This window comes from Thalassovita mangrovi (assembly GCF_009857745.1).
GTDB classification, from domain to species: Bacteria; Pseudomonadota; Alphaproteobacteria; order Rhodobacterales; family Rhodobacteraceae; genus Thalassobius; species Thalassobius mangrovi.
In genome coordinates this window covers 166,464-224,134 of the sequence record NZ_WWEN01000005.1, presented here as the reverse complement: position 1 = coordinate 224,134, position 57,671 = coordinate 166,464, and the positions used below count along the sequence as shown (strand labels likewise).

General features: G+C 63.8%; 48 protein-coding genes (2 of these 48 cut by a window edge). 12 read left to right on the top strand and 36 right to left on the bottom strand.

Features of this window, described 5'->3' with window-relative positions; genetic code table 11:
* The 6 genes from GR167_RS13300 to GR167_RS13275 all read right to left on the bottom strand — a co-directional run.
* Positions 1 to 3,647: the 5' portion of a calcium-binding protein gene (locus GR167_RS13300; RefSeq protein WP_160974156.1), read on the bottom strand. The gene continues 988 nt to the left of window position 1, outside the view; 3,647 of the gene's 4,635 nt are visible here — the first part of the coding sequence; it begins with the start codon at positions 3,645 to 3,647; its stop codon lies off the left edge, out of view.
* Between the two features lie 440 nt (positions 3,648 to 4,087).
* A complete protein-coding gene (locus GR167_RS13295) occupies positions 4,088 to 5,098 on the bottom strand; it encodes an endonuclease/exonuclease/phosphatase family protein (RefSeq protein WP_160974154.1) in 1,011 nt (336 codons plus the stop codon).
* The gene (locus GR167_RS13290; RefSeq protein ID WP_160974152.1) at positions 5,095 to 6,135 is read right to left on the bottom strand and encodes an ABC transporter ATP-binding protein; all 1,041 of its coding nucleotides are present in this window, start codon (positions 6,133 to 6,135) and stop codon (positions 5,095 to 5,097) included. The genes GR167_RS13295 and GR167_RS13290 overlap by 4 nt, the downstream gene beginning before the upstream one ends.
* 11 nt (positions 6,136 to 6,146) lie before the next feature.
* Complete coding sequence (gene ugpE, locus GR167_RS13285) at positions 6,147 to 7,055, bottom strand: sn-glycerol-3-phosphate ABC transporter permease UgpE (RefSeq protein ID WP_160974150.1); 909 nt, start codon at positions 7,053 to 7,055, stop codon at positions 6,147 to 6,149.
* Positions 7,056 to 7,063: 8 nt separating this feature from the next.
* The gene (locus GR167_RS13280; protein WP_160974148.1) at positions 7,064 to 7,945 is read right to left on the bottom strand and encodes an ABC transporter permease subunit; all 882 of its coding nucleotides are present in this window, start codon (positions 7,943 to 7,945) and stop codon (positions 7,064 to 7,066) included.
* Positions 7,946 to 8,020: 75 nt separating this feature from the next.
* Positions 8,021 to 9,322, bottom strand: coding sequence for an extracellular solute-binding protein (locus tag GR167_RS13275; protein ID WP_160974146.1), 1,302 nt, complete (start codon positions 9,320 to 9,322; stop codon positions 8,021 to 8,023).
* Positions 9,323 to 9,579: 257 nt separating this feature from the next.
* Between GR167_RS13275 and GR167_RS13270 the strand changes: the two genes are divergently transcribed.
* Complete coding sequence (locus tag GR167_RS13270) at positions 9,580 to 10,575, top strand: LacI family DNA-binding transcriptional regulator (RefSeq protein WP_160974144.1); 996 nt, start codon at positions 9,580 to 9,582, stop codon at positions 10,573 to 10,575.
* Positions 10,576 to 10,607: 32 nt separating this feature from the next.
* On the opposite strand, the gene purU is transcribed toward GR167_RS13270, so the two are convergent.
* From purU to GR167_RS13245, 5 genes are all read right to left on the bottom strand, one after another.
* The gene (purU, locus tag GR167_RS13265; protein ID WP_160974142.1) at positions 10,608 to 11,492 is read right to left on the bottom strand and encodes a formyltetrahydrofolate deformylase; all 885 of its coding nucleotides are present in this window, start codon (positions 11,490 to 11,492) and stop codon (positions 10,608 to 10,610) included.
* 94 nt (positions 11,493 to 11,586) lie between these two features.
* A complete protein-coding gene (locus tag GR167_RS13260; RefSeq protein WP_160974140.1) occupies positions 11,587 to 12,150 on the bottom strand; it encodes a sarcosine oxidase subunit gamma in 564 nt (187 codons plus the stop codon).
* Positions 12,143 to 15,088 (bottom strand): sarcosine oxidase subunit alpha family protein, encoded by a 2,946-nt coding sequence (locus GR167_RS13255; protein ID WP_160974138.1) that lies wholly within the window; start codon positions 15,086 to 15,088, stop codon positions 12,143 to 12,145. Before GR167_RS13255 ends, GR167_RS13260 begins: the two co-directional genes overlap by 8 nt.
* Positions 15,085 to 15,363 carry a sarcosine oxidase subunit delta gene (locus GR167_RS13250; RefSeq protein ID WP_160974136.1) on the bottom strand — a complete coding sequence of 93 codons (279 nt, stop codon included), beginning with the start codon at positions 15,361 to 15,363 and terminating at the stop codon, positions 15,085 to 15,087. Before GR167_RS13250 ends, GR167_RS13255 begins: the two co-directional genes overlap by 4 nt.
* A gap of 12 nt (positions 15,364 to 15,375) precedes the next feature.
* Positions 15,376 to 16,626 (bottom strand): sarcosine oxidase subunit beta family protein, encoded by a 1,251-nt coding sequence (locus GR167_RS13245; protein WP_160974303.1) that lies wholly within the window; start codon positions 16,624 to 16,626, stop codon positions 15,376 to 15,378.
* A 93-nt stretch (positions 16,627 to 16,719) separates the two neighbouring features.
* Here GR167_RS13245 and GR167_RS13240 point away from each other — a divergent pair, with 93 nt between their 5' ends.
* On the top strand, positions 16,720 to 17,667 hold the full coding sequence (locus tag GR167_RS13240; protein ID WP_235915955.1) for a GlxA family transcriptional regulator: 948 nt from the start codon (positions 16,720 to 16,722) through the stop codon (positions 17,665 to 17,667).
* Here GR167_RS13240 and GR167_RS13235 read toward each other — a convergent pair.
* The 3 genes from GR167_RS13235 to GR167_RS13225 all read right to left on the bottom strand — a co-directional run bounded on the left by GR167_RS13235 (position 17,664) and on the right by GR167_RS13225 (position 21,106).
* Complete coding sequence (locus GR167_RS13235; protein WP_160974134.1) at positions 17,664 to 18,626, bottom strand: GlxA family transcriptional regulator; 963 nt, start codon at positions 18,624 to 18,626, stop codon at positions 17,664 to 17,666. The genes GR167_RS13240 and GR167_RS13235 overlap by 4 nt on opposite strands.
* A 140-nt stretch (positions 18,627 to 18,766) precedes the next feature.
* The gene (locus GR167_RS13230; RefSeq protein ID WP_160974133.1) at positions 18,767 to 19,855 is read right to left on the bottom strand and encodes a flavin reductase family protein; all 1,089 of its coding nucleotides are present in this window, start codon (positions 19,853 to 19,855) and stop codon (positions 18,767 to 18,769) included.
* 3 nt (positions 19,856 to 19,858) lie between these two features.
* On the bottom strand, positions 19,859 to 21,106 hold the full coding sequence (locus tag GR167_RS13225) for an aromatic ring-hydroxylating oxygenase subunit alpha (protein WP_160974132.1): 1,248 nt from the start codon (positions 21,104 to 21,106) through the stop codon (positions 19,859 to 19,861).
* Positions 21,107 to 21,429: 323 nt separating this feature from the next.
* On the opposite strand from GR167_RS13225, the gene GR167_RS13220 reads away from it, so the two are divergent.
* The gene (locus tag GR167_RS13220; RefSeq protein ID WP_160974131.1) at positions 21,430 to 22,776 is read left to right on the top strand and encodes an NAD(P)/FAD-dependent oxidoreductase; all 1,347 of its coding nucleotides are present in this window, start codon (positions 21,430 to 21,432) and stop codon (positions 22,774 to 22,776) included.
* Positions 22,777 to 22,864: 88 nt separating this feature from the next.
* On the opposite strand, the gene GR167_RS13215 is transcribed toward GR167_RS13220, so the two are convergent.
* The 7 genes from GR167_RS13215 to GR167_RS13185 form a co-directional block, all read right to left on the bottom strand.
* Positions 22,865 to 23,713: a nitrilase-related carbon-nitrogen hydrolase gene (locus GR167_RS13215; protein ID WP_160974130.1), complete on the bottom strand. Its 849-nt coding sequence runs from the start codon at positions 23,711 to 23,713 to the stop codon at positions 22,865 to 22,867.
* A 97-nt stretch (positions 23,714 to 23,810) separates the two neighbouring features.
* Positions 23,811 to 24,698, bottom strand: a complete 888-nt coding sequence (locus tag GR167_RS13210; protein ID WP_160974129.1) for a glycine betaine ABC transporter substrate-binding protein — start codon at positions 24,696 to 24,698, stop codon at positions 23,811 to 23,813.
* 29 nt (positions 24,699 to 24,727) lie between these two features.
* Positions 24,728 to 25,477, bottom strand: coding sequence for an ABC transporter permease (locus tag GR167_RS13205; protein ID WP_235915954.1), 750 nt, complete (start codon positions 25,475 to 25,477; stop codon positions 24,728 to 24,730).
* A complete protein-coding gene (locus GR167_RS13200) occupies positions 25,474 to 26,622 on the bottom strand; it encodes an ABC transporter ATP-binding protein (RefSeq protein WP_160974128.1) in 1,149 nt (382 codons plus the stop codon). Before GR167_RS13200 ends, GR167_RS13205 begins: the two co-directional genes overlap by 4 nt.
* A gap of 18 nt (positions 26,623 to 26,640) precedes the next feature.
* Positions 26,641 to 27,300, bottom strand: a complete 660-nt coding sequence (locus GR167_RS13195) for an ABC transporter permease (RefSeq protein ID WP_160974127.1) — start codon at positions 27,298 to 27,300, stop codon at positions 26,641 to 26,643.
* A gap of 352 nt (positions 27,301 to 27,652) precedes the next feature.
* Positions 27,653 to 28,750, bottom strand: coding sequence for a DegT/DnrJ/EryC1/StrS family aminotransferase (locus GR167_RS13190; protein WP_160974126.1), 1,098 nt, complete (start codon positions 28,748 to 28,750; stop codon positions 27,653 to 27,655).
* Positions 28,751 to 28,753: 3 nt separating this feature from the next.
* Positions 28,754 to 30,388, bottom strand: a complete 1,635-nt coding sequence (locus tag GR167_RS13185) for a B12-binding domain-containing radical SAM protein (RefSeq protein ID WP_370741312.1) — start codon at positions 30,386 to 30,388, stop codon at positions 28,754 to 28,756.
* 91 nt (positions 30,389 to 30,479) lie between these two features.
* Here GR167_RS13185 and GR167_RS13180 point away from each other — a divergent pair, with 91 nt between their 5' ends.
* From GR167_RS13180 to ppsA, 6 genes are all read left to right on the top strand, one after another.
* Positions 30,480 to 31,130, top strand: a complete 651-nt coding sequence (locus GR167_RS13180; RefSeq protein WP_212769955.1) for a class I SAM-dependent DNA methyltransferase — start codon at positions 30,480 to 30,482, stop codon at positions 31,128 to 31,130.
* 10 nt (positions 31,131 to 31,140) lie between these two features.
* The gene (locus GR167_RS13175) at positions 31,141 to 31,809 is read left to right on the top strand and encodes an acetyltransferase (RefSeq protein ID WP_160974124.1); all 669 of its coding nucleotides are present in this window, start codon (positions 31,141 to 31,143) and stop codon (positions 31,807 to 31,809) included.
* Positions 31,806 to 32,735 (top strand): hypothetical protein, encoded by a 930-nt coding sequence (locus GR167_RS13170; RefSeq protein ID WP_160974122.1) that lies wholly within the window; start codon positions 31,806 to 31,808, stop codon positions 32,733 to 32,735. Before GR167_RS13175 ends, GR167_RS13170 begins: the two co-directional genes overlap by 4 nt.
* Complete coding sequence (locus GR167_RS13165) at positions 32,719 to 33,666, top strand: GT-B fold glycosyltransferase domain-containing protein (RefSeq protein ID WP_160974120.1); 948 nt, start codon at positions 32,719 to 32,721, stop codon at positions 33,664 to 33,666. The genes GR167_RS13170 and GR167_RS13165 overlap by 17 nt, the downstream gene beginning before the upstream one ends.
* The gene (locus GR167_RS13160; RefSeq protein WP_160974119.1) at positions 33,663 to 34,331 is read left to right on the top strand and encodes a WbqC family protein; all 669 of its coding nucleotides are present in this window, start codon (positions 33,663 to 33,665) and stop codon (positions 34,329 to 34,331) included. The genes GR167_RS13165 and GR167_RS13160 overlap by 4 nt, the downstream gene beginning before the upstream one ends.
* A gap of 171 nt (positions 34,332 to 34,502) precedes the next feature.
* Positions 34,503 to 36,887 (top strand): phosphoenolpyruvate synthase, encoded by a 2,385-nt coding sequence (gene ppsA / locus GR167_RS13155; protein WP_160974117.1) that lies wholly within the window; start codon positions 34,503 to 34,505, stop codon positions 36,885 to 36,887.
* A gap of 41 nt (positions 36,888 to 36,928) precedes the next feature.
* Here ppsA and GR167_RS13150 read toward each other — a convergent pair whose 3' ends face one another.
* The 6 genes from GR167_RS13150 to GR167_RS13125 form a co-directional block, all read right to left on the bottom strand.
* Positions 36,929 to 37,702 carry an ABC transporter ATP-binding protein gene (locus GR167_RS13150; protein ID WP_160974115.1) on the bottom strand — a complete coding sequence of 258 codons (774 nt, stop codon included), beginning with the start codon at positions 37,700 to 37,702 and terminating at the stop codon, positions 36,929 to 36,931.
* Positions 37,699 to 38,556 carry an ABC transporter ATP-binding protein gene (locus tag GR167_RS13145; protein WP_160974113.1) on the bottom strand — a complete coding sequence of 286 codons (858 nt, stop codon included), beginning with the start codon at positions 38,554 to 38,556 and terminating at the stop codon, positions 37,699 to 37,701. The genes GR167_RS13150 and GR167_RS13145 overlap by 4 nt, the downstream gene beginning before the upstream one ends.
* Positions 38,553 to 39,467, bottom strand: coding sequence for a nickel transporter permease (gene nikC, locus GR167_RS13140; RefSeq protein ID WP_160974111.1), 915 nt, complete (start codon positions 39,465 to 39,467; stop codon positions 38,553 to 38,555). The genes GR167_RS13145 and nikC overlap by 4 nt, the downstream gene beginning before the upstream one ends.
* Entirely contained in the window at positions 39,464 to 40,447 is a 984-nt protein-coding gene (locus GR167_RS13135; RefSeq protein ID WP_212769954.1) for an ABC transporter permease, read from the bottom strand. Before GR167_RS13135 ends, nikC begins: the two co-directional genes overlap by 4 nt.
* Positions 40,448 to 40,522: 75 nt before the next feature.
* Positions 40,523 to 42,118, bottom strand: coding sequence for an ABC transporter substrate-binding protein (locus tag GR167_RS13130; RefSeq protein WP_160974108.1), 1,596 nt, complete (start codon positions 42,116 to 42,118; stop codon positions 40,523 to 40,525).
* Between the two features lie 43 nt (positions 42,119 to 42,161).
* Positions 42,162 to 43,220, bottom strand: a complete 1,059-nt coding sequence (locus tag GR167_RS13125) for a dipeptidase (RefSeq protein WP_160974107.1) — start codon at positions 43,218 to 43,220, stop codon at positions 42,162 to 42,164.
* A 127-nt stretch (positions 43,221 to 43,347) separates the two neighbouring features.
* Between GR167_RS13125 and GR167_RS13120 the strand changes: the two genes are divergently transcribed.
* Positions 43,348 to 44,256: a LysR family transcriptional regulator gene (locus GR167_RS13120; protein WP_160974105.1), complete on the top strand. Its 909-nt coding sequence runs from the start codon at positions 43,348 to 43,350 to the stop codon at positions 44,254 to 44,256.
* Between the two features lie 76 nt (positions 44,257 to 44,332).
* The gene (gene ybaK, locus GR167_RS13115; protein ID WP_160974103.1) at positions 44,333 to 44,806 is read left to right on the top strand and encodes a Cys-tRNA(Pro) deacylase; all 474 of its coding nucleotides are present in this window, start codon (positions 44,333 to 44,335) and stop codon (positions 44,804 to 44,806) included.
* 55 nt (positions 44,807 to 44,861) lie between these two features.
* Here ybaK and GR167_RS13110 read toward each other — a convergent pair whose 3' ends face one another.
* The 9 genes from GR167_RS13110 to GR167_RS13070 form a co-directional block, all read right to left on the bottom strand.
* Entirely contained in the window at positions 44,862 to 45,065 is a 204-nt protein-coding gene (locus tag GR167_RS13110; protein WP_160974102.1) for a formate dehydrogenase subunit delta, read from the bottom strand.
* Entirely contained in the window at positions 45,055 to 45,876 is an 822-nt protein-coding gene (gene fdhD, locus GR167_RS13105) for a formate dehydrogenase accessory sulfurtransferase FdhD (RefSeq protein ID WP_160974100.1), read from the bottom strand. The genes GR167_RS13110 and fdhD overlap by 11 nt, the downstream gene beginning before the upstream one ends.
* Positions 45,877 to 45,881: 5 nt before the next feature.
* On the bottom strand, positions 45,882 to 48,779 hold the full coding sequence (gene fdhF, locus GR167_RS13100) for a formate dehydrogenase subunit alpha (protein WP_160974098.1): 2,898 nt from the start codon (positions 48,777 to 48,779) through the stop codon (positions 45,882 to 45,884).
* On the bottom strand, positions 48,776 to 50,296 hold the full coding sequence (locus GR167_RS13095; protein WP_160974096.1) for a formate dehydrogenase beta subunit: 1,521 nt from the start codon (positions 50,294 to 50,296) through the stop codon (positions 48,776 to 48,778). Before GR167_RS13095 ends, fdhF begins: the two co-directional genes overlap by 4 nt.
* A complete protein-coding gene (locus GR167_RS13090; protein ID WP_160974094.1) occupies positions 50,293 to 50,769 on the bottom strand; it encodes a formate dehydrogenase subunit gamma in 477 nt (158 codons plus the stop codon). Before GR167_RS13090 ends, GR167_RS13095 begins: the two co-directional genes overlap by 4 nt.
* A gap of 87 nt (positions 50,770 to 50,856) precedes the next feature.
* Positions 50,857 to 51,756, bottom strand: coding sequence for a LysR family transcriptional regulator (locus tag GR167_RS13085; protein ID WP_160974092.1), 900 nt, complete (start codon positions 51,754 to 51,756; stop codon positions 50,857 to 50,859).
* Positions 51,757 to 51,896: 140 nt separating this feature from the next.
* Positions 51,897 to 53,621 carry an OFA family MFS transporter gene (locus GR167_RS13080; protein ID WP_160974090.1) on the bottom strand — a complete coding sequence of 575 codons (1,725 nt, stop codon included), beginning with the start codon at positions 53,619 to 53,621 and terminating at the stop codon, positions 51,897 to 51,899.
* 254 nt (positions 53,622 to 53,875) lie between these two features.
* On the bottom strand, positions 53,876 to 55,780 hold the full coding sequence (locus GR167_RS13075) for a sensor histidine kinase (protein ID WP_160974298.1): 1,905 nt from the start codon (positions 55,778 to 55,780) through the stop codon (positions 53,876 to 53,878).
* Positions 55,781 to 55,849: 69 nt separating this feature from the next.
* Positions 55,850 to 57,217 carry a sigma-54-dependent transcriptional regulator gene (locus tag GR167_RS13070; protein WP_370741311.1) on the bottom strand — a complete coding sequence of 456 codons (1,368 nt, stop codon included), beginning with the start codon at positions 57,215 to 57,217 and terminating at the stop codon, positions 55,850 to 55,852.
* Positions 57,218 to 57,389: 172 nt separating this feature from the next.
* On the opposite strand from GR167_RS13070, the gene GR167_RS13065 reads away from it, so the two are divergent.
* Positions 57,390 to 57,671, top strand: partial view of a winged helix-turn-helix domain-containing protein gene (locus GR167_RS13065; RefSeq protein WP_160974086.1) — the 5' portion only. 90 nt of this gene lie beyond the right edge of the window; 282 of the gene's 372 nt are visible here — the first part of the coding sequence; the start codon lies at positions 57,390 to 57,392; its stop codon lies off the right edge, out of view.

Here is a 57,671-nt window from a genome sequence, read left to right as displayed (position 1 = left end):
GTTTCATCGGTGGCGTCGGTAATGGCGACACCGTCGCGCAGCCACTGGTAGCTGTATTCACCCAATCCGTCCGCATCCGCCAGGGTGGAGGTATCCGCGCTGAGCGTCTCGCCGACTTCCGCGAAGGTGACGGCGGTAGGGGTGTCGTCCGAGGTCTCGCCCAATTCGAAAATCCGGGCGTAGATGCCATTCGAATCTTCAATTGAGTCACTTGTGTCCCCGCCTAGCTGGCGGGAATGCCAAGCCACTACGAACTGTCCATCGTTGAGTTGCGCGACAGAGGGGAACTCTAGAAACTCTCCGCCGTTGGAGTTCATTTCTACTAGAAACACATCTCCCCGCGCTGTCCCGTCAGCGTTATAGCTCTGCCCTTTGATGATGTAGTTTTCGCTCCAGGTCACCATAAACCCACCGTCAGGCAAGTCCGTCACCGAAGGGTTGGAGCGCATTGCCCCCACACCTGCATTCACTTCGAATTCTGTGCCGCGTGCCGTCCCGTCGGCGGCGTATGCTTGCGCAAAGATATGACTGCCGCCGAACGTAGCTTGGGAACTCCAGGTAGCAACAAAGCCACCGTCGGACAGTCCTGTGATGGAAGGGGTTTGTTGGGCGCCTGCTGCACGGGTGCCGACTTGGAATTCATTCCCTAGTTGCACTCCCTCGGCACTATAGACCTGCGCGTGGATGGTGCCGTTTGCCATATTGCCCGTGTCGATTTCTTGCCATGCCACCACGACGCTGCCATCGGAGAGCGCTGTGACCGATGGCGATGATGCCCGAATGGAAGAGCCGAAGCCGAAGGAGCCGGCAGCAACCTGGAATTCTTCCCCCTGCGCTGTGCCATCGGCGTTATAAGATCGAGCGAAGATGTCAACACCCGTTGAGAAGGTCACCACGAATCCGCCATCGGGCAGGCCCGTTACAGAGGTCTCCGCCGCTAAGGTCGATGACGCCTGGAACTCGCCGCCACGCGGTGTGCCGTCCGCATTGTAGGTTTGACCAAAAACACCATACGGATGAGTGGATGCAATTTGAGGTCGCGCGACCCAGGTTACCACGAAGCCACCATCGGTCAGGTCCGTGACCGAAGGACTTATTTGACCGGATGTGTTGGTATTGACTTGGAATTCGTCGCCCTGGAGCGTCCCGTTGGCATGATAGAGCTGCCCACGGATGACACTACTCGTATGGTCATCCTGCCATGTCACGACGAAACCACCGCTGGACAGCCCGGTAACGGATGCAAAGAATTGTGATCCTTCCGTGGTGGTGTTGACCAGGAACTCGCTGGTGATGCCGCCGATCGTGACTTCACCGGTGGGCAGGTTGTTTGGCCCGGCAACCGTATCGGTTGCGGCGCTGGTCACGCTTTCTTGGGTGTCTTGCCCGTCGGTGTAGGATGCCCGCACCGAGATTTCCGCACCCACGTCATCGGCGGTCAGGGTATAGGTTCCACCGGTGGCGCCGGTGATGGCCGTGCCACCGCGCAGCCACTGGTAAGTGATGCTGCCCAGCCCGTCCTCGTCGCCGAGGGTGTTGGAGGCGGTGAGCGTTTCGCCCTGGGCCGCGGTGCCGGTGATGGTGACTTCGCCGGTGGGATCGTCGTTGACGTTGGCGACAGCGGCGGTTTCGGCGCTGGTCTCGTTTTCGACGGCGCCCTGAGCGTCGATATAGGACGCCCGCACCGAGATTCTTTCGCCCACATCCTCCTGGATCAGGGTGTAGGTTGCCTCGGTGGCGCCGAAAATGTCCGAGCCACCGCGCAGCCACTGGTAAGTGATGCTGCCCAGCCCGTCCTCGTCGGCGAGGGTGTTGGAGGCGGTGAGCGTCTGTTCCTCGGTCGCGGTGCCGCTGATGCTGACCGTGCCGGTGGGATCGTCGTTGACGTTGGCGACAGCGGCGGTTTCGGCGCTGGTCTCGCTTTCGGCGGTGCCATAGCCGTCGGTATAGGACGTCCGCACCGAAATCGCCGCGCCGACATCCGCCTGGGTCAATGTGTAATTTGCATTGGTGGCGCCGGAGATGACCGCACCATCGCGCAGCCACTGGTAAGAGATGGTGCCCAGCCCGTCTTCGTCGGCGAGGGTGTTGGAGGCGGTGAGGGTCTGGTCCTCGATCGCAGTGCCGCTGATGGTGACCGTGCCGGTGGGGGCGTCGTTGACATTGGTGACAGCGGTGGTTGCGGCGCTGGTCGCGCTTTCCGTGGTGCCAGCGTTGTCGGTAACCGACACCCGCACCGAAATCGCCGCGCCGACATCCGCCTGGGTCAATGTGTAATTTGCATTGGTGGCGCCGGAGATGGCCGTGCCATCGCGCAGCCACTGGTAGGCGGTGCTGGCCACCCCGTCCGCGTCGGTCAGGCCCGAGATGTCGGCGGTGAGCGTTTGGTCTTCCTCCGCCGTGCCGGTAATGGCCGGGGTGCCTTCGAGGGGTGCGTTCCAGTGCAGAAGCTGACCGAAGACGCCGAAGCTGTCGTTGGTGTCCTGACCATAGGAATCCCAGACCACCACGGCCCCGCCGCCGTACAGGCCCGCGACGGCGGCCTGAGACTGTGCATCGGTCGCATAGGTGTTGACGCGGAATTCGTCCCCCCGCGCCGTGCCGTCGGCATCAAAGGCCTGGCCGTAGATGCTGGAGAAGGAGCCATCCTGATTGGCGGATTCCCAGGTCACCATGAAGCCGCCGTCAGACAGGCCCGCCACAGAGGGATAATCCTGCATATCCGTCGTGTGGGTGTTGATCTGGAATTCGGCGCCCTGCACCGTGCCGTCGGCATTGTAGACCTGACCGAAAATGCTGGCGAAGGACCCGTCCTGCAATTCCGACATCCAGGTGACCACGAAACCGCCGTCGGTCAGGCCGGTGACGCTGGAATGGTCCTGCGCATTCGCGGTGAAGGTGCTGACGTGGAATTCGCTGCCCTGCACCGTGCCGTCAGCGTTGTAGATCTGACCGTAGATGCCCGCGAAGTCCCCATCCTGGCCGGTGGAGGACCAGGTGACCACGAAACCGCCGTCGGTCAGGCCGGTGACGGAGGGCATGTCCTGCGCATCCGTCGTATAGGTGTTGATGCGGAATTCGCTGCCCTGCGCCGTCCCATTGGCTGCGTAGGCCTGACCGTAGATGCCGGAGGCATCCCCGTCCTGGTCATAAGAAGTCCAGGTGACCACGAAGCCGCCGCCGGTCAGGCCCGCAACCGAGGGGAATATCTGGTCGTCGGGTTGGTAGGTGTTGACCTGGAATTCGCTGCCCTGGGCCGTTCCGTTGGCGTCATAAAGCTGCGCGTAAATCCCGAAATCGCCCCCGGTTAGGTTGATCGGGTCCCAGGTTTGGCCGCTGGAGGCCCAGGTAATCACGAAACTGCCATCGGACAGGCCGGTGACCGCGGGCATTATCTGCTGAAGAGACGAAACCGTGTTGACCTGAAACTCGCTGCCGCGCGCCGTTCCGTTGGCGTCGAAGACCTGCGCGTAAATACTGAAATCACCCCCGGTTAGGTTGATCGGGTCCCAGCTTTGGCCGTTGGATTCCCAGGTAACCACGAAACCGCCATCGGGCAGGCCGGTGACCGAGGCTCCGCTTTGTGAAAGCGTCGTGTAAGTATTGATCTGAAATTCGCTGCCCGAGAGTGGCGTTGTGGTTGCCATGTTTTTCGTCCCTGTTCAAATCCGTCCGCGCGATCTTCTCGCCGTTTGAAAATCGGATATTCCCGTGAATGAGGTGATCTGAATTCAGGCGACCAGCTCACATACCAATTACGAACGAAATGTCCGTTATCTTACCCAAGATATGCTGATCGTCTGTGCCTGTGCTGAACGTCCCGGCTAAAGCCTGACGCCTCTTGAAACTGCCCCTAAAACCAAAGCGCTACGCAATGGGGTTCCCTGTGCCGCTGATGCTACCGGCATTCCTGCTCTCCTCCGGTTCTTTTTGGGCGAAGCGTATCAACCAAAGGTTTTTTCGGTCAACAAAGCTTTATCTGCATTTGGAGGAATTATTCCCCCCTGTGTCGCGGGCATGACCGAAGGACGGCTTTTTTCGGGCGGCGCGCGGCCGGAGAGAGGCCGCGCCGGTAGGATGATCCGCTCTAGGGCCTTGGCGCGGCGGCGGTTTCGCAGAGGATGGCTTCGTGATCGGACAGCGGAACGCCGCGCCCGTTCAGGGCGGGTACGATCCGTTTGTCGGTCAGGGTCATTCCCCGGGCGCAGAGCCAGTCGAGCTTCATCTTGCGGGTCGGATGCGGGGTGATCAGGCTGGGCCGCGTGGTCATCCCGTCGGGGGTGAAGGACCAGTCATAACCACGGGTTTCCGCGAGGGGGAAAAGCGCCTCGCCGCGCCAGTCGAAATCGGGCGGCATATGGTTGCCGGTGTTCAGATCGCCGCCGATCAGCACCGGCATCCCGGGCGCGAAGGCGTCGATCGCGTCGAGCAGTCGGGCGAACTGAATTTCCCGGTGCCGCCCGTCCGCGTTGCTTTCCAGATGGGTGCTGACGACGCAAAGCGGGCCGTCGGTGGTGGGCACCACCGCCAGCAGCGCCATCCTCCCGCCGACGCGCGGCTGGTCGGGATCGGCGGCACCGCTGTCGGCGCTGAACCAGTGGCCGTGATCGTCAAGCCGGATCATCGACAGCTTTTCGAACGGCGCCTTGCTGAGGATGGCATTGCCGTGCCAGCCGGTGGCGTTGAAATCGTCGCTGCAGAAACCGCGTTCGGTCGGGCTGCCGAGATCGAGTTCGTGAAACTCGACGCCGAAGGCATAGGCCATGCCCAGTTCGGCGGCCATTTCCTCGGTCGTGTGGCGCTGGCCGGTGCGGGCCATGCCGTGATCGACCTCGGACAGCAGGACGACCTGCGGACCGTCCGGGGCCAGCAGCTGCGCGGAGTCTTCTGGGAACAGGCAGCGTTCGACATTCCACGCCACCACGGTCAGCGCCCCGGGCAGGTGGTCCTGCGAGGGCGTGCCGCCGGTCTGCACGGCGTTCATCGCCGGCAGCGCGGCAAGCAGGCCGCGATGCGCCTCTGCGGTGCGGGGCGCGGTGAAAATATCCGTGCGCTGCGCCTCGGTCACCGGCGGCAGCGAAGGCAGGATCCGCATCACAGGCGCTGCCCGGTCTGGTGGTGGAACAGCGACGCGGCGCCGGGTTTGACCGACACCGACACCGGCCCGGTGCTGACCGGGGTGTCCTTGCCCACATGCATGGTCAGCCGGTCGTCGCCGATCGACCCGTGCAGCAGCCGGTGCGCGCCCAGTTCCTCGATGATGTCGACATGGATCGCCAGCGGGCCGTTGTCGTCGGGCAGGATGTCTTCGGGGCGGATGCCGAGCGTCACCTGGCCCTCGGTGCCGTTGCAGCCGGTGACGACGGTGTCGCCGTAATGCACCGACCCGTCGCGGGCCTGCGCGCTGAGCAGGTTCATCGGCGGCGCCCCCATGAAGGACGCCACGAAGGTGGAGGCGGGGCGGTGATAGACCTCTTCGGGGGTGCCGATCTGTTCGATCTTGCCCGCGTTCATCACGATGATCCGGTCGGCCATGGTCATCGCTTCGACCTGGTCGTGGGTCACGTAGATCGAGGTGACCCCCAGCCGCCGTTGCAGCGCCTTGATTTCGATCCGCATCTGGTTGCGCAGCTTGGCGTCGAGGTTGGACAGCGGTTCGTCGAACAAAAACAGCGCCGGATCGCGGACGATGGCGCGTCCCATGGCGACGCGCTGGCGCTGGCCGCCGGACAGTTGCGAGGGCTTGCGGTCGAGGTATTCGTCGAGGTTCAAAAGCGCCGAGGCCTCGGCCACCTTGCGGGCGATTTCGTCCGCCGGGGTTTTGCGGTTCTTCAACCCGTAGGCGATGTTCTTGCGCACGGTCATATGCGGGTAGAGCGCGTAGTTCTGGAACACCATCGCGATGTCGCGATGGGCCGGGTCGGTGTCGTTCACTTCGCGCTCGCCGATCTTCAGCGTGCCGTCGGTGATGTCTTCCAGACCCGCGATCATGCGCAGCAACGTGGACTTGCCGCAGCCCGAGGGGCCGACCAGCACGACGAATTCGCCGTCCTGGATATGGAAGCTCGACGGGGTGACCGCCTCGACCCCGTTGGGATAAACCTTGCGGATATTGTTCAGGGAAACCTGGGCCATTGTTTGCGTCCTTACTTATCGGATTCCATCAGGCCCTTCACGAACCAGCTCTGGAAGAAAATGACGACGAAGACGGGCGGGATGATGGCGATGATCGCCAGAAGGTTGGCGCGCCCGTATTCGGGGATGCGGTTGCCTTCCATCACCTGGGTGATCTGCTTGATGCCGCGGACAAGGGTGAACATGTCCTCTTCGGTGGTGATCATGGTGGGCCAGAGGTACTGGTTCCAGCCGTAGACAAACATGATGATGAACATCGCCGCGATCATGGTGCGCGACAGCGGCACCAGGATGTCGATGAAGAATTTTACCGGCCCGGCCCCGTCGATGCGCGCCGCTTCGACCAGTTCCTCGGGGATCGAGCGGAAATATTGCCGGAAGAAGAAGGTCGCGGTGGCCGAGGCGATCAGCGGGATGATCAGCCCCTGGTAGGTGTTCAGCATCCCCAGCTTCTGCACCACCTCGTAGGAGGGCAGGATCCGCACCTCCAGCGGCAGCAGCAGCGTGGTGAAGATGACCCAGAAGGCCAGCGTGGCGAAGCGCAGGCGGAAATAGACGATGGCATAGGCGGCCATCATGCCGATCACGATCTTGCCCACCGCGAAACCGATGCCGAGGATGAAGGAATTGAGCAGCATCCGGCTGCCGGTGTTTTCGCCCGAAAAGCCCGATGCCTGGAACATCGCCTTGTTGAAATTGTCGTCGAGCTGGTCGCCGATGGTGAAGGTCGGGCCGGTCTTGATCACCTCGACATCCGGCACGGTCGCCATCTGGAACACCATCAGCAGCGGGATCAGCATCAGCGCCGATCCGGCGATTAGAACGGCGTGATCGAAGATGTCGCTGGCCCTGATGCGGCGGCGCTTGCGCGTGCCTGCAGTGGCGGCAGGGGCGAGGGCGGCGGGGGTGGTATCACTCATGGCGGACCTCAGGTGTAATGGATGCGGCGTTCGACCAGGCGGAACTGGAAGACGGTAAGGGCGAGAACAAGGACCATCAGCACCACGGATTGCGCCGAGGACCCGCCAAGGTCGTTGCCGCGGAACCCGTCGACATAGACCTTGTAGACAAGCGTCATCGGGTTGTTGCCCGGTTCGCCTTTCACCAGCGTGTCGACCACACCGAACGTGTCGAACAGCGCGTAGGTGATGTTGATGATCAGCAGGAAGAACCCGGTGGGCGCCAGCAGCGGGAAAATCACGTCCCAGAACCGGCCCGAGGCCGAGGGATTGTCGATCAGCGCCGCCTCGCGCACCGATTTCGGGATCGATTGCAACCCGGACAGGAAGAAGATGAAATTGACCGGCACCTGTTTCCACACCGACACCAGCACCATGGCGAAAGCGGTGTCGTTGTAATTCACGCCGAGCAGGAATTCATGGCCGAAGCTTTCGATCAGCCGGGTCAGCGGCCCCCAGCTTTGATTGAACATGATCAGACCGATGAAGCCCGCCACCGGCGGAGCCACGGCATAGACCCACATCAAGAGCGTGCGGTAACTGCGCGCGCCGCGGATCACCTTGTCGGCCTTGACCGCCAGCAAGAGCGCCAGCGACAGCGACAGGAAGGTCACCAGCACGGTGAAGATCACCGTGAACCAGGCGATGCGGCGGTATTCGGTATTGCCCAGCAGGTCGGAATAGTTGTCCAGCCCGACGAAGGTGGACCCGAAGCCGAACGGGTCCTGCAGATAGAAGGAGGAATGCAGCGCGTGGGCGGCTGGCCAGTAGAAGAAGATGGCGATGATGGACAATTGCGGCAGCAGCAGAAGGATCGGCAGCCAGGTGGTCGTGAAGCCCGCGCGTTTCATGCAAAAAACCTTTGGTCGTAAAGGAGAGACGGCCACAAATCATCGTGGCCGTCCCGGTTTCATATTTTGGGAAGATTAGCTCTGGGTTTTGCCGAAGCGGGCCAGCAGCTGGTTGGATTCTTCTTCGATTTTCTTGAACGCGTCCTCGACCGAGGTTTCGCCGGTCAAGATGCGGCCGTATTCGCGGTTCATCACGTCACGGATCTGGACGTAGAAGCCCATGCGATAGCCCTTGGTGTTCTCACCGGCCGGCAGCGACAGCTGCTTGATGCCGATTTCGGCGGCGGGCATGCGGTCGTAGTGGCCGTCTTTCTTGGCCAGCTCATAGGCGGCTTCGGTGATCGGAACGTAACCGGTTTCCTTGTGCCAGTAATACTGGGTTTCCGGCGAGGTCAGGAATTTGAAGAAGGCCGCGGTGGCTTTGTTTTCCTCGGCCGACTTGCCGGCCATGGCGAACAGGGCCGCACCACCGATGAAGGTCTGCTTCGGTTCCTTGGTCACCGCTTCCCAGTAGGGCAGGTAGGTGGCCGAGAATTTGAACGGCAGGTCTTTCTTGCTCAGACCGCCGAAGGAACCCGACGAGCCCAGCCAGATGGCGACCTTGCCTTCTTCGAACGGGGTCTGGTTGTCGCCCCAGCCGGTGCCGAACCATTCGAAATAGCCGTCTTTCTGCCATTCGGTCACGGCGGTGAAATGGGCCTTGATGGCGTCGTTGTTCACCAGGATCTTGGTGTCGGTGCCGTCATAGCCGTTGTTGTTGGTGGCAAAGGGCAGGTTGTGGCGCGACATGAAGTTTTCGGTGAAGATCCAGGGCAGGTGCGACTGCGACAGCGCGGTGTAGCCTGCTTCCTTCAGCGCCGGAGCGGTGACCGACTGGAATTCTTCCCAGGTTTTCGGCGGGGTCACGCCTGCTTTTTCCAGCGCGTCCACGTTGTAATACATGACCGGCGAGGAGGAGTTGAACGGCATGCCGATCATCTTGCCATCGCTGTCGGCGTAGAAATAACGCACGCCCGAGATGTAATCTTCGATGTTGAAGGCGATGCCGTTGTCTTCCAGCAGGTCCTGAACCGGAACGGTGGCGCCCTTGGCGCCGATCACGGTGGCGGCGCCGGCGTCGAAGACCTGCATGATGTTCGGCTGTTCACCGGCGCGGAAGGCGGCGATGCCGGCGGTCAGGGTCTCTTCGTAGGTCCCTTTGAAAACCGGGGTGATCTTGTATTCGTCCTGCGACGCGTTGAAGTCGGTCGCGATCTGGTTGACGGTTTCGCCGAGGGCGCCGCCCATGGCGTGCCACCAGGTGATTTCGGTTTCGGCGAAAGCGGCGCTCGACAGCAGCGAAGCGGCTGCGGCCGTTGCAAGCGTGAGGCGTGTCATGTTGATACTCCGGTCACAAATGGGCCCAAAGGGCATTCTGGTCTGGCCGCACGGGAATTGCGGGCCGGTTTAAAGGACGGAAACGCTTGGTCCCCAAAGCCGATTCGACGCCTGACGCCTTGGCGAAAAAGGGCCGCGGCGGCGTCTTGCGTTGAATCTGCACACGTGTTCATGTAGAGGTGCTATGTAAACGGCAGATGAAGGATCGACGTCGTTTTGACGAAGCCTTTGCGCCTAATGAAAGCGGCTTTGGCCCCATGAGTGAACACAAACGCAAGCGCATCACGGCGGCGGACGTGGCCCGGCAGGCCGGGGTGTCGCGTTCCGCCGTGTCGCGGGCCTTCACCGAAGGCAGCTACCTGGACCCGGCCAAGCGCGAAGCCATCCTGCGTGCGGCGGCGGAACTGGGCTATCGCCCCAACGCATTGGCTGCCGGGTTGCAGGGGGGGCAGTCGAACCTGGTGGCGATCTTCGTCGGCGATCTGCCCAACGAATTGGACAAGGAAGCTGTCGCCGCCCTGGTTGCCGGGCTCAACGGGATCGGCAAATGGCCCATCGTGATCGGCGGCAGCGGCCAGGCTGCGCGGGACGCGGTATCGAACGTTTTATGCTACCCGCTGGCGGCGATGGTGCTGCGTTCGGGCAGTCTGGACGGCGATATCGTAGATGCCTGCGGCAAGCTGAACGTGCCGGTGATTTCCATGGGCCGGGTGGTCGAGGCGCCGGGCGTCGACAATGTCTGCGTCCGCAACCGCGACGGCATGGCCAGGGGCACGGCGCTGCTGATCGGCAAGGGGCGGCGGGAATTCGGGTTCATCGGCGGGCCGGAAAGGTTCTGTTCCTCCGGCGCGCGGCGGCAGGGGATGCGTGATGAACTGGAAAAGGCCGGGATCGCGCTGCGGGCCGAAGACCGGGGCGATTACACCGTCAGCGGCGGATACGAGGCGGCGATGCGGCTGTTGGACGGGCCAAGGCTGGATGCCCTGATCTGCGCCAATGACGCCATGGCCATCGGCGCGCTCAGCGCCTTGAAGGAAAAGGGGCTGGAAGCGCCGCGCGATCTGTCGGTGATTGGGTTCGACGACATTCCGATGGCGGGCTGGCCCATTTTCGACCTGACAACCCTGCGCAACCCGATCGACGATCTGGTGGCGGCCATGCTCGACCTGCTGACGCGCAGGATCGAAACCCCGGACAAACCGGATGAAACGATCCTGCTGGATGCCGAATTGATCCTGCGCGGCACGCATTGAGCGCCGCGCAGGCCCCCGTTCCGGCGCTGTGATCAGCCCATCCGTTCGGACGAATAGGATCCCGGCGAGGCGGGGAACACCACCGTCTTGTTGCCGTTCAGGAACACCCGGTGATGCGCGTGGGCGTGGATCGCGCGGGCCAGCACCTGGCTTTCCACGTCGCGGCCCAAGGACACGTAATCGGCCGGGCTTTGGGCATGGGTGACGCGCACGATGTCCTGTTCGATGATCGGCCCCTCGTCCAGATCGGCGGTGACGTAATGCGACGTTGCCCCGATCAGCTTCACCCCGCGTTCGAACGCTTGCTTGTAGGGGTTGGCGCCCTTGAAGGACGGCAGGAAGGAATGGTGGATATTGATGATCCGGCCCGACATTTTCTGGCACATCTCGTCGGACAGGATTTGCATGTAGCGCGCCAGCACGATCAGGTCGGCGCCCGCATCTTCGACCACTTGCATGATCTGCGCCTCGGCCTGCGGTTTGTTTTCCTTGGTGACCTTGATGCAATGGAACGGGATATCGTGGTTCACCACCACCTTCTGGTAATCCATGTGGTTGGAAATCACCGCCACGATGTCGATCGGCAGCGCCCCGATCCGCCAGCGATACAGCAGGTCGTTCAGGCAATGGCCGAAGCGCGACACCATGATCACGACCTTCATCTTTTCGCTTTCGTCATGGAAGGCATAGGTCATGTCGAACGGCGTGGCGGCGGTTTCGAACCCCTTGGTCAGGTCGGCGAACGTCGTTGCCTGTTCGGCCACGAAGCTCACCCGCATGAAGAATTTCCCGGTGGCGGTGTCGTCGAACTGGGTTGAGTCGGTGATGTTGCAGCCGTTGTCGGCCAGGAAGGTCGAAATCGCCGCAACGATCCCGCGCGCCGTGTCACAGGTAACGGTCAGGCAGTATTTTTCCATGTTGGTCCTCTTGCGGCCAGGCGCCGCGCGCGCTGGCCCTGCTCTTTATGGGGTCGATTAGTTTGCGGGGGGCAGGCCGTCAGGCGGCGGGCGGTTATCCGTCCACATCCAAACGGCGGATCACCGTTTCCAGCGCGTGCCAAAGGCTGCCCGCCAGCGTGCGCATTCCGATGACCGACAGATGCGTGTCGGAGCGGCGAACAAAATAGGCGCTCATATGTTCGAAGCTCGTGCGCGTCGCACAGCCCGGATCGAGCGTGGCGGCGGGAAGGTTGACGATCCGTTCCAACAGGGCGGTGATCGCCTCGGGCTTCGTCCCGAAGATGTCGAAGGTGATCCAGCCGTCGGTCTGTTCGCTGACCCGGCCCTCGGGCAGTTCGGCCTTCAGGGCGGCGGCGAAATCGGTTTCGGCAAGGCTCGCGCCTTCGATCATCCATTGATGACGCGCGGTCCAGAATGCCGATTTTCCGGCATCCCCTTGGGCATATTTCCCAGGCTCCGGCAGGTCGATGCCGAACACGGCGGGTGCGGGCCGGTCCGCGGGCAGCACGAGCGAGGCAAAGGCCACGCCGTCGTTTTCGCGAAGGGAATAGCGCACGGTTTCCAGCACGCGCGGCGCGACGGCCCCGAGGGCGGTGATCGGTTTCAGCTCAGTCACGGAGACGTTCTCCTTCGGGGTCGATGAAATGCGGGGAAACCACACGCAGGCGTACGGAAACGCCTTCGAGCGGGTTGGCGGCGATGACTTCCTCGTCAAACCGCTGATCGCCGTTTTCGAGATAGCCAAGGCCGATGGCGCTTCCCAGATGGGGCGAATAGCAGGCCGAGGTGATCCAGCCCTGATCGTGTTCCATGTCCACCGGATCGCCCTGCGTGATCAGATGCGACCCCGCGACGACCGGTTGCGTGGCGTCCACCGGCACAAACCCGACAAGGCGGCGCTTGTCCCCGATCAGCCCCTCGCGGCGCGACATGACCGCGCCGATGGAATCTTTCTTCAGCGACACCATCCGCTGCATCCCCAGCATGTTTGCCGTGGTCTGACCGTTCAGTTCGTTCCCGGCCGCGTGGCCCTTTTCGATCCGCAACACGCCAAGCGCTTCGGTGCCGTATGGGGTGACGCCCAGGTCTTGGCCGACCTCGATCAGCCGCTCCATCAGCGCGTTGCCATAGCGCGCCGGAACCGCGATTTCATAGGCCAGTTCGCCCGAGAAGGAGATCCGGAACAGCCGCGCCCGCAGCCCGCCGCAGACGGTCAGTTCGGAACAGCTCATGAACGGGAAAGCGTCGTTGGACATGTCGAAATCATCCACGATCCGCGATAGCAATTCGCGCGATTTCGGACCGGCGACGGCCAGCTGCGCCCAGGCGTCGGTGGTGGAAATCAGCGTCACGTCCAGATCCGGCCACAGGCATTGGCGGGCGAATTCCATCCGCTGATACACCAGCCCGGCATTCGCCGTCGTGGTGGTGACGACATAATGCCCCTCGGCCAGGCAGGCGCAGGTGCCGTCGTCATAGGCATGCCCATCCTCGCGCAGCATAAGCCCGTAACGCACCTTGCCGGGTTTCACCGTGCCCATCATGTTGGCGTAGATGCGGTTGAGGAATTCCGCCGCATCCGGCCCCTGCACGTCGATCTTGCCCAGCGTGGTCACGTCGCAGACGCCCACCGCGTCGCGCACCGCCTTCGCTTCGCGGTCGACGCTTTCGCGCCAATGGATTTCGTCGGGCTGCGGGAACCATTGCGCCCGCATCCACTGGCCGACCTCGACGAAGACGGCGCCCTGGCTTTCGGCCCAGGCATGGGTCGGCGTCAGCCGGTGCGGGCGGAAATTGGCGCCACTGTCGCCGCCGCCCAGCACGCCCAGCGAAACGGGCGTATAGGGGGGGCGGAAAATCGTGGTGCCGGTTTCGGGGATCGTCTTGCCGGTCAGTTCGGCCATCACGGCCAAGGCCGTGACATTGGCCGTCTTGCCCTGGTCCGTTGCCATGCCAAGCGTGGTCCAGCGTTTCAGATGTTCAACCGGGCGCATGTTTTCCTGATGCGCCAGCTTGATGTCCTTGACCGTCACGTCGTTCTGGAAATCGACCCAAGCGCGGCCCTTGCCGGGCACGTGCCAGAAGGCTTCGATCCCGGTCGGTTCCTCGCCCGCGCGGGGGATGTCGGCGGGGGCGGCGGAGAGGCCGATTTCGCTCAGCGCCGCCATCGCGGCGCGGGCGCCGTCGGCCAGCGCTTCGGCCGTGGTACCCTGACCGGCGGCGGCGCCTGCGATATGCAGGCCCGGCAGGCTGTCGGCATCAGGCACAAAGGTCAGCTTGTCGGCATCCCACACAGGGCGGCCCCGGTGATGCGAGGCGAGATGCACATTGGGATTCCAGCCCCCCGCGACGCCAAGCGCGCCGCAGTCGATCCATTCCGACCGTCCGGCTTGCGCGATGCGAATGGATTTCAGCCCCTTGCGGCCCTTGCTGCCGGTGATGGTCGCGCCCGCGAAGGTTTCATAGTCGCCAAGGCTCTTGGCGCCCGCCCGCGTGTCGATCACCCCGTGCAGGGCCACGCCCTTCGCCGCCAGCGCCAAGGCGGTACGGTGGCCGTCATCGTTGTTGGTGAAGATCGCGATCGGATCGCCTGCTTTCGCCTGCGGCGTCACCGCCCAGCGGTTGGCATAGGCCCGCATCGCCCCGGACAGCATGATGCCGGGCCGGTCGTTGTTTTCGAACGGGATATGCCGCTCGGTCGCCCCGGTGGCGAGGATCGTGCGTTTCGCGGTGATCCGCCATAGGGTTTGGCGCACTGACGCGCCCGGATCGGCGATGTGATCGGAAACCCGTTCGACGGCGCCGTAGATGCCGTGATCATAGGCGCCGAAAACCGTCGTCCGGGTCATCAGCCGCACATTGGGCAGGCTTTGCAGCTCGGTCGTCACCTCTTTCGCCCAGGCGGCCCCGGGCAGGTCGGCAATGGCCGTGTCTTCGGCAAGCAGTCGCCCGCCAAGCATGAAATCCTCATCCGCCAGCACGACCTGCGCCCCGGCGCGCCCCGCCGTCAGCGCCGCCATCAGACCCGCCGCGCCGCCACCGATCACCAGCAGGTCGGGATGCAGGTAACCGCGATCATAGCTGTCGGGATCGGGCAGCATCGACAGCGCGCCCAGACCGGCGGCACGCCGGATCGCCGGTTCATAGAGCTTTTCCCAGAAGGCGCGCGGCCACATGAAGGTCTTGTAGTAGAACCCGGCGGCGAAGAAGGGCGAAAACAGGTCGTTCAGCGCCAAAAGGTCATGCGACAGGCTGCCGATATGGTTCTGGCTGTTCGCCTGCAGACCGTCGTAAAGCTCGATCCCGGTGGCGCGGGTGTTGGGTTCTTGCCGGGCCCCGCCGCTCAGTTCGACCAGCGCGTTCGGTTCCTCGGACCCGGCCGAAAACACGCCGCGCGGGCGGTGATATTTAAAACTGCGCCCGATCAGTTGCACCCCGTTCGCCAGCAGGGCGGATGCCAGCGTATCGCCCGCGCAGCCCTGATAGGGTTTGCCATTGAAGGTGAAGGACAGTTTGCGGCTGCGGTCGATCAGACCGCCCTGGATACGGCTCATGCGTCTTTCCTCGCGACATCGGTGGCAAGTTCGGCGGACAGGATTTCGTGGGTCACCGTGTTGCGGGTCACCACCAGCCAGGACCGGTCGCCCTGTTCGTGGAACCACAATTCGCGATGCACCCCTGCCGGGTTGTCGCGCAGGAAGACATAGTCGCAGAAGGCGGCCTCGGCATCGGGGCCGGTCGGGTCGGGGCGGGCCATCATGTTGGCGTCGCCGAGATAGGTGAATTCCTGCGCGTCGCGCAGGCCGAGAAGAGGATGCGGGATCAGCATGATCTGTCGCCTTTAATGCAGGTTGGGCTGGGCGCCGACGCCCTTTTCGTCGATGACATGACCACGCGAGAAGCGGTCGAAGCGGAAGGCCGTCGCGGTGTTATGCGGCGTGTCGGTGGCTAGCAGATGCGCGAAGGCATAGCCCGAGGCCGGGGTCGCCTTGAAACCGCCATAGCACCAGCCGCCGTTGAAATAGAGCCCGTCGATATGGGTCTTGTCGATAATGGGCGAGCCGTCCATCGACATGTCCATGATCCCGCCCCAGGACCGCAGCAGCCGGGCCCGGCCGATCATCGGCATCAGGGCCATGCCGCCTTCGATGACGTCTTCGACCACCGGCAGGTTGCCCCGCTGGGCATAGGAATTGTAGCCGTCGATATCGCCGCCGAAGACCAGCCCGCCCTTGTCCGACTGGCTGACATAGAAATGCCCCGCGCCGAAGGTGATGACGCCCGGGATCGTGGGCTTCAGCCCCTCGGACACGAAGGCCTGCAACACGTGGCTTTCGATCGGCAGGCGCATCCCGGCCATCGCCATCACCCGGCTCGACGATCCGGCGACGGCGACGCCGACCTTTTTCGCGCCGATATAGCCGCGCGAGGTTTCAACCCCCCGGATAGTGCCGTTTTCGATGCGGAACCCGGTGACTTCGCAATTCTGGATCAGGTCAACGCCGCGCTGGTCGGCGCCGCGCGCATAGCCCCAGGCGACGCCGTCATGGCGCGCAGTGCCGGCGCGTTTCTGCATCAGCGCGCCCTTGATCGGGAAGCGCGCGTTGTCGAAATTCAGGAACGGCACCATCTGGCGCAGATCGTCCTGCGACAGCAGTTGGCCGTCGGCACCCGACAGATGCATCGCATTGCCGCGGCGGCGATAGGCATCGCGCTGCCCGTCGCTGTGAAACAGGTTCAGGATCGACCTCTGCGACACCATCGAGTTGAAGTTGAGATCCTGTTCCTGGTTTTCCCACAGCTTCATCGAGAATTCGTAGAACGGCTGGTTCCCCGGCAGCAGGTAGTTCGAGCGGATGATCGTCGTGTTGCGCCCGATATTGCCCGATCCGAGCCAGCCTTTTTCCAGCACCGCGATCCGGCTTTGCTTGTAGACCGAGGCCAGGTAATAGGCCGTCGCCAACCCATGCCCGCCACCGCCGACGATGACGATATCGTACTCCGCCTGCGGTTCGGGGTTGCGCCACAGCGTGCCCCATCCCTTGTGCCCGGTCAGGGCCTCCTTGATGACCCGGAAACCCGAAAAACCCATCTTGCCTCTCCATTCTTTCACCTTGTCATAGCAGGATCGAATCTGTCATTTCTTTCGTAGGTGAGACATTTAGTTTCGAAAAAGGGACGCGATATGCGGGCGCAACGGATCGGTTTCTGCCTGATCGAAGGCTACGCGATGATGAGCACCGCGGCGGCGATGGAACCGCTGCGCGCGGCCAACCTGTTTTCCGATGCGCCACTTTACGAAATCGTCCCCCTGTCGGTGGCGGGCGGGGCGGTCGCATCGTCGCTGCCCGGCGCGATGGACACCGTGCCGATTTCCAAGGCCGGGGATGACTTCGATGTCGTGTTCGTCGTCGCGGGGGGCGATCCGTTCAGGGTGCAGGACCAGGCACTGTTCACCTGGCTGCGCCATCTGGATCGCAAGGGCGTGGCCCTGGGCGGGATTTCCGGCGGATCGGCAATCCTTGCCAATGCCGGGCTGATGGAAAACCGCCGCTTCACCATCCATTGGCACCACCTGGAGGACTTGCGCGCGCGGTTCGATCGCGGCTGGCTGGAACACCGGCTCTATGTGATCGACCGCGACAGGTATACCTGCGCGGGGGGCACGGCGCCGCTCGACATGATGTATGCGATGATTTCGGCGCAGCACGGAGTCAGCTTCGCTCGCAAGATCAGCGACTGGTTCATCCAGACCGAGATCCGCATCGCCGACGCCCCGCAACAGGCCAGCGTCGCGGCGCGCTACGGATCGCCGCCCCGTGCCGTGGCCGAGGCGCTGGAACTGATGGAATCCCACATTGCCGACCCGCTGAACCTGGATCAGATCGCCGCCCTGGTCGGTCTGTCGGCGCGCCAGTTGCAGCGCCAGTTTTCCAAGGCGCTCGACCTGTCGGTGATGCATGTCTATCGCGATATCCGGCTTGAAACCGCGCGCGAACTGTTGCGCAGCTCGCATATCCCGCTGGGCGAGATCGCCAATATGACCGGGTTCGGCGCGCAGGCCGCGTTTTCAAGCGCCTACCGCCAGCGCTATGGTCAATCGCCGCGCGAGGGGCGCAGCGCGACAACCTAGTCCCGTCGCGCGTCCAGGTTTCCTTGCGTGACGGCGTTGCGCAGCGACGAGGGCGAGACCTTGAAGTGATCCGAGAAGCAGAAGGAAAAGTAGGAGCCGGATCGGAACCCGGTCGCCACCGCGACTTCGAGGATCGGCATATTGGAATGCAGCAGCAGGTCGCGGGCGCGTTCCAGCCGCTGTATCTTGCTGTATTTCGACGGCGTCATGCCGGTGTATTTCATGAACAACCGTTCCAGCGACCGCCGGCTGGACCCGACAGCGGAGGCAAGTTCCGCCGGGGACATCGGGTGTTCCATCGAACTTGCCAGCAGCGCGATCGCGTTGCGCATCTGCTTGGGCGCGGTTTCGGGGATGTGTTCGGTCCCCGACGACTGCAACGCGCCGCCCGAGCGGATGCGATCCAGCTGCAGCTGGTTGGCGACGGCGTGCAACAGCCGCTTGTCGTGATCGCGGGCGATGATTTCCATCATCAGGTCGAAGGACGACATGCCCCCGGCGCAGGTCATGATGTTCTGGTGAATTTCAAAGATCGCGTGGCTGAGCGTGATGTCGGGGAATTCTTCGCGGAAGGCGGGGTGGCCTTCCCAGTGGATCGTGCAGGGGGTGTTTTTCAACAGCCCCGCCCGGGCCAGGAAAATCGTCCCCATCGAAATCGCGCCCAGGGTGACCCCCGCCGAATAGCGCCGGTTCAGAAAGGCGGTCAACCGGGTCTGGTGCTGCGCCACCAGGCTCAGCCCTGCGCAGACGAAGGTGTAATCGGGCTTCGGTCCCTCGCCGATCCGCCCCTCGCTGGCCAGGATCAACCCGTTGGAGGCACGCACCGGCCCGCCGTCTTCGGTCACGATGGTCCAGGCGTAGCAGTCGTACCCGGCCATCCGGTTGGCCACGCGCAGCGGTTCGATGGCCGAGGTCACCGACAGCATGGAAAACGCGTCGAGCAAGACGAACTCGAACAAGATAGGTTTGCGCGCGCCCTGCCGGGGCGGCGCGGAACCGAAGGGAGCGTCCCTGTCCATTCCTACACTCATTCCGATTGTGTGCGCTTTGTCGTGAAAACCTATGCCCCGCGCCAACCGGCCTGCGCAAGCGAATTTGCCTAGGCCGGATCGGCCAGGGTGACCGGTCCCTTGGGCCGGGAACAACAGGCGAGGATATAGCCATCGGCGACCTCGCTTTCCGACAGCCCGCCCTGTTGCGCCATGTCAACCTCGCCCGAAACCAGCTTCAGCCGGCAGGTGCCGCATTGGCCTTCGCCGCAGCCGGTCGGCACCCGCACCCCCTGCGCCGCCAGGGCGCTTACCAGCGTGTCGTCCGGCGAGACGTCGAAATCGCGGCCGCGATAGCTGACGGTGAGGCCGGTTTGGGCGCTGTCGTCTGTGGGCGCGACCACCTTCGCCTTCACCGGTGCGGCGCCGAAGGTTTCGGTCAGGAACCGCGCGGGATCGAGACCCTCGGCCCGCAACACCTGGCCCATCGAGGTCATGAACGGATCGGGGCCGCAGCAGAACACCACGCGGCGCGCGGCATCGGGCAGCATCGAGCGCAGCATCGCGCGGTCGGGACGGCCGCGATAGCCGCGCCAGACCTCGCCCGCCTTGGGGGCGGTGACGACCTCGAACAGGCGCAGGTTGGGCATCTCGGCGGCGATCCGGGTCAGTTCCTCGGTATAAAGCAGATCGCCCACCTGCCGCGCCACCTGGATCACCGCGACATCGGTGGTTTCGCCGCGCCCGTGCAGCCAGCGCAGCATCGACATCATCGGGGTGAACCCGCTGCCGCCGCCGATCAGCAGCAAGGGCTGGCCGGGGTAAGGCAGCAGGGTGAAGCGCCCGAATGGTCCGCGCGCACTCAGCCTGTCGCCGGGGGCGAGGTGTTCGTGCATCCAGCGCGTCGCGTGACCGGACGGCCCGGCCTTGACGGTGATCGACAGGCGGTGCGGGTCAAGCCCGCCCGACGCGATGGTGAAGGTGCGGGTGGCGGTCCCGGTGTCCATCGGCAGGTCGATCGCGACGGCCTGCCCCGGGTGGTGCTGCAAAGGACCGTCGAGGGTGTCGAAAACATACGTCACCGTATCGGACGTTTCCGCGATGCGCTCGGCAAGGCAAAGGCTGTGCGGCTGCGACCTGTGCAGCGGCAGACCCGATTTCGGAAACGGCAGGGTGGCGGGGTCGGGCAGGGCGGTCATGTCTTATTCCGCCGCCGCCAGCGCCGCCTGCGGCCCGTCGAGCCATGTCGTCAGCTTGCCCCTGTACCAGTCGAGGAAGTTCAGGATCATGAATTCCGACACTTCGGAATAGGGCCCGGGCGTATAGGCCGGGGACCGGGTGCCGCGCTGGTTTTCCTCGGCCAGGCGTTTGTCCTGGTCGTTGGTTTCGATCCAGACATGGCTGAGGTGGTGGATATCGTAATCCCACCCTTCCACCGCGTCTTCGTGCACGCACCAGGTCGTGCGCACCTCGGTCTTGTCGGGGCCAAGCGGCAGGACGCGGAAATGGATCGTCATTTCGGACAGGAAATGATGCCAATTGTTCGGTACGCGGAAGGCGCGCACCGATCCCAGATCGGGTTCGGTCAGATCGCCCAGCAGCTTCTTCGAGGCCGGTTTGCCGTCCAGCGTCATCGAATAGGTCCCGGACCGGAACGGCAGCCGGATGCAGCGGAATTCGTTGCCGCCGTCGACCGGTTCATGCGGCAGGTTCAGCGCGTCCCATTCGCAGGCCTTTTGTTCCATGATCTTGAATTCGTCGCCGAAGCGTTCGTCGTTGGGCCGCGCCATTTCGACCAAGGACACCAACAATTCGGGATGGTTGCCCGCGCAGTGATAGCATTCGCGGTTGTTTTCGATGACCAGTTTCCAGTTCGCATCCTCGACGATGACCGATTCATGCACGATCTTGGTGCGGCGCGGGTCATGCGGGCGGATATAGGGGGTGATCGCGTTGCGGAACCGTTCGATGTCCGGGGGCGTTTCGGCCAGGCAGATATAAAGCAGCCCCTCGATCGAGGTCACGTGCACGGGCTTGAGCGGGAATTTCGATTGATCGAAGGCTTCGCCCATGTAGCGGGTCGAAATCAGCTCCCCGGTCAGCTCATAGGTCCACTGGTGATAGGGACAGACCAGTCGCCCGGTATGGCCGCGCGCCTTGTCGCACAGCCGCGATCCGCGGTGGCGGCAGGAATTGTGGAAGGCGCGCAGCTCGCCTTCGTGATCGCGCAGCACGATGATCGGCGCGTTGTGGATCGTCAGCGTCACGTAATCGCCCGCATTGGGGATTTCGCATTCGGGGCCGACGAAGATCCAGTCGTTGTAAAACACCGCCTCGATATCGGCCTCGAAAACATCCGGGTCGTTGTAGAATTCGCGCGGCAGGGAATAGCCCTCCTGGTAGGCGTCAAGCGCGGCGCGCAGTTTGTTCTCGGCGGAAAAGGTGGTCATGGGCGGCTCCCGGTTCAGGTCGCGGATTGGGGGATCGTTTCAGGGCAATTTCTGCGCCTTTCCTTCCTGCCTTGGATTTTCCGTGTCCGCTTTCGATTTTGCGCCATTGTTGGCTGGAAATGTCCCTAAATCCCCGGGGGGTGTTTTCAAATCGCCTTGGTATTAAGCATTTTACACGGATTCTTCATGCCGTCGGGTCCGCGGCTGAAGGTGGCGAAATTTCGACAAAAAATGACGTGGAAGCAGGAAGCCAGCGCCCCAAAGCCGCGCATTCTGACCGGCAGAACAGCGGGTTCCCCGCATATGTGCAAATGGAGTGCGACATGTCTTTCCCCACCAAGGCGCCCTATCTGATTATCGGCGCGGGTATCCACGGCCTTTCGACGGCCCTTCACCTTGCCAAAACGCTGAAGGCCAGCGGCAAGGGATCGGGCGAAGATATCCTCGTCGTCGACAAATCCGGCATCGCCGCCGGTGCGTCGGGCATCGCCTGTGGCGTGGTGCGCAACAACTATTACCAGCCGGCGATGCGCGAATTGATGGCCCATTCGGTGTCGCATTGGGAAGCCAATGCCGAGGCGCTGAGCTACAATCCCGTGGGCTACATGCAGATTTCGTCGGAATCGATGCACGAGGACGTGGCCAAGATTTACAGCGAACAGCAGGCGATCGGTTACGAATCCAGCTTCATCGAAGGCGCGGATGCGTGCGATACCTATATGAAGGGGCTGTTTTCCGACTGGCGCGCGCAGGGCATCACGTCTGTGCTGCACGAGAAGAAGGGCGGCTACGCGCATAACACCAAGGCGATCTACGCGCTGGCAAAGATGGCCGAGGACGAGGGTGTGCGCATCCTGACCGGCGTCACCGTGACCGGGCTGAAGGGCACCAGCGGGGCAAGTTCGGCAATCGAAGCGGTCGAGACCGACAAGGGCACGATCGCCTGCAATTACGTCGTCGTCGCCGCGGGCCCGTGGGTGCGCGATTTCTGGTCGATGGCGGAGCTGCCGCAAACCGTTTCGATCAAGGGCGCGGACGGCGCGATGCATGACGGCATCCCGATGTGGAAATTCTGGCAGCTGCAGGAAGGTGTGCTGCGCGTCGATCCCGAAAGCTTCCGCACCAATGACGGCAAGCTGCCGCCGGTGGTGCATGTCGATACCGACGCGCCGCTCTATTCGGATGTGGACGGGTCGCTGATCACCGATGAAATGTGGGGGATCTATTACAAGCCCGACCCGCATTTCGGCGGCATCCAGGGCGGCGCGATGCCCTACAAGGTCGACACGCCGGTCGACGAGGTGGCGATCGATCCCTACGGTCCGTCCTCGCCGGAATTCGTGGCCTCGCCGGAATTTGCCCATATGTGGGTGTCGGCCCTGGCGCATTGCAATGAACGGTTTTCGGGCACGATGCCGAAGTACCACAAGGAACCGTCGGGCGGCATCGGCTGCTTCACCCCCGACAGCTTCCCGGTCTTCGATGTGTTCCGCGAAAACTGTTACATCATCGCGGATTCCAACCACGGCTACAAAATGCTGGGCGTGGGCGAATTGGTGGCGCAGGAAATCACCGGTGGCAAATCCGCGCTGCTCGAACCCTTCCGCTTCTCGCGCTATGCCGAGGGCAAGCTGCACCCGGTGTCGAACAGTCCCTATCCCTGGAGCTGATGGGCGAAACCCCTTCTTTCACCCGTCACAAAGAAACCGGCGCCAGATATGGCGCCGGTTTTTTCATGTCTGAGGGGCCGGTTGGCGGTCAGTTCAGCAGCGGCGGCAGTTCGCGCAGCAACAGCTGCGGCGACAGGGTGCGCACCGTCGGCATGGTCTGGCGGGCATGGATGACGTCGGCGAAGCTGACCTCGGCGCAGATCAGTTCCTCGCCCGTGCCCGCGTTGACCAGCTTCTGCCCGTCGGCGGCATAGATCGACGACCCGCCCCAGAAATTCATGTCCAGATGCGGCCCGGTCCAGTTGCACATCATGATCGGCAGCCCGTAAATCATCGCCGTGTAGCGGGCCAGAATGTCCCAGCCCCGTTCGTTGGAAAACCCGCCGCCGGGGCCTTCCTTGGTCGAGGCGATCGGCAGCGCCAGAACCGTGCTTTCGCGGATCGCCGACAGGTAAAGCAGACCCGGGTCCCAGGCATCGGCGCAGATCATGCCGCCGCAGGTCCAGTGCCGGTCCAGATCGACCGTCATCGTCCGTTTCCCGGCGGTGAAATACTTGCCCTCGTCGAGGCGGCCATAGGTGGGCAGGTTGATCTTGCGATAGACCTTGATGATTTCGCCCTTATGGAGCCAGGCGATGGAATTGTAGAACTGCCCGCCGCGTCCCTGTTCGATGAAACCCACCACCGCATAGCCGTTGCGCGCCTTTTGCGCCAGGCTGGTCAGGCGCGGATCGTCGGCCCAGATCGCCATTTTCCGCACCGCTTCGCCATCGGGCGGATAGCCGGTGAGCGAGGTTTCGGGAAAGGTCACGATGTCGATCTGTTCGTCCTGCGCCTGTTCGAGAAAGGCGATGTGTTTGCCAAACAGCGTGTCGGGTGAGGTGGGCGTGTGTTCGATCTGCGCGCAGGCGCAACGCAGGCTATCGCGGTGATGCATGGTCGGGGACCTTCAAAGAGAAAACCGCCCCCTAAGGCCAAGGGGCGGCGAAGGGGAGCGCGCGAAAATCGCGCGCTCCGGCGGATCATGTCAAGGCTCAGATCAGGCCCTGTTCGGACAGGAAGGCGGCGGAAACGTCTTCGACCGTTTTCTTGTCGACATCGACGCGGGCGCACAGATCGCGCACGATTTCATCGGTGAAGACGGCCGAAAGCGTGTTCAGCAGCGTGCCGACTTCGGGGTTCGCGTCCAGGTACTCGGTACGGATATTCGGGGTCAGCGCGTAGTTCGGGAAGAATTCCTTGTCGTCTTTCAGCACCTTGAAATCGAACGCCTGGATGCGGCCATCCAGCGCGAAGACCAGACCGATATCGAGCTGTTCGTCCTTCAGCGCCTGGTAGATCAGGCCGGTCTGCATCGGTGCCAGGTTCTTGCGCGCGACGTCGAAGCCATAGGCTTCTTCCATCCCGGGCAGCCCGTCGGGGCGCTTGGGGAATTCCGCGTTCACGCCGAATTTCAGACCGGCATCGCCGTTATAGGCGGCGGCCAAGTCGGAAATCGTGCTCAGCCCCTTGTCGTCCGAGGCGCGCACAGCGATGGCATAGGTGGAATTCGCCGCCGACGGGTTCAGCCAGGTGATGCCCACTTTCGCGTCGAGCTCCTTGACCTTGTTGTAGGTGTCTTCGGCGCTCAGCTTGTCTTCGACCTTGTTGAAGGTCACCAGCGAGGTGCCGGTATATTCCCAGTAGACATCCAGCTGGTCGTTTTCCAGCGCCGCGCGCAGCACCGAGGTGCCCATGCCGTCGCGTTTTTCGACATCCATCCCCTTGGCGGTGAGGAACTGGTTGGTGATCTCGGCGACCAGCAGCTGTTCGGTGAAGTTCTTGCCGCCGACACGGACCTCTTGCGCATAGGCAGAGGTTGCGGAAAGCAGCGCTGTAGCAACAAGAACGCGAGTTGCGGTTTGTGCGAGTTTTTTGAACATGAAGTCCTCCGTTGGATGATGTTCTTTGGTTATTGTCTGAGAGGATTGACCCCGCGCGGGATCAGCCAGAATTGCGCCCGCGCCAGGATGTAATCGGCGAGCATCGACAGCGCCGCGACGGGGATCGCCCCGGCCAGCAGCATCTGCATGTCGTTGAGATCGATGCCGGTGAAGATCAGTTCGCCCAGCCCGCCGCCGCCGATCAGGAAGGCCAGCGGCACGGTGCCCACATTCACCGCCACGGCGGTGCGGATACCGGCAAAGATCACGTAAAGCGCGTTGGGCAGTTCCACGCTGCGCAGGATGTGCAGCGGTTTCATCCCCATCCCGGTCGCCGCTTCCTTCAGGTGCGCGGGCACTTCGCGCAGGCCCTGGAACGTGTTGCGAACGATGGGCAGCAGCGTCGCGATCCAAAGGCCGAAAACCGCGGGGGTAAATCCGATCCCCAGCAGGGTGATCGACAGCGCCAAGATCGCCAGCGTCGGAATGGTCGTGCCGATGTTGAACACCTGCAGGACGGTTTCGGAATAGCGCTGCACACGGTCGCGGCTCAGGAAAATGCCGACCGGCACCCCGACCATGATCGCGAGGCCAGAGGAGACGAGCACCAGCACCAGATGCTGCTGCGCCAGGTAGATGATATCCTCGGAATAGAGCCGCCAGATATCGCCGAAATAGCCCTTTTCCCCGGCCATCAGCCCGATCCCGAACACCAGCCCGAGGGCGAAGATGGCCTTGGACCGGACGTTGTCGCTGTTCATGGTGTCACGGATGCTCATAGGGCCTCCGCGGGCGCGTGATCGGCGTGATCGCGATAGGTCGCGCCAAGCGCGTGGGAAATCGCGCGTTGGGTGACGAAGCCCTGGAAGAACCCGTCGTCGTCGACGCAGGCCAGCCAGGTGGTGTCGTGCCGGAACATGCGCGACACGGCGGTGCGCAGGTCGTCATCGGGATGCACGGTGGTGGGCAGGGCCTGGAAATGTTCCTCGACCCGGCCGGTTTCGTCCAGGATGTCGTTGAGATGCAGGAACCCGCGCGCCCGGCCGCGCGGCCCGACCATGACAACATTCTTGTGTCCGGCTTCCTTCATCAGGTCGCGGGCCTTGGCGACCGGATCCTGCGCGACGACCCGGATCTGGCTGCTGATCATCACGTCGGACACTTTCAGCAGGCTGAGCCGCTTCAGCGTCCTGTCCGAGCCGAGGAAGCTGGCGATGAAATCGTTCTTGGGCCGGGCCAGCAGGTCGTCGGGGCTGTCGTATTGTTCCAGGATGCCGTCCTTGAAGATGGCGATCTTGTCGCCCATCTTGATCGCCTCGTCGATGTCGTGGCTGACGAAGGCGATGGTCTTGCGCAGTTCCTTCTGCATCTTCAGGAATTCGTCCTGGATGACCGCCCGGTTGATCGGGTCGATGGCGCCGAAGGGTTCATCCATCAGCAGAACCGGCGGGTCGGCGGCCAGGGCGCGGATCACGCCGACGCGCTGCTGCTGGCCGCCGGACAGTTCCTTGGGGAAACGCTTGAGGAAGATGCCCGGATCGAGGTTCACCAGTTCCAGCAATTCGCCCGCCCGCGCCCGCGATTTCTTGCGGTCCCAGCCCAGAAGGTCGGGCACGACGCTGATATTGTCCTCGATCGTCATGTTCGGGAACAGGCCGATCTGCTGGATGACATAGCCGATGGAGCGGCGCAGCGCGACCGGATCGACGTCATCGGTATCGCGCCCGGCGACATGGATCTTGCCGCTGGTTTTCGGGATCAGCCCGTTGATCATCTTGAGCGTCGTCGTCTTGCCGCAGCCCGAGGGGCCAAGCAGGACACAGATTTCGCCTTCGGGAACCTCCATCGTCACCTTGTCGGCCGCGGTGACGGTGCCGCCGCCGGGCGTTTCAAAGATTTTCGAAAGCTTGTCGAGTTTGATCATTGTCTTGTCCCAGATGGATTAGTGGCCGGCACCGGAGGAGGAGGCGGGCGTGAGGCGCCTTTGCAGCCAGAGCAGCGCATAGTCGGAAGCGATTGCGAGCAGCGACACCATGATGGCGCCGGTGATGAGCTGACGCGGGTCCGACTGCGAAATGCCGCGGCTGATGAACACGCCCAGCCCGCCCGCGCCGATATAGGCGGCGATGGCGGTGATACCGATATTCATCACCACGGCGATACGGACGCCCGCCATCACCACCGGGATCGCCAGCGGAATTTCGACCCGGGCCAGCCGTTGCTTCGGGGGCATGCCCAGCCCCCGCGCGGCTTCGCGCAGGGCCGGGTCGACGTTGGAAATCGCGGTGTAGGTGTTTCGGATGATCGGCAACTGCGAATACAGCAGCACGGCAATGACCGCGGGCAGATAACCGATCCCGTGACCGATCAGCGACAGGACCGGGATCATCAGGCCGAACAAAGCGATGGACGGGATCGTGATGATGATCGCGGCGATATAAAGGACGATGTCTGCGGCGCGTTGATTGAGGGTGATCAGAATCCCGATCGGCACCCCGGTCAGGATGGCCAGCCCGATGGCGACGCCCACGATGGAGATATGCTGCAAGGTGCGCTCGGCGATGACGTCGAGATTCTGGCTGATGAATAGTAATGTGTCCAAGACACGCCCCCTGTTGCATTCGTCCCGGTTTTTGCACCGGCTTTGGAAGACCGTGGTCGCGGAAACCCTGCCCCGCATATGGATCAGCGGCGCAAAGTTTAAAAAAAGCGCCAGCCGGGGGGCGAAACGGAAAAAATCCACGGCTGTCACTGGATTTGGTGGGGAACACATCCCGCGCCGGTTTTCAAGCTGCCGAAAAATGAAGCGCGTTTGGCCGGGCTTTGTCTAAATATTGCAAATTATCTATATCTTGAAATGACTTATCGCTTCTCGGCAGGGGGCTGCCGCGCGGCAGAGTGGCGCCCATGATGGGCGCGGCCGGATCACCGGGGGCTGCGACAGATAAAGGGCGTCACGATCCGGCCTCGGCGAGGGCGGCGCAGATGTCCTGCACCTGCGCCTCGCTCAGGTCCTGATAAAACGGCACGCCCAAAGTCGACCGAGCCAGCGCCTTGGTCACCGGCAAGGGCAGGTGCGGACAATCGGCAAAGGCAGGCATCCGGTGCATCCCCGCTTCCCACCAGTGGCGCCAAGCGATGCCGCGCCGGGCCAGCGCCCGTTTCGCCGGCGCTAGGTGTTCCGCCGGCAGACCCAGCGACAGGGATGCGGAAACCCAGTCGGTCCCGAACCCGGCGGGCATGGTGATATGGCCGGGCAGCGCGCTGCGATACAGCTGCGCCACCGTCTGATGCGCCTCGCGTTTCTCGCCATAGCCGGGCAGCGCCGCCAGGCCCACGGCGGCGGCGTATTCGCTCAGTTTCCCGTTCACGGCGGGCAGTTCGGCGTTGCGCGTGCCATGGAAACCGAAATTCAGCACCTTGCGCATGGTGCGCAGGAAGGCGGCATCGCGGCACAGGGTGAACCCGCCCTCGCCGACACCGAACAGCTTGGTCGCGTGAAGGCTGACCACGATGGGGATCGTGCTGGCGCTCAGGCTGTCGAAGGCGGCGGCCCCGTCGACGATCACCGGCAAACCGGTTTCATCTCGGAAACCTTCCCAGGCGGTCACGTCCGCCGGGGCGCCGAAGGGCATGACCGGTATCACCGCCGCCACGCGCGCCGGGGCCTGCGCCAGCGCGGCGCGGGCCAGCGCGGGGGTGAGCGCGCCGCTACCCGCCTCCACATCCACGAACCACGGCGTCAGCCCGGCCAGACGCGCCGCGTGGCCTGTCGCCGGAAACGACCAGGATGGCATCATGCACAGCGCCCCCGGTTCCGGCCGCAGCGCCAGCAGCGCCGCGACCAGCCCGATCGTGCAGCTGGAATGGCACAGGACGGATCGTTCCGCCCCGAACTGCCGCCCCAGGGCCTGTTCAAGCCGCGCATTCAGCGGCCCGCCATTGGAGTAATGCCGGGTCGCATCGATTTCGCGCAGGAACGGCAGCACCTCGTCGGCCGAGGGCAGCTGCGGTCGGGCGACGGGGATGACGGGCGGCGTGCTGTATTTCATCGCTCAGGCCGTCTTTTCCCGGGGCGCCTGCGGGCGAGGCTGTCCGAAGCGGCTTTGGATCGATCCGAAGGATATTTTCCGCTCATGCCGGGCCATCTGGTGGAAATGCCAATGCTCGATGCACAGGCCGACAAAGGCGGGCAGCGGGATCGCCCGGGGGCCGAGGGACCGGTTGCGCCGGTAGTGGCGCAGATAGCTGCGCAGCAGTCTTGGGCCCTCTTCCTGGCGCACCAGATGGGTGGCGAGCCGCGCCGCGGAAAGCACCCCCGACAGCCGCCCCGCCAGCGCCGACGCGCGGCCGGGCCTGGGCAGGTTATCCCTGGCGAAGGCCGCCCGTTTGCGCCAATACCCGGTCGAGGCGGCGTAGGACCCCAGCAGCCTGTCCCAGAAGACATCGGGGTCGTAGAGCCGCAGAACCAGGTCGTCATAGCCCGCCAGCAGCTGATCCTGATCCATCCCGAGCGGATGGAAGTTGATCCGCGGATGGTGCGGATCGAGCCGCCCTTCGGCCTTGAGCCTGTCATAAAGCGGGGTGCTGGGAATGGCGCTGAGCACGGCGACATGGGCCTTGGCGATCCCGTTGCGCTGGATGAAGCGGAACTGTTCGTCGAAAATTTCCGGATCGTCGGCGTCGAAGCCCAGGATGAACCCGCCCGTGACCACGATCCCCGCATCGCGGATGCGCTGCAGCTTGTCGTCCATGCTGTCGCCGCGCATGTTCTGCAGCTTGCGCGTTTCGCTCAGCGACGCGGCGCGCGGGGTTTCGACGCCGATGAAAACCTGCCGGAAATTCGCCGCGACCATCAGCTCCAGCAGGTCGGGGTCATCGGCCAGGTTCAGGCTGGCCTCGGTGCTCAGCGGCAGGGGGAAACCGTTCGCCTTCTGCCACTCGGCGATGGCGATCAGGACCTCGCGGGCCTTGGCCTTGTTGCCGATGAAATTGTCGTCGACCAGAAAGCACTGCTTGAACCCCGCGTCGCGGATCGCATCCAGTTCGGTCAGCACCTGGGCCGGGGTCTTGGTGCGGGGGCGGCGGCCGAAAATGGTGATGATGTCGCAGAATTCGCACAGGAACGGGCAGCCGCGCGAAAACTGCAGCGGGGCGACGATATAGGCCCCGGCATCGACCAGGTCATAGCGCGGCGCCGGCACCGTCGTCATGTCGGTCTTCTGCTGCTGCTCATAGCGCGGCAGTGTTGTACGCCCGTCCCGCAGGTCGCGCAGGAAGGCGGGCCAGGTCGTTTCGGCCTCGCCGATGAAGGCGGTGTCGCACAGCCCTTCGAATTCGCTTTCCGACACGGTGATCAACGGGCCGCCGACCGCGATATGACGCGCGCTGTGGCGCAGCTGCTGCAGGATTTCATGCATGCGTTTTTGCTGCACGATCATCCCGGTGACACCGACCACGTCGAAATCGGCGATCCGGTCGAAGGGAATGTCTTCGACATTTTCGTCGATCAGGGTCACGTCGCAGAATTCGGGGGTCAGCGCGGCCAAAGCCGGAAGCGCGGCCGTCAGCGTGTAGCATTTCTTGCGCCCCGGCAGAAACGGAAGGGCATATTCGAAACCCCAGAAATTCGGGTCGAACCGGGGATTGATGAGCGCCACCTTGAGACGGGAATCGTCAACTGTCTTCACGATAAAAATACCTTACGAAACTCACTTCGCGCTTCACAATTATCCGCAAAGCATTAAACCTAAGTTAGAAAATTATTACCAGTATTACCTTATGGCGATAGGTGCGCAAATCACGACTGAATCGGCCCGGACTCTGTTCAGCAGGCTGAGCGCCCATTACGACAGGTGTTTCGAACGCTACGGGGATTGTGCGCAGGGCATGGACTGGCCGGATGCCGAGGGCGCGCGGCTGCGTTATGGCGTGATGGCCGATCTGCTGAGCGAACCGGGGGCCGAGGTTCTGGACCTGGGCTGCGGCGCGGGGCATTTCTGGGAATATCTTCAGGACACGGGCCGCACGGACCTGCGCTATCGCGGCATCGACCTGTCCGACACGATGGTGCGTCATTGCCGGGCAAAATTCCCCGGCATCCCGTTCGAACGGGCCGATGTGCTGTCCGATCCGTCCCGGCTGGGCAAGGTGGATTATGCCGTGCTGAACGGTGTGCTGACGGAAAAGCTGACCGCGGATCACGACGCGATGTTCGGGGCGGCACGGCAGCTTCTGTCGACGGTGTTCGGGGCGGTGCGCCGGGGCATGGCGTTCAACGTGATGTCCAAGCACGTGGATTGGGAACGCGATGACCTGTTCCATCTTCCCTATGACGACATGGCGCGTTTCGTGGTCCGGGACCTGTCGCGGCGGCATGTGATCCGGGCCGATTACGGTCTCTACGAATATACGGTTTACGTTTTCAAATAGGTTTGAGGCTTTGACAGATATCGTGATTTTCGGGGCGGGGCAGATCGCCGAAGTGGCCTTGGCCTATATCAGGCGTTTCGGGTCCGACCGGGTGGTCGGGTTCACCGTGGACCGCGAATATGCGACGCAGGCGGAATTTCATGGCCTGCCGGTGGTGCCCTGGGACGCGCTGGAAACCCGTTTCCCGCCCGGTGAGGTGAAGCTGCTCGGCCCGCTCAGCTACCAGCAGCTGAACGGGTTGCGCCGGGACCGGCACCGCGAAGGCCGCGCGCGCGGCTATAGCTTTGCCAGCTTCGTGCATCCTTCGGTGCATGACATGGCCGATCATATCGGCGAAAACTGCTTCATCCTCGAAAACACCATCCTGCAGCCCTTTACCCGGATCGGCGACGGCTGCGTGATCTGGACCGCCGTGCATATCGGCCATCACAGCACGATCGGGGATCATTGCTTCATCTCTTCGCAGGTCGGCATTTCCAGCGGCTGCACCATCGGGCCGGGTTGCCTGATCGGGGGGCAGGTGGGGATTTCGAACGGCGTCACCATCGGCGCGGACACCTATCTGGAAACGCGCTGCATGATCCGCCGCGATTTGCCGCCGGGTAGCGTCGTGCGCCACCCCGACGACCGGAAAGAGGAATATTCCAGCGACCGGCTCAAAGGGATGCGTTTCAAGTGACGGGCGCGCTGTGGTCACGCAAGGGGATGTTCCTGACCGCCGGCGGCGGCGACTGGATCAGCCATGCGCAGGTGCCGACGGTTCTGCCGCTGTCCGACCGGTTGTGGCGGATCTTTTTCGGCGGTCGTGACGCGGCGAACCGATCCCGGACCTTCGCCGCCGATGTCGATCCATCCCGGGATATGGAAATCCGCGCACTGTACCGCGATCCGGTGTTTCCCGATGCCGCGCCGGGCCGGTTCGATTGCGACGGTACCGCGCCGTCCTGCTTGCGGCGGCAGGGCGACGACTACCTGCTCTATTACTCGGGCATCCGGCGCGACCCCGACAGGGATTACAACACCCAGATCGGGCTGGCGCGCAGTGGGGACGGTTTGGATTTCGGGACCCATCCGCAGCCGATCGGCCGGGCGCATCCGGGCGACCGGACCCCGTTCGTATTGGCGGAAAAGGACGGCTATCGCGTGTGGTTCGTCGCCGATTGCGGCCCGCCGGAGGCGTTTCGCTATGGCATCCGGACCTGTTTTTCCCCTGACGGCATCACCTGGGACGAAAGCGCGGTAACGGCCGTTCCGGTACAGGGCGGATTCACCGCACAAATCCGGCCCTGGGTCACCGAATGGCAGGGGCAAAGGCGGCTGTGGTTCAGCGAACGCGGCGATGATTTCCGCAAGGGCGGCACCCATCCCTATCGCGTGGCGTCCTGCCCGGTCGACGAACAAGGGGTGGCCTGTGGCCCGGTGACTCCGGTGGCCTTTGAAAACCCGCCCCGGCCGGGGGATTTCGACGATTGGATGCAGGGCTATGCCGCGATTGTCCCCCATGGCGAGGGGTTGATCATGGTCTATAACGGCAATGATTTCGGACGTGACGGGATCGGTTGGGCGATGCTGGAACAGGGGGCGGACCATGCCCTGCCGCTTTGAGTTCCGTATCCCGGTCCTGCCGACGCCGGGGTTCTTTTCCGGCGTCAAGCTGGCGGTGAAATCCCTGCGCAAACTGGGCGGGGCCTATGAGGCGGCGCCGGTGGTGATCTCGGTGGGCGGCGATGAGGCCGCCGAAAACACCCACGACATGAACGGCTGGAGCGCTACGGACGAGAACGTGATCTGGCGGATCATCCCGGAGCACAAGCGCACGCCGGAATTTTCATCCGGGATCGACCGGTTCGAAAATCCGCTTGAAAGCGATATCGTGGTGATGTGCGACGCCGATGCCTGCCTGTTGCGCGATATCGACCCGGTGCTGGAACAGGTCTGCCGACACCCCCGCCCGATGATCGCCGCGATGCAGGCGCATCAATCGCCCTTCGGCCCTGACCCCGATGAAAACACCCGCAGTTGGGCCGAGCTATTCGCCCATTTCGGCCGGGACGCGCCGCGATTGTCTCTGTCCTACACGCTCGCCCGGCCGCAAAACGGCAAGGCGCCGCCCTATTTCAATTTCGGCTTCGTGGTGATGAACCGCGCGGCTTTCGATCTCGTCCGGCCCGATTTCGAAAGCCGGACGCTGCAGGCCGCGGCCCTGTTGCGGCTGCGGAAGCGTGAAATTTTTGCCGCCCAGATCGCCATGTCGGTGCTGATCGCAGAACATGGCATCGACTACCTTCCGCTGGACCCGTCCTACAACTGCACCAACAAGGATGAAATGTTCCGGGCCGGGCTGAAATCGGAACAGGACATTCGGGTGCTGCACTACCAGCGGCGCGACCATTTCGACCGGCATCTTTTCCTGTGTTGCCCGGAGGCTTTCGCAGAGTTTTCCGAACGGGACTACGACTCGAAGGTCATCGCGCATTTCCGCCGTCATGTTCTGTCGCTGCCCGATATCTTCTTTCGGCCGGGTGATCCGACATGACGCTCAGGGTCGCGATCATGCAGCCGTATTTCTTCCCCTATGCGGGTTACTTCCGGCTGATGGCGGCAAGCGATCTGTTCGTGATCCTGGACGATGTGCAGTTCCCGCGCAGGGGGCGTGTTCACCGCTGCGAACTGGCGCCCGGAACCTGGCTGACCCTGCCGCTGGCGCGCGCTGCGCGGGATACCCGGATCAATCAGCTGGACTGGGCGCCGGAGGCCCGCACAAGCCTCGATGCCCGGCTGGCCGGGGCCGGGATCGACAAGGCGGTTTCGTCGCCGCTGCACGCGCATCTGTTCGGCCCCTTGCCGTCGGTGCCCGACTTTCTGGAACGGGGGCTGAGGCTGGTCACCGAACTGCTGGATCTGCCTGTGCGTTTCCTGCGCAGTTCAGCGTTGGGGTTGCCCGCAGGGTTGCGCGGGCAGGACCGTATCCTGGCGATCCTGGACGCATTGGGCGCGTCCCATTACATCAACGCCCCCGGCGGGCGGGACCTGTATCAGCCGAACGCCTTTGCCACCCGCGGGATGACGCTGGAGTTCTTGCCGCCGTACCGGGGTGCGTTTCCCCATCTGCTACCCGAACTGCTTTTGCCCGGCGCCGGATCGCGCATCCGCGCCGATATCGACGGCGAGGCCCTTTCCGGGGCGTGGCCGGGCCTTTGATCCGCGTTCCAGGGCGCGTGGGTTAATTCGGCGGGTTTTCCGTCCCTTGCGCATCCTCCCTTTGGGTTGAGGCTGAAGCCCCCGGATCGCGCAGACTTTGACCAAGATCAACGCCCGCCCGCGCGGCCCCTGTAGGGTGGCGGGCAAAGGACATCAGGAGGGGGCACGATCATGCCGATTGATGACGAGGTCATTTTCTTTGAAAACCTGCGCCGCGACGACGTGCCGATTGTCGGCGGCAAGAACGCATCGCTGGGCGAAATGGTTCAAGGGCTTGGCGCCAAGGGCATTCGCGTGCCACCGGGATTTGCCACCACCGCCAACGCCTTTCGCCGCTATATCAAGGCAAACGGGCTCGACACGCTGATCACCGACACGATGCGCGCCTATGGCGAGGGCAGGATGCCGCTGCACAAGGCGGGCGAAACCGTCCGCGCGGCCATCGTCGCGGGCAGTTGGCCGACCGAAACCGAAGCCGCGCTGCGCCAGGCCTACCGGTCGCTTTCGGAACGCTCCGGCCAGGCCGATCTGGCCGTGGCGGTCCGTTCCAGTGCCACTGCCGAGGACCTGCCTGATGCCAGCTTCGCCGGACAGCAGGAAACATTCCTGAACGTGAGCGGCGAAGAGGAACTTCTGAGTGCCTGCCGTAAATGCTATGCCTCGCTGTTCACCGACCGGGCGATCACCTACCGCGAACTGAAAGGGTTCGATCACATGCAGGTCGCCCTGTCGGTGGGGGTGCAGCACATGGTGCGCTCGGATATTGGCGGGTCGGGGGTGATGTTTTCGATCGATACCGAAACCGGCTTCGACAAGGTGGTGCTGATCGACGCCGCCTGGGGGCTGGGCGAAAACATCGTGCAGGGGGCCGTCACGCCGGACGAATACCAGGTCTACAAACCGTTCCTGGACACCGACGGGTTGCGCCCGATCATCGAAAAGAAGCTCGGCGCCAAGGAAAAGAAGATGATCTATGCCGCCGCCGGGGCGGCTGAACCGATCCGCAACGTGCCCACCTCCAAGGCCGAACGCGCGGCTTTCGTGCTCAGCGATGACGAGGTGCTGGACCTAGCCCGGCAGGCCGCCGTGATCGAGGACCATTACGGTCAGCCGATGGATATGGAATGGGCCAAGGACGGCGTGACGGGCGATCTGTTCATCGTGCAGGCGCGCCCCGAAACGGTGCAGTCGCGGCAGGGTGCGCAGACGTTCAAACGCTATTCGGTGGGCGCGCATGGCGACACCATCGTGACCGGGCTGTCGGTCGGGGAACAGGTCGCCACCGGCCGCGTCTGCCTGATCGAAACGCCCGAGGATATCGACCGCTTTGTCGACGGCGCGGTACTGGTCACCTCCACGACCGACCCCGATTGGGTGCCGGTGATGAAACGGGCCTCGGCCATCGTGACGGATCGCGGCGGGCGCACCAGCCACGCCGCCATCGTCAGCCGCGAACTGGGCGTTCCGGCGCTGGTCGGCTGCGGCAACGCGACCTTCGTCCTGCACGATGAGCAGGAAGTCACCGTCAGTTGTGCCGAGGGCGATGTCGGCCATGTCTACGAAGGGCTGGCCGAGGTGACGGTCGAGGACCTGAACCTGACCGATGTGCCCGCCACCCGAACCAAGGTGATGCTGAACATGGCCAACCCGGCGACGGCGGCGCGCTGGTGGCGGTTGCCGGCGGATGGGGTCGGGCTGGCGCGGATGGAATTCGTCATCGCCAACACGATCCGGGTCCACCCCGAGGCGCTGCTGCGCTTCGACGAGGTGCAAGATGCGGGTGTCCGGGCCGAGATCGAGGAGCTGACCCGGGGATATGAGGACAAGACCGATTACTTCGTCGACCGGCTGGCGCTTGGCCTGTCGCGGATTGCCGCCGTGGCCTATCCGAACCCGATGATCCTGCGGATGAGCGATTTCAAGACCAACGAATATGCCGACCTGCTGGGCGGGGCGCAGTTCGAACCCGAGGAAGCCAACCCGATGATCGGCTGGCGCGGCGCGTCGCGCTATTACGATCCGGCCTATCGCGAAGGGTTCCGGCTGGAATGCCGCGCCATCCGCAGGCTGCGCGAGGTGATCGGGTTCGACAACGTGATGGTGATGATCCCGTTCTGCCGCACCCCGGAAGAAGCCGACCGGGTGATCGAGGTGATGAAGGAAGAAGGGTTGGAACGCGGGCTGCACGGGCTGCAGACCTATGTGATGTGCGAAATCCCGTCGAACGTCGTGCTGGCCGAGGAATTCGCCAAGCGCTTCGACGGGTTTTCCATCGGGTCGAACGACCTGACCCAGCTGACCCTGGGCATCGACCGCGACAGCGACAAGCTGGCGCCGTTGTTCGACGAACGTCACGAGGCGGTGCAATGGATGATCCGCACGGTGATCCGCAAGGCGCATGAATCGGGGGCGAAGATCGGGCTGTGCGGTCAGGCGCCGTCGAATTACCCCGATTTCGCCCGGGTGCTGGTGGAGGCGGGGATCGATTCCATATCGGTGGTGCCGGACAGTTTCGTCCAGGTGAAGAAACACGTCGCCGAGGCGGAAAAATCCTGACGGGGCGGTGAAGGGCCGCGATGCGGCCTTTCACGTTTTTCTCAAACGACCGCTTCGACCTCGCTGCGGCTGTATCCCAGCGATGCTTCGAGAAGCTGCTTGGTATAGGGATGGCTGGGCGTCATCGCCCGCATCTCTTCGACGCTCAGCACCTCGACGATTTCGCCCGCCTGCATCACCGCGATGCGTTCGCACATATGGGCGACCACGGCCAGGTCGTGCGACACCATCAGGAAGGTCAGGTCGTGTTCGGCGCGCAGGTCGGTCAGCAGGTTCAGGATTTCCGCCTGCACCGACACGTCCAGCGCCGATGTCGGTTCGTCCAGCAGCAGGATCGACGGTTCCGGCGCCAGCGCCCGGGCGATCGCCACCCGCTGCCGCTGCCCACCAGAAAGCTGGTGCGGATAGCGGAAGCGGAAGGCGGGGCCGAGCCCGACATCGTCCAGCAGCTTTTCGATGCGCGGGTCGATATCGCGGAACCCGTGCAGGCGCAGCGTTTCCGACAGGATCTGATCGACCGATTGGCGCGGGTGCAGCGATGCGTAAGGGTCCTGGAACACCATCTGCACGGTCTTGTAGAACGTCTTGTCGCGCTTGCGCCCCAAGGGTTGGTCGTTCACCGCCATCCGCCCCGAACAATGCGGCACCAGCCCGGTCAGCGCCCTCATGATGGTGGATTTGCCAGACCCGCTTTCGCCGACCAGCCCGAAGCTTTCGCCGCGCGCGACCTCGAATGTGGCGTGTTTCACCGCGTCGACGCGGTCGCGCCCTTCGCCGAACCAGATGTTCAGGTCCTCAAAACTTAGCGCGCTCATGCGTCCGGCCCCACGCTTTCGGCCTCGGCCCAGGCCGGGTCTCGTTGCAATACTTCAAGCCGCTTTTGCGGCGCGTCGAAGCGGGGCAGCGAATTCAGCAGCCCGCGGGTATAGGGGTGTTTCGCTTCGTGCAGCTTGTCGGCATCGCAGGTTTCCACCACGCGGCCGGCATACATGATCAGCACCCGGTCGCAGAATTGCGATACCAGGTTCAGGTCGTGGCTGATGAAGATCAGCCCCATGCCGCGATCGCGCACCAGCTTGTCCATGATTTCCAGAACCTGCCCCTGCACCGACACGTCGAGCGCCGATGTCGGTTCGTCCGCGATCAGCAGATCTGGATCGGGGATCAGCATCATCGCGATCATGATCCGCTGGCCCATGCCGCCCGACACTTCGTGCGGATAGGCGCGCATGACCCGTTCGGGATCGCGGATCGACACCGCTTCGAGCATTTCCAGCGCCCGCTTGCGGGCCTCGGCCTTGCCGCCCTTGGAATGCAGCCGGTAGGCCTCCATCAGCTGTTCGCCGATGGTCATCACCGGGTTGAGCGAAAATTTCGGGTCCTGCATCACCATCGAAATCCTATCGCCGCGAATCTTGCGCATATCGGCTTCGGATTTGCTCAGCAGGTCCTCGCCGTCGAGCTTGATGTAATCGGCCTCGACCTCGCCCGGGGCCCGGATCAGGCGCAGGATGGCGCGGCCGGTCATCGATTTGCCCGATCCGCTTTCGCCGACGATGCCCAGCCGTTCGCGGCCCAGCTTGAAGGACACGCCGCGCACCGCGTCGAACACGCCCTTGCGGGTGGGAAACCGCACCCAGAGGTTTTTAACGTCCAGTAATTCGGTCATTTCGAATCCTTCGGGTCCAATACGTCGCGCAGCCCGTCGCCCAGCAGGTTGAAGGCCAGCGAGACGGTGAAGATCGCCAGCCCCGGCACCGTGGCCACCCACCAGTGATCGAGGATGAAGCGGCGCCCTTCGGAAATCATCGCGCCCCATTCCGGGCTCGGCGGCTGCGCACCCAGGCCCAGGAAGCCCAGACCGGCGGCGGCCAGGATGATGCCCGCCATGTCCAGCGTCACCCGCACGATCAGTGACGAAATGCACAGCGGCCAGATATGCTTGGTGATGATCCGCACCGGCCCCGCGCCCTGCAGCCGCACCGCGCTGATGAAGTCGGAATTGCGGATGGTCAGGGTTTCGGCCCGTGCGATCCGCGCATAGGGCGGCCAGGCGGTCAGCGAAATCGCCAGCACCGCGTTTTCGATCCCGGCGCCAAGCGCCGCCACGAAGGCCAGCGCCAGCACCAGCCGCGGGAAGGCCAGGAAGATATCGGTGATCCGCATCAAGGCGACATCGATCCAGCCGCCGGCATAGCCCGCGATTGTGCCGACCAGCAGCCCCGCCAGCGGCGCGATCAGCGCCACCAGCGTCACGATGTAAAGCGTGATGCGCGAGCCATAAATCAGCCGCGACAGGATATCCCGGCCCAGCGAATCCGTGCCCAGCAGGTGGCTTTCGGTGCCCAGCGGCTTCAGCCGGTTGCCAAGGTCCTGGGTGAACGGATCATGCGGCGCGATCAGCGGCGCGAAGGCCGCCATCAGCAGCAGGAAGACCAGGATGGAAAGGCCGAACATGGCCAGGGAATTGGACCGGAACGACAGCCAGCCGTGATACAGCGCCGACAGCCGCGCCTGCAGGCGCGAATGCGGCGTATCGGTCAGCAGCCATTCGCGCAGTCCGGTTTGCGTATCGCTCATTTCGCCCTCGGATCAAGGAAACGGTAAAGAAGGTCGGAACCGACATTCAGGATGATGAAGATCAGGCCGATCACCACTGTGCCGCCCAGAACCGCGCTCATGTCCGCGGACAGCAGCGCGTTGGTGATGTAGGACCCGATGCCCGGCCAGGCGAAGATGATTTCGGTCAGCACCGATCCTTCCAGCAGGTTGGCATAGCTCAGCGCGATCACGGTGATCAGCTGCACCCGGATGTTGCGGAAGGCATGGCGCCAGATCACCGCGCGTTCGGACATGCCCTTGACCCGGGCGGTGGTGATGTATTCGGCGCTCAGCTGTTCGAGCATGAAGGACCGGGTCATGCGGCTGATATAGGCCAGGCTGTAATAGCCCAGCAGCGAGGCTGGCAGCACGATATGGCTCAGCGCGTCGCGGAACACTTCCCAGTTGCCGTCCAGAATGCTGTCGATCAGGATCATGCCGGTCACCGGCGGCACCACGTCGGCATAGAAAATGCCCACCCGTCCCGGGCCGCCGACCCAGCCGAGAATGCCGTAGAAGACCAGAAGCCCCATCAGCCCGAGCCAGAAGATCGGCATCGAATAACCCACCAGCGCCACGACGCGGGCGATCTGGTCGATCCAGCTGTCGCGCCGGACGGCGGCGATGACGCCCAGCGGCACGCCCAGCAGCACCCCCATCAGGGTGCCCAGCGTCGCCAGTTCCAGCGTGGCGGGAAAGACCCGGCCGATATCTTCGGAAACCGGATGCGCGGTCAGCAGCGAGACGCCGAAATCGCCATGCAGCACGTCCCACAGGTAATATCCGAACTGCACCAGCAGCGGCTTGTCGAGGCCAAGATCCTCGAACACCTTCTGATAGGTCTCGGGCGAGGCACGTTCGCCGACGATGGACAGGACGGGATCGATCGGCATCACCCTGCCGATCAGGAATGTCACGAAAAGAAGGCCCAGCATGGTGATCGCGATCGATCCCAGCATGTAGGCCGGCCGCTTCAGCCAGCGGGGAAGGAGCGCCGGCCGGCGCTCCTTTGTGTTTTGCTCTGCCAGGGACACTTACTTCGTGACCTGCCAATAGGAGGCCGCGGTGATCGCCTGACCGGTCGAGAAGTTCGTCACGTTGTCGCGCAGCGCCGATTGTTCGATCTTCTGGAACATGATGGCGAAAGGCGAGGTCTCGCGGAACTCGGCCTGGATTTCGTGATACATCTGGGCGCGCTTTTCGCGGTCGTTTTCGATCACGGCGGCGTCGACCTTTTCGGTCAGCCCGGCGGTATCCCAGCTGTTGCGCCAGGCCAGCAGACCGGTCAGACCGGCCTCTTTCGAGTTGTCGGGGTTATAGGCGAAGGTGCCCGCGTTGGTCTGCGGATCGGGGTAATCCGGACCCCAGGCGCCGATATAGACGTCCAGTTCGCGTGCCCGGTACATGCCGAGGATCTGCTTGCCGGTGCCGACGGTCAGGTTCAGCTTGATCCCGGCCTGGGCAAAGGTGTTCTGCAGCGACTGGGCGATTTCCAGGCGTTCCTGCGCTTCGCGCACGCCGGCGGTCAGTTCCAGACCGTCAACACCCGCTTCGGCCAGCAGCGCCTTGGCTTTTTCCACGTTCAGCGAGAACGGGTTTTCCTCGACCGAGCCGAGATAGGTCAGCGGCAGGAAGTTCTGGTGGATGGTGTACTGCCCCTTGAGGAAGCTGTCCTGCATCCCTTCGTAATCGATCAGGTACTTGATCGCCTGGCGCACCTGCGGTTTCGCCAGATCGGGGTTCTGCTGACCCAGCGAGGCATACATCAGGCGGCCCTTGAGTTCGGCCGAAATCTTGATCCCGTCCTCTTCAAGCACACCGGCGACGTCTTCGGGGTTCAGGTTGCGGGCGATGTCGATATCGCCGCGTTCCAGCAGCAGGCGCTGCGTGGCGCTTTCCAGGATGTGGCGGACGATCACGCGTTCCATCGCCGGGGCGCCGAGATAGAAATCGGGGTTCGATTTCAGGGTGACCGATTCATTCGGTTTCCAGCTGACCAGCGAATAGGCGCCCGACCCGGCGGCGTTGGTTTTCAGCCAGGTGTTGCCCAGGTCGCCATCGACCTCGTTTTCCATCACCAGCTTCTTGTCGACGATGCCGCCGATGGTGGCGGTCAGACAGTTCAGAACGAACGAAGTCGCATAGCGCTTGTCGGTGGTGATGATGAGCTTGTTGCCCTCGGCGCGGATGGTTTGTTCGACATTTTCCGGGCTGAAACCGAACTGGGTCAGGATGAAGGCCGGGGTCTTGTTCAGGATCACCGCGCGGCGCAGCGAGAATTCGGCATCCTCGGCGGTCACCGGGTTGCCCGAATGGAACTTCACGCCGTCACGCATGGTGAAGGTGATGGTGCGGCCGTCCTCGGACACGTCCCAGCTTTCGGCCAGGTCGGGCTGATAGCCCGCGTCGAGGTTCAGCGGATCGAAGTTGATCAGCTTGCCATAGATGTTGCGGCTGACATCCGAGCCCGCGAATTCAAAGGATTCCGCCGGGTCCAGCGTGGTGATGTCGTCGATCCGGTTGGCGATGACCAGCATGTTGGCCGGCGTTTCGGCATAGCCGGGCAGGCCGGTCACGCTCAGCGCAAGGCCCAGTGCGGCCCCGGACATGAATTTTGCGAAAGCAGTCATTTTTTATTCTCTCCTGTTGTGAAGGTCGTTTGGTATTGGGGTCTTAGGCGCCCCATGTTTTTTCAAGAACGCGCAGCCAGTTGCCGTTGCACAGCTTTTCCATCAGCGCGTCGTCGTAGCCATGCGCGCGCATCGCGTCGCGCAAAGCAGGCAGCCCGGCAATCGAGCCGATTTCGGACGGCACCATCGCGCCGTCGAAATCCGAACCCAGCCCGACCCGGGTATCCCCAAGCTTCTCGATCAGATAATCGAGATGGCGCAGCATCATGTCGATGCCGGTATCCGCCATCTGGCCGTCCTCGCGCAGGAAGGCCACGGCGAAATTCAGCCCCACCATGCCGTCGCTGTCGCGGATCGCGTCCAGCTGTTCGTCGGTCAGGTTGCGGGCATGCGGGCAGATTGCATAGGCGTTGGAATGGGTGGCGACCAGCGGCGCGTTGGAATGGCGCGCCACGTCCCAGAACCCGGCCATGTTCAGATGCGACAGGTCGATCATGATGCCCAGTTCGTTGCAGCGCTTGACCAGCCGCAGCCCATGATCGGTCAGCCCGCCGCCGATATCGCCATCGCTGGGAAAGCGGAACGGCACGCCTTCGCCGAACAGGGTGGTGCGGCTCCAGACCGGCCCGAGGGAACGCAAACCCGCCTGGTACAGCACGTCCAGAGTGTTCAGTTCGGGGTCGATCGCCTCGGCCCCTTCGATATGCAGGATCGCGGCCATGGTGTTCGAGGCCAGGCAGGCGCGGATATCGGCGGTGCTGCGGCAGACCTTGAGCGCGCCCAGTTCTTCGAGCCGGAACAGGATCGCGGCCTGGTTTAGCGCAACCGGCAGGGCGTCTTCCCATTCGATCGGTTCGGGCAGCGGCAGGTCGTAGCTGGGTTGGTTCATCTGGTCGTACTTGTCGTCCAGATCGACCTCGGAGGGCACATAGACGGCGAAGAACCCGCCGCCGAAACCGCCCTCGGCGGCGCGCGGCAGGTCGATATGGCCGTCGCGGCCGGTGACGAAGCTTTCGGCCGCCGCCGGGCCACCGGCGCGGTAGAGTTTCAATAGAACGTCGTTATGGCCGTCGAACACGGCTGGGGCGGTGGAATGGGCCACTGGAAATCCTGTTTTGTGAACGGGTCAGAGATGCTGACAGATTGCAGCGTAACGACAATTTCGTCATGGACGAGAGGAAAAGGCATGAGTAAAGCTCATATGATCATGAGCGAAAATGAGGGATGCGATGGCGCGTCATGCGGGTCACAGCCTGTCGGAATACCAGGCGCTGCGGGCGATGATGGAAAGCGGCACCGCCACCGCGGCGGCGCGGCGGCTGGGGCTGACGCAATCGGCGATCAGCCGGGCCATCGCCAGCCTTGAATCCCGCACCGGCCGCATCCTGTTCGAACGCGAAGCGGGCCGGTTGCGCCCCACCGCCGAGGCGGTCCGGCTGAACCGCCGGCTCGACCCGCTGTTCGAAGCGCTGGACCGGATCGATTCCCCGCCCACGGCGGTGCGCGAAACCCTGCGGTTGATCGCGCCGCCGTCGCTGGCGCATCGTTTCCTGGTGTCGCTGGTGACCGGCTTTCTCAGGGCGAACCCGCATTTCTTCGTCAGCCTCGAGGTCAACACATCCGACGAGGTGATCCGCGGGTTGGTGGAGGATCGGTTCGATCTGGGCATCATCGGGGTCGAGATGTCGCGCGCCGGTCTGCGGATGATCCCTTACCGGACCTCCTCGGCGGTCTGCGCGATGGAACTGGATCACCCGCTGAGCAAGCTTGAAACCGTTTCGCCAAGCGATTTGGACGGGCACCGGATGATCGCGCTGACCCATCGCCATGCGCGGCGCGCGCAGCTTGACCGGATCCTGTTGGAAGCGGGCGCGCATCCCGAAGTGGTGGCCGAGGTGTCGACCACTTTCGCGGCGATGGACCTGGCCAAGGAAGGGCTGGGCGTGGCGGTGGTCAACCCGTTCCCGGCGGTGCATTACCGCGGCGGCGAAATGACGTTCCGGTCCTTTGGTGCGCCGATGACCTATCGCAGCTATTTCGCGGTCTCCGACCAGCGCCCGCTGCCGCGTATCGCGCGCGCCTTCATCCGCTATGTGCGGCTGAACACCCCCGCCGACCCGTTCACGGAAAAAGCCTGAGCGGAGAACGGGCGCGGGGCTGGTATTGCCGGGCGCGCCGTGGTTCAGTCGCCTGCGCAAAAGCAGGAGAAGACAGATGGCCCGCGGCACCCCCGCCACCCAGGCGCTGAAGAAGGCCGGTATCGCCTTCGACCTGGTCGAATACGACTATGACGGCAGCGCCGCCCGCGTCGGGTTGCAGGCGGCCGAGGCGATGCAGGTGCCGGCATCGCGCGTGTTCAAGACGCTGATGGCCGAGGTCGACGGCAAGCCGGTCTGCGCGATCCTGCCCTCGGATGCCGAGGTCGACATGAAGGCGCTGGCGGCTGCCTTCAACGGAAAATCGGCCCGGATGATGCCGCCCGAAGCGGCGGAACGGATGACCGGCTACAAGGTCGGCGGGGTCAGCCCGCTGGGCCAGCGCAAGCGGGTTCCGGCGCTGCTGGAAGCTGCCGCCGAGGCGCATGACACCATCTATGTCAACGGCGGCAAGCGCGGCTTGCAGATCCTGCTGAACCCGGCGGACCTGGCGCGCGAACTGGGCTGCCCGATGGCGCATTTCGCACGATAGGCGCGGTGAGGTTTGTAAGGCGGCGCGGTTCGTGCGGGCGTCTGACGCCCGCCCGCTAGATCAGCTTGACCGCCGCGCGCACCTGATCGTCCAGCCCCTCACCGCCGCGGGCGGCATAGTCGCGCAATTGCTCGCGCATCCGGGGTTCCCAGAAATCGCTCAGGTGATTGGCCACCATTTGCGGCGTGTCTTCGCCCGGCTGGGTCTTGAAGAAAGTGGCGATCTGGTTGGCCATATAGACCATTTTCTCAGGCGACATCGGTGACCTCGGATGTGATGCGTTCGGGATGGGAATAGACGTCGAAACCGCCCTGCCGGGCGAAGGCGACAAGCGTGATGCCGCTGTCCTCGGCCAGGTGCAGCGCGTGGGTGGTCGGGGCGGACACGGCGATCAGCGCGGGGCTGCCGGCGATGGCGCATTTCTGCACCAGTTCCATCGACAACCGGCTGGTCATCACGAAGGCGCCGCTGGCGCAGTCGATGCCGTCGCGCGCCAGCGCACCGATCAGCTTGTCCAGCGCGTTGTGGCGGCCGACGTCTTCGCGCACGGCGACGATGCCCTGGCCGGGGACCAGGAAACCGGCGGCATGGGTGGCGCCGGTCTGCGCGTGCAGCACCTGCAGCGGGCGCAGATCGTCGGTGGCGCGTAGAACCTCGTCGCGGTCTAGCCGGAACCCGGTTCCGGTCAAGCGCGGCAGCGGCCGGTTCGCCTGTTCCAGGCTGTCGATCCCGCACAACCCGCAGCCGACCGGCCCCGCCATGAAGCGGCGGCGCGCACTCAGCGCTTCCTGCCGGTCCTCGCGCAGCCAGAACCGCGCCTCGATGCCCTGATCGTGGCGCACTTCCTCGAACCCCTCGACCTGGTCGAGTGAGGTGATGACGCCCTCGGTCAGGGCAAAACCATGGGCGAAATCGGCGATATCTCCGGGGCTGGCCATCATCACCGCATGGGTCGACCCGTCATAGACCACCGCCACCGGCACTTCCTCGGGCAGCGCGCGGCGCACCGGTGCGTGCCCGTCCCGGCGGACGGACAGGCCCGGTTTGCTGCGGCTGAGCGGGATCGCCATCGCCTTTACTCCGCCGCGGGCAGGATGCGACGCGCGCGGGTGCTTTGCGCGGCATAGTCTTCCTGCCATTCGGTGGGCCCGTTCGACAGGCTGATCTGCACCGCCGTCACCTTGTATTCCGGGCAATTGGTGGCCCAGTCGGAATAATCGGTGGTGACCACGTTGGCCTGGGTGTCGGGATGGTGGAACGTGGTGTAAACCACGCCCGGGCTGACCCGGTCGGTGATCTTCGCGCGCAGCGTGGTTTCGCCCGAACGGCTGGCCAGCCTGATCCAATCGCCATCGTTCACGCCGCGGGTTTCGGCGTCGTGGGGGTGGATTTCCAGCAGGTCCTGATCGTGCCAGACGGTGTTTTCGGTGCGCCGGGTCTGGGCGCCGACATTGTACTGGCTCAGGATCCGCCCGGTGGTCAGCAGCAGCGGGAAGCGCGGCCCGGTCTTTTCATCCGTCGCCACGTATTCGGTGATCATGAACCGGCCCTTGCCGCGCACGAACCCGTCGACATGCATCAAGGGCGTGCCGTCGGGATGGGCGTCGTTGCATGGCCATTGCACGCTGCCCTTTTCCTCCAGCAGGGCGTAGTCGACCCCGGCGAAGGACGGCGTGGTGGCGGCGATTTCATCCATCACCTGCGAGGGATGGGTGTAATGCCACCCCGCGCCCATCGCATTGGCCAGCATCTGGGTCACTTCCCAATCGGCATAACCGTTCAGCGGCGCCATCACCCTGCGCACCCGGTTGATCCGGCGTTCGGCGTTGGTGAAGGTGCCGTCCTTTTCCAGGAAGGTCGATCCGGGCAGGAAGACATGGGCGTAATTGGCGGTTTCGTTCAGGAACAGGTCATGCACGATGACGCATTCCATCGCCGCCAGCCCCGCCGCCACGTGTTTGGTGTCGGGGTCCGATTGCAGGATGTCCTCGCCCTGGCAATAAAGCCCCTTGAAGCTGCCATCCACCGCCGCGTCCAGCATGTTGGGAATCCGCAGTCCCGGTTCAGGGTCGATTTCCACGCCCCAGGCGCTTTCAAAGATCGCCCGCACCTCGGGCAGCTTCACATGGCGGTAACCCGGCAATTCATGCGGGAAGGACCCCATGTCGCACGACCCCTGCACGTTGTTCTGACCGCGCAGCGGGTTCACGCCGACGCCTTCGCGACCGACATTGCCGGTCAGCATGGCCAGGTTGGCGATGCCCATGACGGTGGTCGATCCCTGGCTGTGTTCGGTCACGCCCAGCCCGTAATAGATCGCACCGTTGCCGCCGGTCGCGAACAGCCGCGCGGCTTCGCGCAGATCGTCGGAGGGGACGCCGGTCAGCATCTCGACCGCTTCGGGGCTGTGGCGCGGATCGCTGACGAATTCGGCGTATTGCTGGAACTCGTCCCAGTCGCAGCGTTCCCGGATATAGGCCTCGTCCATCAGGCCCTCGGTCACGATCACATGCGCCAGCGCCGTGACCACCGCGACGTTGGTACCCGGCCGCAGCGCCAGGTGATGCGACGCCGCGATATGGGCCGATTTCACCAGGTCGGTGCGGCGCGGGTCGATCACGATCAGCTTGGCGCCCTGACGCAGTCGCTTCTTCAGACGGCTGCCGAAGACGGGATGCGCGTCGGTCGGGTTGGCGCCGATCACGATCACCACGTCGGTTTTCTCGACCGAGTCGAAATCCTGCGTGCCGGCGGAGGTGCCGAAGGTCTGGCCCAGCCCGTAACCGGTCGGCGAATGGCAGACCCGGGCGCAGGTATCGGTGTTGTTGTTGTGGAACACCGCGCGGGCCAGTTTCTGCACCAGGAAGGTTTCCTCGTTGGTGCAGCGGCTCGACGTGATGACGCCGATGGAACGGCGGCCGTATTTTTCCTGCAGCCCGCGCATGCGGGTGGCGGCGAAGCTCAACGCCTCGTCCCAGCTGACTTCGCGCCAGGGGTCTTCGATACTGTCGCGGATCATCGGGTTCAGGATGCGATCCTTGTGGTTGGCGTAGCCATAGGCAAACCGCCCCTTGACGCAGCTATGGCCGCGATTGGCCTTGCCGTGCTTGTAGGGCACCATGCGGACCAGCTGATCGCCGTTCAGTTCGGCCTTGAACGAACAGCCGACGCCGCAATAGGCGCAGGTGGTGACCACCGACCGTTGCGGCGTCCCCATCTCGATCACCGATTTTTCCTGCAGCGTCGCGGTCGGGCAGGCCTGCACGCAGGCGCCGCAACTGACGCAATCCGAGGACAGGAAATCGTCGCCCGCCGCGCCGGGGCTGACCCGGCTGCCGAAACCGCGGCCTTCGATCGTCAGCGCGAAGGTGCCCTGCACTTCCTCGCAGGCGCGCACGCAGCGCGAGCAGACGATGCACTTGGAGGGGTCGTAGCTGAAATAGGGGTTGCTGTCGTCCTTGGGCAGCCATTGCGGATTGGCCTCGCCGGAGGTGTCGCGGGCGGTGAAGTGATTGGCCAGCCCGCCGTTTTCCGGCGCTTCATAACGCACGTCGCGCAGGCCCACGGCGCCCGCCATATCCTGCAATTCGCAATCGCCGTTGGCGCCGCAGGTCAGGCAATCCAGCGGGTGGTCGGAGATATAAAGCTCCATCACCCCCTTGCGGATCTTGCGCACCTTGTCGGACTGGGTGCGCACTACCATGCCGTCCGCCACCGGGGTGGTGCAGGACGCGGGGGTGCCGCGCCGCCCTTCGATTTCGACCACGCACAACCGGCAGGACCCGAAGGCCTCCACGCTGTCGGTGGCACACAGCTTGGGCACCTGCACGCCCGCTTCGGCGGCGGCACGCATCACGCTGGTGCCTTCGGGCACGGTCACGTCGATGCCGTCGATGCTCAGGGTGACGGGGGCGCCCTGTTTGGCGGGGGTGCCCATGTCGCGGTCGTCGGATGGGATGATGAAGTCTCTCATTCTGCGGCCTCCTTCGCGGTGGCGAAATCGTCGGGGAAATGGGTGACGGCGGACATCACCGGATAGGGGGTGAACCCGCCCAGGGCGCATAGCGACCCGTCGGTCATGGTTTCGCAAAGATCGGCCAGCAGCGGCAAAGCATCCGCGTCGCCCCGGGCGATCCGGTCGATGGTTTCCACCCCGCGCACCGCGCCGATGCGGCAGGGGGTGCATTTGCCGCAGGATTCCACCGCGCAGAATTCCATCGCGAACCGCGCCATCTGCAACATGTCGGTTGCGTCGTCGAACACCACCAGCCCGGCATGGCCGATCAGCCCGCCCTCGGCGTCGAGTTCTTCATAGCCCAGGGCCGTGTCGAATTTTTCGCGCGGCAGATAGGCGCCCAGCGGCCCGCCCACCTGCACCGCCTTGACCGGGCGGCCGCTGGCGCTGCCGCCCGCGATATCGTCGATCACCTCGCCCAAGGACATGCCGAAGGCGGTTTCGAACAATCCGCCGCGCGCCACGTTTCCGGCGATCTGCAAGGCGACCGTGCCGCGCGACCGGCCGAGGCCGAAATCGGCGTAATGCTGCGCGCCCTTGGCAAGGATCACCGGCACGGTGGCCAGCGAAATCACGTTGTTGACCACGGTCGGTTTGCCGAGGAAGCCTTCGAGCGCGGGCAGCGGCGGCTTGGCGCGCACCACGCCGCGCTTGCCTTCGAGGCTGTTGAGCAGCGATGTTTCCTCGCCGCACACGTAAGCCCCGGCGCCGACGCGGATTTCCATATCGAAGGCGCGGCCCGATCCCATCACGTCATCGCCCAGGATACCCTTCTGCCGGGCGATTTTCACCGCGGTGTTCATCACCTTGATCGCATCGGGGTATTCCGAACGCAGATAGACGAAGCCCTTGGTCGCGCCGACCCCGAGCCCGGCAATCGCCATGCCCTCGATCAGGGTGAAGGGATCGCCTTCCATGATCATCCGGTCGGCGAAGGTGCCGCTGTCGCCCTCATCGGCGTTGCAGACGATGTATTTCCGGTCCGCCTGCGCCTGCAGCACGGTGTTCCACTTGATGCCGGTGGGGAAGCCCGCGCCGCCGCGTCCGCGCAGGCCCGATGCGGTGACTTCCTGCACGATCTCGGCGCCGCTCATGGCGATGGCGCGGCGCAGACCGGTCAGGCCGCCATGGGCCTCAAAATCGTCCAGGCTCAGCGGGTCGATCACACCGCAGCGGGCGAAGGTCAGCCGGGTCTGGCGTTGCATCCAATCAAGGTCGTCCACCGGGCCAAGCGCCTTGGCGCTGCTGCCGTCGAGGATGGCGGCGGCGTCGGAGGGCAGGGCGGGGCCAAAGCCGTGCCGCACCCCGTCGATTTCGACCTCGACCAGCGGTTCCAGCCAGACCATGCCGCGGCTGCCGTTGCGGATCAGTTCGATCTCGATCCCGCGCGCGGCGGCTTGCACGCCGATCGCTTCCGCCACGTCATCTGCGCCAAGCGCCTTGGCGGCGCTGTCCATCGGTACCCAGATCTTCATGCGCCCGCCTCCTGCAGCAGTTCGGCCATGCGCGCTTCGTCTACGCGGCCCACGACCTTGTCGTCCACCATCGCGGCCGGACCGCAGGCGCACAGGCCAAGGCAATAGACCGGCTCAACCGTGACCGCGCCATTGGCGGTGGTGCCGTGCCATTCCAGCCCCAGCTTCGCCAGCGTCGCCTCGGCCAGCGCCTTGCCGCCCACCGCCTGGCAGGCTTCGGCACGGCAGATCTTGACCACGTGGCGGCCGGCGGGGACCTCACGGAAGTCGTGGTAGAAGCTCATCACCCCGTGCAGTTCGGCCTTGGTGATGTTCAGCGCGTCGGCGATCAGCGGAACGGCGGCCTGCGGCACCACGCCGTAAGCCTTTTGCAGCCCGTGCAAAATCGGCAGCAAGGGCCCTTCAAGATGGATATGTTCCTGGATGATCGCGCGGATTGCGTCTTCTTCCGGGCCTGACTGTGCGGTCTGCATGGCTTCCCCCCGTGTACCTTGGTGTACTGTCCGAACAAACAATCAGAGCGGACCTGCCCCGATCAATACCGTTATTCCGTGGGGCGATCAGGATTTCCGATCAAACGCCCCCGGCAGACGCCGCGCCTCGGTCAGAAGCGCGTCGATCACTGGCGTATGCGGTTCGCGATAGGGCGCGACCAGCCCGACCGAATGGGTCTGGGCATCGCCCGACAACGGCACCACCTTGACCGGTTTTCCGCCCGACAGGAAATGCGCGATGTCCGACGGCAGCACGGTCAGCCAGTCGCCGGTTTCGACATTGGCGATCAGCGCGACGATGGAATTGGATTCGATCCAGGCCTCGGGCGCGATCCCGGCATCCATGAAATTCTTGTTGATGATGCGCCGGTTCTGCATGTCCGGCGTCAGCAGGCAGAGCTTGTGCCCGTCCAGTTCCTTCCAGGCGACTTCGCTGCGCGACGCGAAGGGCGAATTGTCCGAACAGACCAGCATGTATTCCTCTTCATACAGGTGTTCGGTACTGACCCGGCCCATCGGTTCGTTGTTGATATAGGAAATCCCGGCATCCGCTTCGAAATTCTCCAGCATGGTCAGGATTTCGCGCGAAGTGCGCGACAGGATGGTAAAGCGCACATTGGGGTGTTTTTCGGTGAAGATCGCCGACAATCGCGCCGCCCATGTCAGCGCGGTGGGGATCGCGGCGATCCTGACCTGGCCCGACAGCCCGGTGCGGGTGGCGCGCATTTCGTCGCGCAGCTGGCGCGCATCGCCGACGATGCGCCGCGCCCAGATCAGCGCGCGCTGGCCTTCGGGCGTCAGCCCGCCGAACCGCGAGCCGCGAAAGATCAGCTGCACGCCCAGCTGTTCCTCAAGCTGCTTGATGCCCGCCGACAGCGAAGGCTGGGTGATCCCCAGGCTTTGCGCTGCACGTCCGAAATGGCTCTCGCGGGCAACGGCGATGAACATTTCGAGCTTGTCGAGCATGGTAGGGCCTATCTATCGAATGGAATGATTTTGATAGAAAATACCGTAGTGACGCAAACGGTTTTTCTATCCCGCGCCTGCGGGCGCGATGCCGGTAAGGGTGTCCGGGGCGCGGCGTCGCGCGCCCCGGACCTTTGCCATCACTCGGCCGGCGACGGGGCGAGCCCCGGTTCGGCATGGTGGTGATGCGCCTTCACCGGGCGCATTGCCAGGTTGGCGAAGAACGCCACCACCAGCAGCGCCGCCATGCAGTACATGGTGGTGTTGTACAGGCTCGGCGTCGGGTCGATGGTGCCCGCCGGTGCGATCTCCATCAGCTTGGCGATGCTCACCGTCTTGGCCGCCACCAGCTGATCGAGCTGGCTCAGCGGCGCACCGAACTTGTCGGCGAAGGCGGCCGGATCGACCCGGGTGGCCAGGTCGTTGATCGCATTGGTCACCGACATCTGCCGCAGCGAGGTGATCGCCAGCGGCCCCAACACGCCAGCGGTCGACCATGCAGTCAGCAGCCGGCCGTGGATGCCGCCCACATGCATGGTGCCGAACATATCGGCCAGGTAGGCCGGGATGGTCGCAAAACCGCCGCCATACATCGAGAAGATGATCATCGTCGCGGCATAGAAGCCGACCAGGTAGATCAGCGACGGGTTGGTTGCCACGGCAGAGGCGAAATAGGGGATCGACAGGTACAGCACCGTGCCGATCACGAAGAAGCACATATAGGTCGCCTTGCGCCCAATATAGTCCGAGGTCGAGGCCCAGAAGAACCGCCCCACCATGTTGAAGACCGAAATCATCAGAACATAGGTCGAAGCGAACCCGGCGGTGACGATCAGCGGCATGCCGGTGCCGAAGATTTCCGACATCATGGTCTTGGCCACGCCGATCACGCCGATCCCGGCGGTCACGTTGAAGCACAGCATGACCCAGAGCTGCCAGAACTGCGGCGTCTTCAGCGCCTGGTCGATATGCACGTGGTTCTGGGTGACCAGACCCGAGGCGACGGGTTTCGGTTCCCAGCCTGCGGGTTTCCAGCCCTCGGCCGGAACGCGATACTGGAACGAGGCGATCATCATCACGATGAAATAGACCACGCCCAGCGTCAGGAAGGTCTGCGCCGCGCCGGTATTGCCGGTGCCGACCACGTAAACCCCGGCCTCGCCGCCGAAGCTGGCCGCCTGCGCGGCGGAGGCGACGACCACCTCGACCTTGCCAGCCGCCGTTTCGGCGAAGACCCGGCCGTTTTCGACCACGGTCGCGACCGCGTCCTGCGCGCCCAGGAAATCGGGCGCCTTCTGGTAAATGCTCAGCAACCAGCCCTTGACCGGGGCCGCGATCATCGCGCCGCCGCCGAAGCCCATGATCGCCATGCCGGTCGCCATGCCGCGCCGGTCGGGGAACCATCGGATCAGGGTCGAAACGGGCGAGACATAGCCAAGCCCCAGCCCGCAGCCGCCCAGCACGCCATAGCCCAGATAGATCAGCCAAAGCTGGTGCGAGGCGATCCCGAAGGAGCCGAGGATGAAACCGCCGCCCCAGCAGAAGGCCGCGACCACGCCGACCATGCGCGGGCCGACTTCTTCCAGCCATTTACCGGCGAAGGCCGCCGACAGGCCCAGGAACACGATGGCGACCGAGAAGATCCAGACGACGGAACTGAGGCTCCAGTCCTGGGCGGCCGGGGCGACAACGCCCAGCTGGCGCGTCAGCGCCGGGTTGAACACCGACCAGGCATAGACCGACCCGATGCAAAGATGGATGGCGATGGATGCCGGCGGCACCCGCCAGCGATTGAAACCGGGTTTGGCGACGATGTGATCCTTGTACAGGAATCCCAGTGCCCCGCCCGAGCGTGCATTGCTCATTTGATTTTCCTCCCATTTGGCGAACCGGCGACGCACCGTCTCCTCCGGGCGGTCGCTGGAACCGTGGCATGCTGTCGTATGCATGCGCGGACAGAACGCCGCAGTCCCCTTGATCTGTCAATGATTTTATCTTTTATAATCAGTGTGTTAATCTGACATTTTGGCGGCTGATCGGGGCGGTCGGGTGGCGATAGTGCGACATTCTGTCCATCGCCTGCGTGCCCGGGGTCGGAAAAGTGGACATTTTGTCCAAATCACCGGTTTTCGGCGGCGGGCAGAAAAATGTCGAACCGGCTGCCTTCCCCGGGGGTGGAGGAGGCCACAAGCGTGCCGCCGGCGCGAGTCACCAGCGTTTGACTGATCGACAGGCCAAGCCCGGTGCCCTGCGCCTGCTTGGTGGTGAAGAAGGGATCGAAGATGCGTTTGAGGACCTCCGGCGCGATGCCGTGGCCGGTGTCTTCGACGCGGATGACCACGTCGCCGTCGCGGTCGAACACGCTGACGGTCAGGGTGCCGCCCTCGGGCATGGCGTGCACCGCGTTCAGGATCAGGTTGACCAGAACCTGCTGCAGCTCGGTCCGGGCGATGCGCACCTCGCGCCGGGTTTGCAGGTCCTGCACCACCTCGATCCCGGCGGCTTCGACCTGATGGCGGGTCAGCACGAAACAATCGCCCACCACATCGGCGGGCGACAGGATGTCGGTGGCGCCGGAATATTCCTCGGGCTTGGCGAATTGCAGCAGCTTGGAAACGATGGTGCTGATCCGATAGACCTGTTCGTCGATCAACCCGAATTCGGTCTTCACCTTCTCGGTCTCGTCTTGCAGCAGCAGACGGGCGACCTCCAGATTGCCCTGGATCACCGCGATCGGGTTGTTGATCTCATGCGCCGCGCTGGCTGTGATTTCGCCGACGGCGGCGAGCTTTTCCGACATGATCAGCCGCTCGGTGGTCTGTTCCAGCTTGCGGTTGGCGTCGCGCAGGTCGCTGGTGCGGTCCTCGACCTTGCGTTCCAGGCTTTCGGCCCAGTCGCGCAGCTGGCGGTCGCGTTCCTGGATGCGGTCCAGCAGCGTGTCGAGATGCCCGGCCACCTGGGCGATTTCGCCGCTGGCGTTGTCGGGGCGGTTGCGGGCGTCCATGTCGCCGGCCTCGACCCGGGCGATGGTCTGGGTCATGCCTTCGAGCGGCAGGAAAATCCGCCCCGCCCACCGCAGGAAGATCGGGACCGAGACGAAGGCGATCAGCAAAAACAGCAGGGTGATGGTCAGGACCGAATTCACCTTGGCCGCCTGGAACGGCGCTTCGAGGAAACCGACATAAAGCATCCCCACCCGCGCGTCGCGGCTGTCGATGATCGGTTCGTAGGCCGAGATATACCAGTCATCCACCACGAAGGCCCGGTCGAGCCAGACCTGCCCCTTGCCCAGCACCCGGTCGCGCACCGCCGCCGACACTCGGGTGCCAAGCGCGCGGACGTTTTCGAACAATCGCACATTGGTCGACACCCGTACGTCTTCGAGAAACAGCGTCGCGGTGCCCTGGCTGCCCTCCGGCAGGCTTTGTTCGCGGTAGACCAGCGCGTTGATCGTGTCGATGAAATCGAGGTTGCGGTTCAGCAGCAGCCCGCCCACCAAAGCGCCATTGCGCCCGTCGGGAAGGAGGATCGGGGCGGCGGAATGCACTATCATGCCGCGATCCTCGACCGCGCGCTCGGTCGGTACGGCGGCGCGGGTCGGCACCAGGGTGATCGCCGCGCGCGCCGCAAGCCCCGGGGCCAGCGCCTGCAGCGCTTCGGGCGACAGCAGGTCGACCTCGCTGCTTTGCTCGCCGCTCAGGGCGCGCGCGATCACCGGCCAGTCCTTGGCGTCGAAACCGCCGGGCGCATCGCTGCCGTCGGTGATATAGAGGAAATCAAGCCGCTGGCGCTGCCGTTCCGCTTCCAGAAAGGCGCGCCGTGCCAGGGGATCGGATTTGATCGCGTCCAGCGCGACCGAATTCGCTAGCGCCATCAACCGTTCGCCGGAATTCGCCACCAGCCGCTGAAGATACTGATCGGCGATGGTCAGGTCGCCGTTCACCTTGGTGATCAGCAGATCGTCGGTCTTCTTGGCCCATCGCAGCACGGTGCTGCCCAGCATCAGCGGCATCAGCACCAGCATCGGTAGAAGCGCGATCACCAGCAGGCGCAGGCGCACCGAGGACAGAAGGCTTTTGAACGCCTGCACCGGTCAGATACCCCAGGCCGCGCATTTCCTGTCGATGGTCTTGCGCGACACGCCCAGCTGTCGCGACGCCTCGGCGCGGTTGCCGCCCAGTTTTTCCAGCGCGCGCAGGATTTCGCGGCGTTCGACATCTTCCAGCGGCACGATCTGCTGTTCCAGCGCGCTGTCGCCCAGGGTTTCAAGCGGGAAGCGCCCGAAGATCAGCGACCGTTCGATGAAATTGCGCAGCTCGCGGATATTGCCGGGCCAGGAATGGCGCAGGATGGCGGCCCGCGCGGCGCTGTCGATGCTCAGCCGGTCCAGCCGCAGATGGGCGGCGATTTCTTCGAGAAACAGTTCGGCCAGTTCGATCACGTCGGTTTCACGCCGGTCGAGCGGCGGCATCTGGATTTCCAGCACGTTCACCCGGAAAAACAGGTCCTCGCGGAACTTGCCCGCGCTGACCAGTTGCGACAGGTCCTTGCTGGTGGCCAGAACGAAGCGCAGGTCGAGCTGGATATCCCGTTCGGTGCCGACCGGGCGGATCATCCCGTCTTCGAGAACCCGCAGCAGCGCCGATTGCGCGGTGGCGTCGAGTTCCGACACCTCGTCCAGGAACACCGTGCCGCCCTGCGCCGAGGCCAGCAGCCCCTCGCGCCCGCCCTGTGCGCCGGGAAAGGCGCCGGGGGCGTGGCCGAACAGTTCGATCTCGATCGTCTCGGTCGGGATGGTGCCGCAGGAAATCGGCACAAACGGCATGTTGGCGCGGGCCGAATGGGCGTGCAGGTGGCGCGCCGCCACTTCCTTGCCGGTGCCGGATGCGCCGGTGATCAGCACCGGGGTCGACACGTTTTCGACCCGGGCCAGCATGGCGCGGATGTCGGTGATTGCCCTGGAACTGCCGATCAGTTCATGACGCCGCTTGCGGCCGATATCGGTCGCTTCCAGTTCGCGCTGCAACAGCATGTTTTCGCGCCGCAGTCGCGAGGTTTCGATCAGCCGCTGGATGGCGTTGATCAGCTGGTTCGACCGGAACGGTTTCAATATGAAATCCGCGGCGCCCGCGCGCATCGCCTCGATCGCGGTTTCCAGGTCGGCATAGGCGGTGACCATGATCGTGTCGGTGAACCCGCCCTTGCGGCGTTCCTCGGCCAGCCATTCGATGCCTTTGCGTTCGGGCATGATATTGTCGAGGATCATCACGTCGAAATGCCGTTCGGCCAGCCGCGCGCTTGCGGTCGTCGGATCGCTGGCGGTGGCGACATAGCCGCAATAGGGTTCGATGGTCTTCATCATGAAGTTGCGCATCCCCGGTTCGTCATCGACGATGAGGATGCTGGCATTGCTCAGCCGCCCGCCCAGACGCTTGTCCGAAATCGTTTCCGCTGCGTTCACGATGTCCCCCCCAAATCCTCCGCCGCCATAATGGCGAAAGCGGCGCGCCAAGCCAACGGGTTTTACCACCGATGGTTTCGCGGGTGGGCAGGGGCGGGGCGGATTGGGAATTTCGCGGCGATCCGCAATCTCCACCTTGTGAGCAGTGGCGCGGCATGGGCAATATGGGCCCATGACCGAGAATGAAGAGACACCCAAGTTCCGCATCCGGGTCGTGTTCGGCCCCGACGAAATGATCGGCCCGGGCAAGGCCGAGCTGTTGGAGCATATTGCCGAAACCGGCTCCATCGCCGCGGCGGGGCGCAAGATGGGCATGAGCTACAAACGCGCGTGGCAATTGGTGGAAACCCTGAACCGGATGTTCAAGACGCCGCTGGTGGAAAGCAGCCGGGGCGGGGCCAAGGGCGGCGGCGCCACCATCACCGAGACCGGGCAGGCGGTGCTGGAGGAATAC

Excerpts from the sequence above, each read along its gene's own strand:
- GR167_RS13095 (WP_160974096.1), bottom strand. The coding sequence starts at position 50,296 with ATGAAGATCTGGGTACCGATGGACAGCGCCGCCAAGGCGCTTGGCGCA.
- GR167_RS13275 (WP_160974146.1), bottom strand. The coding sequence starts at position 9,322 with ATGACACGCCTCACGCTTGCAACGGCCGCAGCCGCTTCGCTGCTGTCG.
- GR167_RS13270 (WP_160974144.1), top strand. The coding sequence starts at position 9,580 with ATGAGTGAACACAAACGCAAGCGCATCACGGCGGCGGACGTGGCCCGG.
- GR167_RS13080 (WP_160974090.1), bottom strand. The coding sequence starts at position 53,621 with ATGAGCAATGCACGCTCGGGCGGGGCACTGGGATTCCTGTACAAGGAT.
- GR167_RS13130 (WP_160974108.1), bottom strand. The coding sequence starts at position 42,118 with ATGACTGCTTTCGCAAAATTCATGTCCGGGGCCGCACTGGGCCTTGCG.
- GR167_RS13160 (WP_160974119.1), top strand. The coding sequence starts at position 33,663 with ATGACGCTCAGGGTCGCGATCATGCAGCCGTATTTCTTCCCCTATGCG.
- ybaK (WP_160974103.1), top strand. The coding sequence starts at position 44,333 with ATGGCCCGCGGCACCCCCGCCACCCAGGCGCTGAAGAAGGCCGGTATC.
- GR167_RS13145 (WP_160974113.1), bottom strand. The coding sequence starts at position 38,556 with ATGACCGAATTACTGGACGTTAAAAACCTCTGGGTGCGGTTTCCCACC.
- GR167_RS13255 (WP_160974138.1), bottom strand. The coding sequence starts at position 15,088 with ATGAGCCGTATCCAGGGCGGTCTGATCGACCGCAGCCGCAAACTGTCC.
- GR167_RS13090 (WP_160974094.1), bottom strand. The coding sequence starts at position 50,769 with ATGCAGACCGCACAGTCAGGCCCGGAAGAAGACGCAATCCGCGCGATC.
- nikC (WP_160974111.1), bottom strand. The coding sequence starts at position 39,467 with ATGAGCGATACGCAAACCGGACTGCGCGAATGGCTGCTGACCGATACG.
- GR167_RS13110 (WP_160974102.1), bottom strand. The coding sequence starts at position 45,065 with ATGTCGCCTGAGAAAATGGTCTATATGGCCAACCAGATCGCCACTTTC.
- ppsA (WP_160974117.1), top strand. The coding sequence starts at position 34,503 with ATGCCGATTGATGACGAGGTCATTTTCTTTGAAAACCTGCGCCGCGAC.
- GR167_RS13135 (WP_212769954.1), bottom strand. The coding sequence starts at position 40,447 with ATGCTGGGATCGATCGCGATCACCATGCTGGGCCTTCTTTTCGTGACA.
- GR167_RS13085 (WP_160974092.1), bottom strand. The coding sequence starts at position 51,756 with ATGCTCGACAAGCTCGAAATGTTCATCGCCGTTGCCCGCGAGAGCCAT.
- purU (WP_160974142.1), bottom strand. The coding sequence starts at position 11,492 with ATGGAAAAATACTGCCTGACCGTTACCTGTGACACGGCGCGCGGGATC.
- GR167_RS13150 (WP_160974115.1), bottom strand. The coding sequence starts at position 37,702 with ATGAGCGCGCTAAGTTTTGAGGACCTGAACATCTGGTTCGGCGAAGGG.
- GR167_RS13205 (WP_235915954.1), bottom strand. The coding sequence starts at position 25,477 with ATGAGCATCCGTGACACCATGAACAGCGACAACGTCCGGTCCAAGGCC.
- GR167_RS13240 (WP_235915955.1), top strand. The coding sequence starts at position 16,720 with ATGCGGGCGCAACGGATCGGTTTCTGCCTGATCGAAGGCTACGCGATG.
- GR167_RS13215 (WP_160974130.1), bottom strand. The coding sequence starts at position 23,713 with ATGCATCACCGCGATAGCCTGCGTTGCGCCTGCGCGCAGATCGAACAC.
- GR167_RS13165 (WP_160974120.1), top strand. The coding sequence starts at position 32,719 with ATGCCCTGCCGCTTTGAGTTCCGTATCCCGGTCCTGCCGACGCCGGGG.
- GR167_RS13180 (WP_212769955.1), top strand. The coding sequence starts at position 30,480 with ATGGCGATAGGTGCGCAAATCACGACTGAATCGGCCCGGACTCTGTTC.
- GR167_RS13280 (WP_160974148.1), bottom strand. The coding sequence starts at position 7,945 with ATGAAACGCGCGGGCTTCACGACCACCTGGCTGCCGATCCTTCTGCTG.
- GR167_RS13230 (WP_160974133.1), bottom strand. The coding sequence starts at position 19,855 with ATGACCGCCCTGCCCGACCCCGCCACCCTGCCGTTTCCGAAATCGGGT.
- GR167_RS13190 (WP_160974126.1), bottom strand. The coding sequence starts at position 28,750 with ATGAAATACAGCACGCCGCCCGTCATCCCCGTCGCCCGACCGCAGCTG.
- GR167_RS13075 (WP_160974298.1), bottom strand. The coding sequence starts at position 55,780 with ATGCTGGTGCTGATGCCGCTGATGCTGGGCAGCACCGTGCTGCGATGG.
- GR167_RS13120 (WP_160974105.1), top strand. The coding sequence starts at position 43,348 with ATGGCGCGTCATGCGGGTCACAGCCTGTCGGAATACCAGGCGCTGCGG.
- GR167_RS13220 (WP_160974131.1), top strand. The coding sequence starts at position 21,430 with ATGTCTTTCCCCACCAAGGCGCCCTATCTGATTATCGGCGCGGGTATC.
- fdhD (WP_160974100.1), bottom strand. The coding sequence starts at position 45,876 with ATGGCGATCCCGCTCAGCCGCAGCAAACCGGGCCTGTCCGTCCGCCGG.
- GR167_RS13200 (WP_160974128.1), bottom strand. The coding sequence starts at position 26,622 with ATGATCAAACTCGACAAGCTTTCGAAAATCTTTGAAACGCCCGGCGGC.
- GR167_RS13225 (WP_160974132.1), bottom strand. The coding sequence starts at position 21,106 with ATGACCACCTTTTCCGCCGAGAACAAACTGCGCGCCGCGCTTGACGCC.
- GR167_RS13210 (WP_160974129.1), bottom strand. The coding sequence starts at position 24,698 with ATGTTCAAAAAACTCGCACAAACCGCAACTCGCGTTCTTGTTGCTACA.
- fdhF (WP_160974098.1), bottom strand. The coding sequence starts at position 48,779 with ATGAGAGACTTCATCATCCCATCCGACGACCGCGACATGGGCACCCCC.
- GR167_RS13245 (WP_160974303.1), bottom strand. The coding sequence starts at position 16,626 with ATGGGTTTTTCGGGTTTCCGGGTCATCAAGGAGGCCCTGACCGGGCAC.
- ugpE (WP_160974150.1), bottom strand. The coding sequence starts at position 7,055 with ATGAGTGATACCACCCCCGCCGCCCTCGCCCCTGCCGCCACTGCAGGC.
- GR167_RS13250 (WP_160974136.1), bottom strand. The coding sequence starts at position 15,363 with ATGCTGATCCCGCATCCTCTTCTCGGCCTGCGCGACGCGCAGGAATTC.
- GR167_RS13290 (WP_160974152.1), bottom strand. The coding sequence starts at position 6,135 with ATGGCCCAGGTTTCCCTGAACAATATCCGCAAGGTTTATCCCAACGGG.